59 protein-coding genes (1 of these 59 running past the window's edge) are annotated in these 54,575 nt (G+C 66.0%); 40 read left to right on the top strand and 19 right to left on the bottom strand.

Annotated features, from left to right (window positions below; translation table 11 throughout):
- From ACI3K3_RS17205 to ACI3K3_RS17195, 3 genes are all read left to right on the top strand, one after another.
- Positions 1-513 carry part of the coding region annotated (locus ACI3K3_RS17205; RefSeq protein WP_404915833.1) for an acetyl-CoA hydrolase/transferase family protein on the top strand (this coding region is incomplete at its 5' end). The annotated region extends 708 nt beyond the left edge of the window, so 513 of the 1,221 annotated nt are shown.
- A 1-nt stretch (position 514) separates the two neighbouring features.
- Positions 515-1,282: an enoyl-CoA hydratase/isomerase family protein gene (locus ACI3K3_RS17200; RefSeq protein WP_404915831.1), complete on the top strand. Its 768-nt coding sequence runs from the start codon at positions 515-517 to the stop codon at positions 1,280-1,282.
- Positions 1,283-1,374: 92 nt separating this feature from the next.
- Positions 1,375-3,282, top strand: a complete 1,908-nt coding sequence (locus ACI3K3_RS17195; RefSeq protein WP_404915829.1) for a methyl-accepting chemotaxis protein — start codon at positions 1,375-1,377, stop codon at positions 3,280-3,282.
- Positions 3,283-3,333: 51 nt separating this feature from the next.
- Here the strand turns inward: ACI3K3_RS17195 and ACI3K3_RS17190 are convergent, their stop codons facing one another.
- Together ACI3K3_RS17190 and ACI3K3_RS17185 are read right to left on the bottom strand one after the other, a co-directional pair.
- Positions 3,334-5,169 carry a flavin-containing monooxygenase gene (locus ACI3K3_RS17190; RefSeq protein ID WP_404915827.1) on the bottom strand — a complete coding sequence of 612 codons (1,836 nt, stop codon included), beginning with the start codon at positions 5,167-5,169 and terminating at the stop codon, positions 3,334-3,336.
- Positions 5,170-5,264: 95 nt separating this feature from the next.
- On the bottom strand, positions 5,265-6,191 hold the full coding sequence (locus tag ACI3K3_RS17185) for an SDR family NAD(P)-dependent oxidoreductase (RefSeq protein ID WP_404915825.1): 927 nt from the start codon (positions 6,189-6,191) through the stop codon (positions 5,265-5,267).
- Positions 6,192-6,416: 225 nt separating this feature from the next.
- Between ACI3K3_RS17185 and ACI3K3_RS17180 the strand changes: the two genes are divergently transcribed.
- The 5 genes from ACI3K3_RS17180 (at position 6,417) to ACI3K3_RS17160 (ending at position 12,044) form a co-directional block, all read left to right on the top strand.
- Positions 6,417-8,027, top strand: a complete 1,611-nt coding sequence (locus tag ACI3K3_RS17180; protein WP_404915823.1) for an SMP-30/gluconolactonase/LRE family protein — start codon at positions 6,417-6,419, stop codon at positions 8,025-8,027.
- A gap of 1 nt (position 8,028) precedes the next feature.
- A complete protein-coding gene (locus ACI3K3_RS17175; RefSeq protein WP_404915821.1) occupies positions 8,029-8,442 on the top strand; it encodes an EthD domain-containing protein in 414 nt (137 codons plus the stop codon).
- A gap of 1 nt (position 8,443) precedes the next feature.
- Entirely contained in the window at positions 8,444-9,673 is a 1,230-nt protein-coding gene (locus ACI3K3_RS17170) for an MFS transporter (RefSeq protein ID WP_404915819.1), read from the top strand.
- A gap of 78 nt (positions 9,674-9,751) precedes the next feature.
- Positions 9,752-11,110: an SRPBCC family protein gene (locus ACI3K3_RS17165; protein ID WP_404915817.1), complete on the top strand. Its 1,359-nt coding sequence runs from the start codon at positions 9,752-9,754 to the stop codon at positions 11,108-11,110.
- A gap of 10 nt (positions 11,111-11,120) precedes the next feature.
- Positions 11,121-12,044, top strand: a complete 924-nt coding sequence (locus tag ACI3K3_RS17160; RefSeq protein WP_404915815.1) for a VOC family protein — start codon at positions 11,121-11,123, stop codon at positions 12,042-12,044.
- A gap of 23 nt (positions 12,045-12,067) precedes the next feature.
- Here ACI3K3_RS17160 and ACI3K3_RS17155 read toward each other — a convergent pair whose 3' ends face one another.
- The gene (locus ACI3K3_RS17155) at positions 12,068-12,664 is read right to left on the bottom strand and encodes a TlpA family protein disulfide reductase (protein WP_404915813.1); all 597 of its coding nucleotides are present in this window, start codon (positions 12,662-12,664) and stop codon (positions 12,068-12,070) included.
- Positions 12,665-12,683: 19 nt separating this feature from the next.
- Here ACI3K3_RS17155 and argH point away from each other — a divergent pair, with 19 nt between their 5' ends.
- The 4 genes from argH to ACI3K3_RS17135 are packed head-to-tail and all read left to right on the top strand — an operon-like array spanning position 12,684 to position 16,434.
- A complete protein-coding gene (gene argH, locus ACI3K3_RS17150) occupies positions 12,684-14,057 on the top strand; it encodes an argininosuccinate lyase (RefSeq protein ID WP_404915841.1) in 1,374 nt (457 codons plus the stop codon).
- 5 nt (positions 14,058-14,062) lie between these two features.
- Entirely contained in the window at positions 14,063-14,302 is a 240-nt protein-coding gene (locus tag ACI3K3_RS17145; RefSeq protein ID WP_404915811.1) for a hypothetical protein, read from the top strand.
- A 56-nt stretch (positions 14,303-14,358) separates the two neighbouring features.
- Positions 14,359-15,618, top strand: a complete 1,260-nt coding sequence (lysA, locus tag ACI3K3_RS17140; RefSeq protein ID WP_404915809.1) for a diaminopimelate decarboxylase — start codon at positions 14,359-14,361, stop codon at positions 15,616-15,618.
- A 24-nt stretch (positions 15,619-15,642) separates the two neighbouring features.
- Positions 15,643-16,434: an NAD(P)-dependent oxidoreductase gene (locus ACI3K3_RS17135; protein ID WP_404915807.1), complete on the top strand. Its 792-nt coding sequence runs from the start codon at positions 15,643-15,645 to the stop codon at positions 16,432-16,434.
- Between the two features lie 11 nt (positions 16,435-16,445).
- Here the strand turns inward: ACI3K3_RS17135 and ruvX are convergent, their stop codons facing one another.
- The 7 genes from ruvX to pyrE are packed head-to-tail and all read right to left on the bottom strand — an operon-like array spanning position 16,446 to position 21,984.
- Entirely contained in the window at positions 16,446-16,931 is a 486-nt protein-coding gene (gene ruvX, locus ACI3K3_RS17130; RefSeq protein WP_404915805.1) for a Holliday junction resolvase RuvX, read from the bottom strand.
- The gene (locus ACI3K3_RS17125) at positions 16,913-18,040 is read right to left on the bottom strand and encodes a DUF3089 domain-containing protein (protein ID WP_404915803.1); all 1,128 of its coding nucleotides are present in this window, start codon (positions 18,038-18,040) and stop codon (positions 16,913-16,915) included. Before ACI3K3_RS17125 ends, ruvX begins: the two co-directional genes overlap by 19 nt.
- A gap of 32 nt (positions 18,041-18,072) precedes the next feature.
- Positions 18,073-19,224, bottom strand: a complete 1,152-nt coding sequence (locus tag ACI3K3_RS17120) for an AI-2E family transporter (RefSeq protein ID WP_404915801.1) — start codon at positions 19,222-19,224, stop codon at positions 18,073-18,075.
- Entirely contained in the window at positions 19,224-20,180 is a 957-nt protein-coding gene (lepB, locus tag ACI3K3_RS17115; protein WP_404915799.1) for a signal peptidase I, read from the bottom strand. Before lepB ends, ACI3K3_RS17120 begins: the two co-directional genes overlap by 1 nt.
- 19 nt (positions 20,181-20,199) lie before the next feature.
- Complete coding sequence (gene acpS / locus ACI3K3_RS17110) at positions 20,200-20,610, bottom strand: holo-ACP synthase (RefSeq protein WP_404915797.1); 411 nt, start codon at positions 20,608-20,610, stop codon at positions 20,200-20,202.
- Positions 20,611-20,626: 16 nt separating this feature from the next.
- Positions 20,627-21,370, bottom strand: coding sequence for a pyridoxine 5'-phosphate synthase (locus tag ACI3K3_RS17105; RefSeq protein ID WP_404915795.1), 744 nt, complete (start codon positions 21,368-21,370; stop codon positions 20,627-20,629).
- A gap of 29 nt (positions 21,371-21,399) precedes the next feature.
- On the bottom strand, positions 21,400-21,984 hold the full coding sequence (gene pyrE / locus ACI3K3_RS17100) for an orotate phosphoribosyltransferase (RefSeq protein ID WP_404915793.1): 585 nt from the start codon (positions 21,982-21,984) through the stop codon (positions 21,400-21,402).
- 206 nt (positions 21,985-22,190) lie between these two features.
- Here pyrE and coxB point away from each other — a divergent pair, with 206 nt between their 5' ends.
- The 14 genes from coxB (at position 22,191) to ACI3K3_RS17030 (ending at position 33,123) form a co-directional block, all read left to right on the top strand.
- Positions 22,191-23,267, top strand: a complete 1,077-nt coding sequence (gene coxB, locus ACI3K3_RS17095) for a cytochrome c oxidase subunit II (protein WP_404915791.1) — start codon at positions 22,191-22,193, stop codon at positions 23,265-23,267.
- A 27-nt stretch (positions 23,268-23,294) separates the two neighbouring features.
- On the top strand, positions 23,295-24,983 hold the full coding sequence (gene ctaD / locus ACI3K3_RS17090; RefSeq protein ID WP_404915789.1) for a cytochrome c oxidase subunit I: 1,689 nt from the start codon (positions 23,295-23,297) through the stop codon (positions 24,981-24,983).
- Positions 24,984-25,089: 106 nt separating this feature from the next.
- Positions 25,090-26,004 carry a heme o synthase gene (locus ACI3K3_RS17085; protein ID WP_404915787.1) on the top strand — a complete coding sequence of 305 codons (915 nt, stop codon included), beginning with the start codon at positions 25,090-25,092 and terminating at the stop codon, positions 26,002-26,004.
- 12 nt (positions 26,005-26,016) lie between these two features.
- Positions 26,017-26,148, top strand: coding sequence for a hypothetical protein (locus ACI3K3_RS17080; protein ID WP_404915785.1), 132 nt, complete (start codon positions 26,017-26,019; stop codon positions 26,146-26,148).
- Positions 26,148-26,753 carry a cytochrome c oxidase assembly protein gene (locus tag ACI3K3_RS17075; RefSeq protein ID WP_404915783.1) on the top strand — a complete coding sequence of 202 codons (606 nt, stop codon included), beginning with the start codon at positions 26,148-26,150 and terminating at the stop codon, positions 26,751-26,753. The genes ACI3K3_RS17080 and ACI3K3_RS17075 overlap by 1 nt, the downstream gene beginning before the upstream one ends.
- An 88-nt stretch (positions 26,754-26,841) precedes the next feature.
- Positions 26,842-27,663: a cytochrome c oxidase subunit 3 gene (locus ACI3K3_RS17070; RefSeq protein ID WP_313434135.1), complete on the top strand. Its 822-nt coding sequence runs from the start codon at positions 26,842-26,844 to the stop codon at positions 27,661-27,663.
- 94 nt (positions 27,664-27,757) lie between these two features.
- Positions 27,758-28,321, top strand: a complete 564-nt coding sequence (locus ACI3K3_RS17065) for an SURF1 family protein (RefSeq protein ID WP_404915781.1) — start codon at positions 27,758-27,760, stop codon at positions 28,319-28,321.
- A 101-nt stretch (positions 28,322-28,422) separates the two neighbouring features.
- Positions 28,423-29,823 carry a threonine synthase gene (thrC, locus tag ACI3K3_RS17060; RefSeq protein ID WP_404915779.1) on the top strand — a complete coding sequence of 467 codons (1,401 nt, stop codon included), beginning with the start codon at positions 28,423-28,425 and terminating at the stop codon, positions 29,821-29,823.
- Positions 29,823-30,710 carry a class I SAM-dependent methyltransferase gene (locus tag ACI3K3_RS17055; protein ID WP_404915777.1) on the top strand — a complete coding sequence of 296 codons (888 nt, stop codon included), beginning with the start codon at positions 29,823-29,825 and terminating at the stop codon, positions 30,708-30,710. Before thrC ends, ACI3K3_RS17055 begins: the two co-directional genes overlap by 1 nt.
- A 10-nt stretch (positions 30,711-30,720) precedes the next feature.
- Positions 30,721-31,092: a dihydroneopterin aldolase gene (locus tag ACI3K3_RS17050; RefSeq protein WP_404915775.1), complete on the top strand. Its 372-nt coding sequence runs from the start codon at positions 30,721-30,723 to the stop codon at positions 31,090-31,092.
- 2 nt (positions 31,093-31,094) lie between these two features.
- Complete coding sequence (locus ACI3K3_RS17045; RefSeq protein ID WP_404915839.1) at positions 31,095-31,433, top strand: Rossmann fold domain-containing protein; 339 nt, start codon at positions 31,095-31,097, stop codon at positions 31,431-31,433.
- On the top strand, positions 31,430-32,434 hold the full coding sequence (moaA, locus tag ACI3K3_RS17040; RefSeq protein ID WP_404915773.1) for a GTP 3',8-cyclase MoaA: 1,005 nt from the start codon (positions 31,430-31,432) through the stop codon (positions 32,432-32,434). The genes ACI3K3_RS17045 and moaA overlap by 4 nt, the downstream gene beginning before the upstream one ends.
- A gap of 4 nt (positions 32,435-32,438) precedes the next feature.
- A complete protein-coding gene (locus ACI3K3_RS17035) occupies positions 32,439-32,675 on the top strand; it encodes a MoaD/ThiS family protein (protein ID WP_404915772.1) in 237 nt (78 codons plus the stop codon).
- A 1-nt stretch (position 32,676) separates the two neighbouring features.
- On the top strand, positions 32,677-33,123 hold the full coding sequence (locus ACI3K3_RS17030; protein ID WP_404915770.1) for a molybdenum cofactor biosynthesis protein MoaE: 447 nt from the start codon (positions 32,677-32,679) through the stop codon (positions 33,121-33,123).
- Between the two features lie 346 nt (positions 33,124-33,469).
- On the opposite strand, the gene ACI3K3_RS17025 is transcribed toward ACI3K3_RS17030, so the two are convergent.
- Positions 33,470-33,994 carry a hypothetical protein gene (locus tag ACI3K3_RS17025; RefSeq protein WP_404915768.1) on the bottom strand — a complete coding sequence of 175 codons (525 nt, stop codon included), beginning with the start codon at positions 33,992-33,994 and terminating at the stop codon, positions 33,470-33,472.
- A gap of 270 nt (positions 33,995-34,264) precedes the next feature.
- Here ACI3K3_RS17025 and rplU point away from each other — a divergent pair, with 270 nt between their 5' ends.
- The 4 genes from rplU to ACI3K3_RS17005 all read left to right on the top strand — a co-directional run bounded on the left by rplU (position 34,265) and on the right by ACI3K3_RS17005 (position 36,458).
- Positions 34,265-34,561, top strand: coding sequence for a 50S ribosomal protein L21 (gene rplU, locus ACI3K3_RS17020; RefSeq protein ID WP_021233963.1), 297 nt, complete (start codon positions 34,265-34,267; stop codon positions 34,559-34,561).
- 24 nt (positions 34,562-34,585) lie between these two features.
- A complete protein-coding gene (gene rpmA, locus ACI3K3_RS17015) occupies positions 34,586-34,855 on the top strand; it encodes a 50S ribosomal protein L27 (RefSeq protein ID WP_313434120.1) in 270 nt (89 codons plus the stop codon).
- 261 nt (positions 34,856-35,116) lie between these two features.
- A complete protein-coding gene (locus tag ACI3K3_RS17010; protein WP_404915765.1) occupies positions 35,117-35,704 on the top strand; it encodes a GNAT family N-acetyltransferase in 588 nt (195 codons plus the stop codon).
- 199 nt (positions 35,705-35,903) lie between these two features.
- Entirely contained in the window at positions 35,904-36,458 is a 555-nt protein-coding gene (locus tag ACI3K3_RS17005) for a GNAT family N-acetyltransferase (RefSeq protein ID WP_404915763.1), read from the top strand.
- On the opposite strand, the gene ACI3K3_RS17000 is transcribed toward ACI3K3_RS17005, so the two are convergent.
- Positions 36,449-37,195, bottom strand: coding sequence for a YgfZ/GcvT domain-containing protein (locus tag ACI3K3_RS17000; protein WP_404915761.1), 747 nt, complete (start codon positions 37,193-37,195; stop codon positions 36,449-36,451). The genes ACI3K3_RS17005 and ACI3K3_RS17000 overlap by 10 nt on opposite strands.
- A gap of 60 nt (positions 37,196-37,255) precedes the next feature.
- A complete protein-coding gene (locus ACI3K3_RS16995; protein WP_404915759.1) occupies positions 37,256-38,161 on the bottom strand; it encodes a LysR family transcriptional regulator in 906 nt (301 codons plus the stop codon).
- Between the two features lie 128 nt (positions 38,162-38,289).
- Between ACI3K3_RS16995 and ACI3K3_RS16990 the strand changes: the two genes are divergently transcribed.
- Both ACI3K3_RS16990 and ACI3K3_RS16985 read left to right on the top strand, forming a co-directional pair.
- Positions 38,290-38,988, top strand: a complete 699-nt coding sequence (locus tag ACI3K3_RS16990; protein ID WP_404915757.1) for a pirin family protein — start codon at positions 38,290-38,292, stop codon at positions 38,986-38,988.
- A gap of 41 nt (positions 38,989-39,029) precedes the next feature.
- A complete protein-coding gene (locus ACI3K3_RS16985; protein ID WP_404915755.1) occupies positions 39,030-39,608 on the top strand; it encodes a nitroreductase family protein in 579 nt (192 codons plus the stop codon).
- Positions 39,609-39,721: 113 nt separating this feature from the next.
- Here ACI3K3_RS16985 and ACI3K3_RS16980 read toward each other — a convergent pair whose 3' ends face one another.
- Positions 39,722-40,057: a hypothetical protein gene (locus ACI3K3_RS16980; protein WP_404915753.1), complete on the bottom strand. Its 336-nt coding sequence runs from the start codon at positions 40,055-40,057 to the stop codon at positions 39,722-39,724.
- A 291-nt stretch (positions 40,058-40,348) separates the two neighbouring features.
- On the opposite strand from ACI3K3_RS16980, the gene ACI3K3_RS16975 reads away from it, so the two are divergent.
- Positions 40,349-40,948, top strand: a complete 600-nt coding sequence (locus tag ACI3K3_RS16975; RefSeq protein ID WP_404915751.1) for an HPP family protein — start codon at positions 40,349-40,351, stop codon at positions 40,946-40,948.
- A gap of 4 nt (positions 40,949-40,952) precedes the next feature.
- Here the strand turns inward: ACI3K3_RS16975 and rarD are convergent, their stop codons facing one another.
- Entirely contained in the window at positions 40,953-41,852 is a 900-nt protein-coding gene (gene rarD, locus ACI3K3_RS16970) for an EamA family transporter RarD (protein WP_404915749.1), read from the bottom strand.
- A gap of 207 nt (positions 41,853-42,059) precedes the next feature.
- On the opposite strand from rarD, the gene ACI3K3_RS16965 reads away from it, so the two are divergent.
- Positions 42,060-42,476, top strand: a complete 417-nt coding sequence (locus ACI3K3_RS16965; RefSeq protein ID WP_404915747.1) for a glycine zipper 2TM domain-containing protein — start codon at positions 42,060-42,062, stop codon at positions 42,474-42,476.
- 283 nt (positions 42,477-42,759) lie between these two features.
- A complete protein-coding gene (locus tag ACI3K3_RS16960; protein ID WP_404915745.1) occupies positions 42,760-43,482 on the top strand; it encodes a hypothetical protein in 723 nt (240 codons plus the stop codon).
- 114 nt (positions 43,483-43,596) lie between these two features.
- Here ACI3K3_RS16960 and ACI3K3_RS16955 read toward each other — a convergent pair whose 3' ends face one another.
- Together ACI3K3_RS16955 and ACI3K3_RS16950 are read right to left on the bottom strand one after the other, a co-directional pair.
- Entirely contained in the window at positions 43,597-45,039 is a 1,443-nt protein-coding gene (locus tag ACI3K3_RS16955; protein WP_404915743.1) for a succinylglutamate-semialdehyde dehydrogenase, read from the bottom strand.
- Positions 45,040-45,099: 60 nt separating this feature from the next.
- Positions 45,100-46,542 carry a protein adenylyltransferase SelO family protein gene (locus ACI3K3_RS16950; RefSeq protein WP_404915741.1) on the bottom strand — a complete coding sequence of 481 codons (1,443 nt, stop codon included), beginning with the start codon at positions 46,540-46,542 and terminating at the stop codon, positions 45,100-45,102.
- Between the two features lie 68 nt (positions 46,543-46,610).
- Here ACI3K3_RS16950 and ACI3K3_RS16945 point away from each other — a divergent pair, with 68 nt between their 5' ends.
- From ACI3K3_RS16945 to ACI3K3_RS16925, 5 genes are all read left to right on the top strand, one after another.
- Positions 46,611-47,471: an alpha/beta fold hydrolase gene (locus ACI3K3_RS16945; RefSeq protein ID WP_404915837.1), complete on the top strand. Its 861-nt coding sequence runs from the start codon at positions 46,611-46,613 to the stop codon at positions 47,469-47,471.
- Positions 47,472-47,511: 40 nt separating this feature from the next.
- On the top strand, positions 47,512-48,654 hold the full coding sequence (locus ACI3K3_RS16940; protein ID WP_404915835.1) for a glycosyltransferase: 1,143 nt from the start codon (positions 47,512-47,514) through the stop codon (positions 48,652-48,654).
- Positions 48,655-48,780: 126 nt separating this feature from the next.
- The gene (locus ACI3K3_RS16935) at positions 48,781-49,572 is read left to right on the top strand and encodes a tetratricopeptide repeat protein (RefSeq protein ID WP_404915739.1); all 792 of its coding nucleotides are present in this window, start codon (positions 48,781-48,783) and stop codon (positions 49,570-49,572) included.
- Between the two features lie 2 nt (positions 49,573-49,574).
- A complete protein-coding gene (locus ACI3K3_RS16930; RefSeq protein WP_404915737.1) occupies positions 49,575-50,933 on the top strand; it encodes a PQQ-binding-like beta-propeller repeat protein in 1,359 nt (452 codons plus the stop codon).
- Positions 50,934-51,124: 191 nt separating this feature from the next.
- Positions 51,125-52,477, top strand: a complete 1,353-nt coding sequence (locus tag ACI3K3_RS16925; protein WP_404915735.1) for a methyltransferase family protein — start codon at positions 51,125-51,127, stop codon at positions 52,475-52,477.
- Positions 52,478-52,566: 89 nt separating this feature from the next.
- On the opposite strand, the gene ACI3K3_RS16920 is transcribed toward ACI3K3_RS16925, so the two are convergent.
- Positions 52,567-53,952: a glutamate--cysteine ligase gene (locus ACI3K3_RS16920; protein WP_404915733.1), complete on the bottom strand. Its 1,386-nt coding sequence runs from the start codon at positions 53,950-53,952 to the stop codon at positions 52,567-52,569.
- Between the two features lie 112 nt (positions 53,953-54,064).
- Positions 54,065-54,575, bottom strand: a 511-nt coding sequence (locus tag ACI3K3_RS16915) for an RsmE family RNA methyltransferase (protein WP_404915731.1), incomplete at its 5' end; no start/stop codon positions are given.

Raw genomic sequence — 54,575 nt, 5'->3', positions numbered from 1 at the left:
CGCGGCGTTTCCATCAACGGCGCGCTGATCGGCACGCGGCGGCTCTACGACTGGGCCGCGCACAATCCGGCGATTCGCATGACGCCCACGAGCTATACCCACGATGCTGCAACGCTCGCGCGCCTCTCGCGCCTCGTCACCATCAACTCGGCGCTCGAAGTGGACCTCACCGGCCAGGTCAACGCCGAGCAGTCGGGCGCCAGCTATCTCGGCGGCACGGGCGGTCAGGTCGATTTCGTTCGGGCCGGCGCGCGCTCTCCGGGTGGAGCTTCGCTGATCGTACTGGCGTCGACCGCCAAGAGTGGCACCTTGAGCAAGATCGTGCCCAGGCTCTCCGGCCCCGTCACCACCGCGCGAACCGAGGTGGACGTCATCGTCACCGAATATGGCGCGGCCCGCCTCAAGGGCCAGTCGCTGGGCGAGCGGGCGAAGCGGCTGCTCGAAATCGCCCATCCCGACTTCCGGGAGGATCTGGCCCGCACGGCTCACGAAATCGCGAAAAGGGGCTTCTGACGTGTCTCCAGCCGTTCTCTATCATGTCCAGGATGATGACATCGCGGTCATCACCATCGATCGGCCCGAACAGCGCAATTGCCTCAGCCGTGAAGTGCGCGAGGGGCTGCGCGAGGCATGGGCGGCATTCGAAGCCGATGCCTCCGCGCGCATCGCCGTGCTTACCGGCACCGGCGACAAGGCCTTCTGCGCGGGCGGCGACCTGAAGGAAATGGTGGAGACCGGCATGGCCGTGCCCCCGCGCGACCTCTACGCCTTGCCTTACGACACCATAGAGTTGACCAAGCCGACCATCGCCGCCGTCAACGGCCATGCTTTCGCCGGCGGCTGGATGATAGCGCAGGCCTGCGACCTCTGCGTCGCCAGCACCCATGCCAGGTTCGCCATTACCGAGGTGAAAGTCGGGCGCGGCAGTCCCTGGGCCTCGCCGTTGATCCACATGATCCCGCAGCGGATCATGATGGAGATCATGCTCACCGGAAAACCGATCACGGCGCAGCGCGCTTACGAGATCGGACTGGTCAATCGGCTGGCCGAACCCGGCGCGGTGCTGGATGCCGCTTTCGAACTGGCGCGCGAGGTGTTGGAGGGCGCTCCGCTGTCGGTGAAGGCCGCGCGCGAAACGGTGATGCTGGCAACCGAAATGGGGCGCTCCGCCGCTTTGCAAGCCGCGCGCGCCGCGCACGAGCATGCCTACAACAGCCGCGATGCCCAGGAAGGCCCGCGCGCCTTTGCCGAGAAGCGCAAGCCGGAGTGGAGCGGGCGCTAGGGTGAGCCCTAGGCAGATATAGCTAGGCCGGTGCAAGGCCAATCTTTCCGCTCTTCGTCTTAGCGATCGTATCGCGAGCGAAAGGGGCGAAGATGGCCATTCTCGGGCAGTTCCGGATACAGACCGTAACCATGGCGGCCGTCGCGGCGATAGGCGGGACGGCGCTCGTCTGCGGAATGAGCAGCCTTCTGTTCATCGACGGAATAGGGCACCGACTCGAAGCCTCGGCCGACGACACGGTGCCCAGTCTGATGCTGCTGTCCGGGATCGACGAAGGGACCAGCCGCGCGCGCTTGGCGCTGGTGGAGCAGCTGCGCCCCTCGCGCGATATGCGCAAGGGTGACGCGGATGCGGCGCTCTCCGCGCGGATCGCCGATGTCGATGCCCGGATCGTCCGCTATCGTCCGCTCGTTTCGGACGCCGGTGAGAGGCGACTGTTCGCCAGGCTGAACGCTGCCTGGGGGCAATGGAAACGGGTGGCGGCGGAGGTTCGCCTGGAATTGCGGGCAGGGCGCCGGGATGAGGCCGACGCAATTTACGAGCGATCGGCACGGGCGGGCGGGGAGGCGCTGGACCTTGCTCTGCGTGCCCAACTGGACTTCAACCGGGCCAGGGGCGAAGCCGATGGTGCCGCGGGCAAGGCCGAGGTGCGACGCGCTTTCGTGTGGATACTGGCCTTGGGAGCGGCGATCCTGATCGGGGTTGGCGCGGTGCTGGTCCTGCTGACGAACCGTCTGGCCCTGCCGCTGCGTCGTCTGACCGATGCCATGGGCGACATGGCGGGCGGCAATCTCGATCGCGATATTCCCGGAGAGGAGCAGGCGGACGAGATCGGCGACATCGCCGCCGCCCTGCGCGGCATCAAGCACGGGGTGGCCGCGCGCAGCCGGGCTGCAACCGAAACCCAGGCCGCAACCCAGAGGCACGTCGTGGAGGCGCTCGCGCGGGGTCTGGGGCTGCTCAAGGCCGGGCGTCTGGACTGCACGATCGCCCAGGCTTTCCCGGCGGAATACGAACGGTTGCGCATAGATTTCAACGATACGACGCAAACGCTCGCGCAAGTCATCGGCGATGTGGCCGAAGCGGCGCAAAGCGTCAGCAACGGTTCCTCCGAGATCGCCGTCGCGGCCGGCGACCTTGCCGAGCGCACATCTTCCCAGGCGGCCTCGCTGGAGGAGACTGCCGCCTCCGTCCGGCATGTCAGCCAAGCCATCGGCGAGACAGCGACCGTCGCGGAAGATGCGCGTCGCAATGCCCAGGATACCGAGCGAGAGGCCGTGCAGGGCGGAGAGATCATGCGCGGGGCAGCCCAGGCCATGGAGAAAATCCAGCTTTCCAGCCGCAAGATGGAGGAAATCGTCTCGCTGATCGACGGGATCGCGTTCCAGACCAACCTCCTCGCGCTGAATGCCGGGGTGGAGGCCGCGCGGGCGGGGGACGCCGGCAAGGGCTTTGCGGTGGTGGCCACCGAAGTGCGCACGCTGGCCGAGCGCTCGGCGCAGGCGGCCAAGGACATCACCGGCATCATCCGGACCAGCGCCGCCGACGTTTCCAACGGCGTGGACATGATGCGGCGAACGCAGGAGTCACTGGAGCGGATCGTTGGCCGAACGGGGGCGCTATCGGCCATGATCGGCACGATCGCGGGTTCCGCGCAGGACCAGGCGGCCGCCATCCGTCAGGTTGAGGCGGTCGTCGCGCAGATGGACACCGGCACGCAGCAGAATGCGGCACTGGTCGAGGAATCGACCGCTGCCGCGCGCGGCCTGGTCGGGGAGGCCGATCGCATGGGCGCGCTGGTCGGGCGTTTTTCGGGAGGCGATGGGGAGCCTCCGCGCCGCGCTGCGACATCCCGCTTCGAGCAGAGGGAGCCGCCCCTGCCTCCGCTCCCGCCTCCGCCTTCTTCAATGCGTGTTTCCACGGTCCTGCCGCCTCCCCGTCAGAAGCGGGCGATGACGGGCAACGCGGTCCCGGCGGAAGACGACTGGTCCGAATTCTGACGCCCGGCACGCGGTCCGCGTGCCGGGTAACCTGCCACCGTGGCCGCTTTTTTAGCTCTCGAACTTCACGCCTTCATGCGTGCCGCCGCTGCGCCAGTCGCCCAGCATGTCTCGGAAAGCGTCCCAGCCAGCCATGTAGCCACGGAAAAGCGCCCACTTGGGGTTCTTCTCGCCCTCGTTGTTGAAGTAGCTGGGCGTGCATTCGCTCTGGAAGTCGGAGAAATCGACCTCGTTTTCCTTGCAGTGCGCGCAGTAGCCCTCGACGCCTTCCTTCGTGGCGGAAACCGTGCTGGCACCCCGACGCTGGGTCTCGCCGATCATGAAGGCGATGTGCTCCGCCTGGCGCCCGAACTGTTCGGTGGTGGAGGAGTTCGTCGCGCCCTGGATATAGCCCATGTAGAACATCGCCGGGAATTCGTCTGTGATCACGCCGTGGAACGTGCTCGCGCCGTCGGTCCAGTGGTCGTAGATCGACTTGCCGCCGCGTCCTTCCACGGTGTCGATACCCCAGCGGCGCTTGAGATCGCTGGTCACCTCGAAGCCCGAGGCGAAGACGATCAGGTCCACTTCGTGCTCCACCCCGTCTGCGACGAAGCCCTTGTCCGTCATCCGCTCAACGCCCTGCGTCGCGGAAACGTCGATCAGCGTGACGTTGGGCTGGTTGAACGCGGGGTAGTAGTCATTGTTGGACAGCGGCCGCTTGCACATGAAGCGGAAGTACGGCTTCAGCTTCTCGGCCGTGTCCTTGTCCTCGACGATGGATTCCACGCGGCGGCGCAGGCGTTCCATCACCTGGAAGTCCACGACTTCGCGGCGGTCCATGAATTCCAGCGGATCGAGCGCGGGCCAGCCTTCCTCGCCCAGCTCGATGGCGAGGTTGCGGCTGATCTCGGTCCAGATATCGCAGATCAGATCGGGCTCGCCGGGGATGAAGAACTGCTGCGCGGCGCGGTGGAAATTAGCCATGCGCTCCTGCTGCCAGCCGGGCTGGAGCGAGGCGGCCCATTCGGGATTCGTCGGCGGATTGGGCCGCTCGTCGATGTTCGAAGGCGTGCGCTGCAGCACGTAGAGGTGCTTGGCGTACTTGGCGAGGTGCGGCACCGCCTGGACCGAGGTCGCCCCGGTGCCGATGATGGCGACGCGCTTGTCGCGCAGTTTTTCCAACTCCGGCGCGGTCCACGAACCGCCGGTATAGTCATGCTCCCACCGGCTGGTGTGGAACATCTTGCCCTTGAAGTCGTGGATGCCGGGGATGCCGGGCAGCTTGGGCATGTTCATCACGCCGCCCGCCATGACCACGAAGCGCGCGCGGATGTCGTCGCCGCGGTTGGTGGTCACGTGCCAGCGCTTGATGCTCTCATCCCAGCGGATGCCAGTGACCAGCGTGTGGAACAGTGCCTTGTCGGCCAGCTCGAAGCGCTCGGCCATGTCCTGGCAGTACTGCTGGATTTCCCAGCCGTCGGAGAACTTCTTGCTGGGCATGAAGCCCGTTTCTTCCAGCAGCGGCAGGTAGCAGTAGGCGTCGTTATCGCACTGCACGCCGGGATAGCGGTTCCAGTACCAGACGCCGCCGAAACCGCCGGCATGGTCGATGTTGCGGACGTTGGAGACGCCTTGCTTATGCAGGTGATAGCCGGCGAGAATGCCCGAGAATCCGGCGCCGAGGATGGCAACGTCGATATCCTCGACCAGCGCCTCACGCTCCGCCACAGACGTGAACGGATCATGCGCGTAATTGTCGGAAAAGTCTTCGGTCGGCTGCACGTACTGCTCGCCGCCTTCTCGCCGCATGCGCTTGTCGCGCTCCTGGCGATACCTGGCCTTGAGCGCCGGGATGTCGAGTTCCTCGGGCGAAGGCACGTCGGTCTTGAAGCAGGTCATTTCCATCGAACGGGCATCCTCTTGGCGGCGACTCTGCTCCGGTCGCCCTCTCGCTGCCGAATCTGGCGCAGCACTGCGTTAGTTGTCAACAGTGTTGTTCATTAAGTCTCGGCGTTTTCCGTTGCCATCTTGAACGAATAGCCGATGTGATCGACATGCCCGTGCAGCCCGAAATCGATCAGTTCCGACTTGTCGTGGAAAGCTTCGGAGGCGGCGGCGACGTCCTCGATCGTCCAGTGCGGGCGGTAGACGCCGCGCGTTTCCGCCACGAACATGCGCGCCACGCGGCCCGCCATCGAGGCGATCAGCTCACCCGTCACCGGGCATTCTTCGTGCGCCAGCCAGCCGACCACCGGAGCCACGAGTTCGGGCTCCATCGGCGGGTACTGCGAGATGTCGATCCCCTCGGCCATGCGCGTCACCGCGCCCGGCACGATCACGTTGCACTTCACGTCGTGTGCCTCGCCTTCGAGCGCGGTGATGTTGGAAAGCCCCAGCATCGCCGACTTCGAGATGCCGTAGTTCACGCAATTCTCGTTGCCGTAGAGGCCGCCGACCGAGCTTGTGAGCACGATGCGGCCATATCCGGCATCGCACATCGGCCCGAACGCGGCCTGCACCACATGGAACGCGCCCAGCAGGTGGACGTCGAGCACGGCATGAAGGTCCGCGCTGGAAAGCTCGCGGATCGAGCCATAGCGGACGTTGCCGGCATTATGGACCAGCACGTCGATCCGGCCCCATGTCTCGAGCGCGGCCTGCACTATGGCCTTGCCGCCCTCCGGCGTGGCGACGGAATCGGTGTTGGCGATGGCTTCGCCGCCCGCTGCTACGATCTCGTTGACCACTTGCTGCGCCACGCTCACGTCCGCGCCGGGCGCATCGAGATCGCCCCGGATCGCGCCGCCCAGATCGTTCACCACCACCTTGGCGCCGCGTTCTGCCAGCAGCAGGGCATAGGCCCGACCCAATCCGCGGCCGGCCCCGGTGATCACGGCAACGCGGCCGTCGAAACGCATCTCTTCCATGGTAAGCTCTCCGGGTTGGCCGCAAAACGAAGCGATCTCTTTTTCGTCTAGCGATCGAATATGCGCACGCACCCGGCAGGAGCAATCGAACAAAGCCGCCTGAACGTCGCCGGGGCGATAGTGCGTGCCGATTGGGCCTTCACGTTGCCTGCCCCGGAAGCGCTGGATAGGCTCGGCCGGAAAAGAACGGCTGCAAGAGCGCCGGACGAGAGGACGATTTCACCGATGCTCGAACCCGCAGGACGTAATCACGGCGTCGTTTCCGCCCGCCCCGCCGAGGGCTGGGTGCTGCACCGACTGACTCCGCCCACCCGCCTCTACAGCGCCAATGGCCTGCGAACCGGTGCCGACGGGCGCATCTATGTCGCGCAAGTAGGGGGCAGCCAGATCAGCGCGGTCGATCCCGATAGCGGCGCAGTGGAGATTGTCAGTCCCATGGGCGGTGCGATCACCGCGCCGGACGACCTGGCTTTCGACGAGGCGGGCAACCTCTACGCCACCGAGATCACCGAAGGCCGCGTCTCCATCTTGCGCCCGGACGGCAGCAGCGAAGTGGTCTGCGGCGACGTGCCGGTGGCCAATCCGATCACCTACTCGCAAGGCCGTCTGATCGCGGCAGGTTGCCGGATGGGATCGCAGATCCTCGAACTGGATCGGAACGGCGGCGCGCCGCGTGTGATCGCGGGCGACGTGCCGATGCCCAACGCCTTCGAAGTCGGCCCGGATGGCAAACTCTACATCCCGGTGATGGGCGCCAACGCGATCTGGCGCATCGATCTGGATGGCAGCGGCGAACCCGAAGTGGTCTGCGGCGACCTTGGCGTGCCGGACTCGGTGAAGTTCGACAGCGACGGCATGATCGTCTCCACCCAGGTCGCCAGCGGGCAGGTGTTGCGCATCGATCCGCGCACCGGGGTGAAGACGGTGCTGGCTGACATCGGCGCGGGCCTCGACAACTGCACCTTCGTGGGCGACCGCCTGTTCATCTCGCACATCCTCGGCTCCATCCACGAGATTACCACGCCCAAGGCGGCGGGCGGTCTGGTGAAGCCCCTGATCGACAAGGGCCTGCAATGGCCGCTGGACGTCGCCATGGGCGAGGACGGCGTGCTGTGGATTGCCGACGGAGGGTTCGTGTTCTCGCTTCGCGCAGGCGAGGCGGTGAAGCTGGAGGGCATGTTGTTCAGCCCCAGCTTCCCCGGCTACTCGCGCGGCGTAGCGGCGGCGGGCGCAGGGACGATGATCGTCACCACCGCCAATGGCGAAGTCGCGAAATTCCATCCCGCCGGGCCTTCCAGCGAGGTTTTGGCGAGCGGCTACGACCAGTTGATGGGCGTCGCGCTGGCGCCTTCCGGCGCGGTGGTCTTCGCGGAATACGGCACCGGCAAGGTTCACTCGGTGCACAATGGCAAAGTAGAGGAACTGGCTTCCGGGCTCGACCGGCCCAAGGGCGTGGCGGTAGCCGGGGACGGCGCCGTCTACGTGGCCGAAAGCGGCGCAGGCCGGGTGGTGAAGCTGGTCGGCGGCCGTACCGAGACGGTGCTGGACGATCTCGTCCGCCCGGAAGGCCTCGCGATCCGTAACGGCACCGTGACCGTGCTCGACGTGAAGCGCCGCGAAGCGATCCAGTGCGACCTTTCCGGCGGCGCGCGCGAAGTGATCGCGGCGGGCCTGCCGGTCGGCGCGCCCGAGGGCACCGATCCCAAGCCGCTGGGCGGCGTGGGCGACATGTGCGGACCGATGGGGAACATGACCGGGCTCGACGTGGGGCCGGACGGCACGGTGTGGATCTGCGGGGATCTCGAAGGCACCGTTCTCGCACTCAGGAGGGCGTAACATGCTCAAGCAGATCTGCTTTTTCCGGAAACGCCCGGACATGACCATGGACGAGTTCATGGACTACTACGAGAACCAGCACTCGCAGCTGTCCAAGAAGATGGGTGCGCAGCCGGCGATCCCGGGCGCGGTGCGTTATGTCCGGCGCTATCTGGTGCCGGAAAAGAACCCGATCACCGGCGAAGTGCACGATCCGGGCTTCGATTGCGTGATGGAAATCTGGTGGAACAGCCGCGAGGACTTCGAGCGCTCGCAGGCGATCATCAGCGATCCGGCGCGCCTGCCGATGACCAAGGCGGACGAAGAGAAGCTGTTTGCCAGCCACGCCAACCCGGTCTGCACCTGCATCGAATACGATTCGCCGATGGGGCCGAACGGCGAGGCCACGCGGGTCGAGCTTTCCTACGGTGACTGAGATGACGGCCCGTCAGGAGTGGCGGCAGTTCGGGCTCGTGCCGGTGGCGGCGGGGCTCGGCTATGCCACCAGCGTGATCCACATCTACGGCATCGGGCCCTATATCGGCCCGGTGGCGGAAGCGATGGGCTGGACCCGTACCGAAGTGACCTTCGGGCTGACCATTGCGACTTTGGTGCAGGCGGTGGGCGGCGTGTTCATCGGCCTTGCGGTCGACCGCTTCGGCCCGCGCCGGTTCGGAGTGATCGGCATCGTGTTGCTGACGCTGGCTTTCGCCCTGCTCGGTACGACGGGGGAGAACCTGTCGCACTGGTACTTGCTCTGGGGGCTGATCGCGATGGTTTCGCTGCCGGTGCAGGCTTCGGTCTGGACGAGTGCGGTGGCATCCCGCTTCGAGCTTTCGCGCGGGATGGCGCTGGCGGTAACACTCTGCGGCGCCTCGATCGCGGCCGGGCTGTTTCCGATCATCGGCACCTGGGCGATCAAGACGTTCGGTTGGCGGCTGGCCTTCGCCGTACACGGTGGGCTGTGGTTCGTGATCGCAGCGCCGGTGATATTCCTGTTCTTTCGCGGGGCGCACGATCGCGGCCGGCGCAAGGAGCCTGCGCCGGCCAAGCGCGAGTTGTCCGGCGTTTCGTTGGGGGAAGGGCTCCGCTCCAGCGTCTACCACCGCCTGTTCGTGGCGAGTCTGCTGTTCACCTTCACGATCATCGCCATCGTCGTCCACTTCGTCTCGATCCTCGGCGATCGCGGCGCCGACCCGATGACGGCGGCGGCGATTGCCTCGTTCGTCGGCTGGTTCTCGCTGGCAGGAAGGCTCGGGACCGGGGTGCTGCTCGATCGCTTCCCGGCCTCGCTGGTTGGCGCAGCCGTGTTCCTGCTGCCGGTGCTGGGCTGCCTCCTGCTGCTCGGCTCGGGCACGTCGTTCCTCGCGCTGGCGCTCGCCTCGGGGCTGATCGGGCTGACCTTGGGGGCGGAGATCGACGTGGTGGTCTATCTGATCACCCGGCATTTCGGTCTCAGGAACTTCGGCGGGCTCTACGGCGGCGTGTTGGCGGCACTGTCGATCGGCACGGCGGTCGGCCCGCTGGTCGCCGCACTGATCCACGACCGGACGGGCAGCTACGAAATGTTCCTCTACCTGGCGATCGCCACGATGGCCGCGAGCAGCCTTGCTATCGGCACCCTGCCGCGAAGCAGCCTGAAATTCGCGCCGGTCGCCGCCGGGTAGCGCCACGGCGATTGGCCTTGCGTGCGAATAATGGGATAACGACCGCAAATCGGCGCGAAACATATTGGGAAGAGAGCGATGGGTGAGCAGGGCAGGATCGTGCAGTCGGCCGAGGATCTGGCTGTCCCGGTTCGCGTCCCGGCGGAGGCCTATATCTCGCCGGACTACGCCAGGGCCGAGCGTGACAGGCTTTGGCGCAAGGTCTGGCTCCAGGCCGGGCGACTGGAGGATATCACCGAAGTCGGCGATTTCATCACATTCGATATCCTGGACGATTCGGTGATCGTGGTCCGTGCCTCCGAAACCGAGATTCACGCCTTCCATAACGTCTGTCCGCACCGCGGCCGCAAGCTGGTGGATACGCCGGCCGGCAAGCGCAATGCGCGCGGAACGCGCCGCAACTTCATCTGCGGCTATCATGGCTGGACCTTCGGGCTCGACGGCGCGAACACCTATCTGGAGCATCAGGAAGACTGGCAGGGCCACCTGTGCGGCGGCCGTGCCGATCTCGGCGTAGTCAAGGTCGGCACCTGGGGTGGCTGGATCTGGATCAACCTCGATCCCGACGCGATGCCGCTGGCCGAATACCTGCACCCGGCGGCGGACATGCTCGATCCCTACGGACTCCAGAACATGCGCCCGCGCTGGCGCAAGTGGGTGGTGTTCGAATGCAACTGGAAGGTTGCCATGGAAGCCTTCTGCGAAACCTATCACGTTTCCACCACACACCCGGAGTTCATGGAATTCGGCCAGTTTCGCGGCTGGGCGCGCAACCAGGGGCTGCACTCCAACATCGGCTACGAGGCGCCCAAGGGGCAGGAGGAGGATTCCGGCAAGCTGCGCCTGGGCGCCGGAGAAGACCCCCGCCTGACCACGGCGGACATGCAGAACTTCACCTGGGCCAATGCCAATACCAACACGACGATGACGCTGGTGGGCGTCGCCAATCGCCTCAAGGACGAACTGCCGGAGGGTACGCCCGCCGCCGAAGTCTCTGCCTACTGGATCGGCACGGCGCGCAAGGAGGACGCGGAACGCGGCGTGCTCTGGGCACAGGTTGACCCGCAGCATACCGCGCAGGCCGGCACGGCCTGGCAGATATTCCCGAACTTCCAGATCGGCCACGCGGTCAACAACATGCTCTGCTACCAGGCCCGGCCCTATGGCACCGACCCGGACAAGTGCATCTTCGAAGCGGCGGTCTACGAACTCTGGCCCGAAGGCGAGGCGCCCGAAACCGAATGGGACTATACCGAGCCCGCCGACTGGCCGCCGGTGCTCCAGCAGGACTTCGCCAATATGGCCGCCGTCCAGCAAGGGATGAAGAACGCAGGCTTCCGGGGCGCGCAGCCGAACCCCTACATGGAGCGGTCGGTGGCGAGCCTGCACATGAACCTTGCCCGCTTCATGGGTACCGGCGCGCCGGAGACCTATTGAGAGCAGCGCGATGGAACCGATGCCGCTCGTCCATGTCAGTTGGGCCCTGGCCGACAACGCCGCGCGCCCAGCATGCGACGCCTTCTTCCGCGATGTGTTCGGGGCGAGCACCGCGCATGAAATCCTGATCACGCCGGAGACCGAAAAGCTGGGGCTGGATCGCGAGGAAAGCCTGCTGATGATCGGCGACTCGATGGTGATCCCCATTGCTCCGGCTGGTCGCGGCGTGCAGCAGGGCCATCCTTTGGGAGACATGCTGCGCCGCTCGGCGGGGCCGGGGCGGTGGATCGGCGTTGCGCTGAAGGTCAGCGATCTCGCCGCCGCCGATGCCTGGTTCGCCGCGCGCGGGTTCAAGCGGCACTACGATCCGGGCATGGAATCCTTCTATTTCATCGTCCCACGCGGGCAGGTCATGGGCCTGCGGCTGGAGATCGTGCGGCAGGACATGCCCGGAGACCCGCGCCGGGATCCGTCATGGCGACCGGCGTCCGATCATCCACTCGGGATAGAAGGCCTTCAGGCCATCGGTCTCTCCTGCGACTCGCCGGAAAACGCCGCCGAATTGTTCCACGGGAAACTTTCCTGGCCGCAGCTGCGCCTGCGCGATCTTCCCGAGGCAAAGTGCCTGGCGTTCGCGATGGGCGATACGGTGCTGGAAGTGTTGACGGATCGCAGGGAAGACGGCCCTGTCGCGCGTCATGCCCTTGACGTGAAAGGCATCTGCCACCTCGCGTTCAAGGTCCGCGATGCCCGCCGCGCGGCGCAATACTTGCGCGGCCTTGGCCTGCCGCTGATCGGCGATGTCGAGGATCGCTTCGCCATCGCGCCCGATGCCGCGCAGGGGCGCTTGATCTGGTTTACCGAAACGACCCCGCCCGGCTATCCGGCGCCGGGCTCCCGCCTGGCCGAGTTCGCTGCCCAGCCGCAAACCTAGCCGGGCAGCCTCTCAGGCGATCCTTACTTCGCTTCCGCCAGTAGCTTCGCCGCTTCGGGCGATGACCAGTCGTTGCCGCCGGTATAGCGCCAGACTTCCCGGCCCTGGCTGTCGAACAGCACGGTTACCGGCAGATTGCCACCGTACTGGAAGCCCAGATCGCCGTTCTCGTCCACCCAGGGCTGGATATTGTCGAGCTTGCGGCGGCGCAGGATCTCGATGACCTTGTAGGTATCACCGGTGTCCTGCGAGATCGGCAGGATCTGGACCTTCCCATTGGGATCCTTGGCCAGCGCTTCCAGCGTCGGCATCTCGGCAATGCAGGGCGCGCACCAGGTGGCCCAGAGATTGATCAGCAGCGGCTTGCCCTTCAACGACATCAGGTCAAGGCTCTCGCCGGTATTGTCGACCAGGGTCACGTCGGGAAGCGGCTCGCCCTTGTGCGAACGATCGACCTTGCCCGTTGGCGTCACGGCGGCCTGTGTTGCCGGAGCGGCGGTTTCGGAAGCCTTTTGTTGCGCGTCCTTGCCGCTTTGCCTATCGCAGCCCGCGATCAGGAGGGCGCCGGCCCCCGCGACGGAATACAGGACGAGCGACTTGAGCGATTTCGAAGACAGCAAGGCGGCGGGCTCCAACCAGATGTGGGGTGGACGGTTCGAAGGTGGACCGTCTGCAATCATGCGCGAGATAAATGCCTCGATCCCCTTCGACAAGGCATTGTGGCGGCAGGACATCGCCGCCAGCAAGGCGCACGTCGCGATGCTGGGCGCATGCGGCGTGGTTTCGGGCGAGGATGCGATCACGATTCGCGACGGTCTGGACAAGGTTGCGGCCGAGTACGAAGTCTCCGGCGTCCCGGAAAACTGGGATCTCGAAGACATCCACATGACCACCGAAGGCCGTCTGGCCGAGCTGATCGGCCCGGTCGCCGGACGCCTGCACACCGCCCGTTCGCGCAACGATCAGGTCGCCACCGATTTCCGCCTCTGGGTGCGCGATGCGGTCGATCAGGCCGATGCGGGCCTGGAAGCGCTCCAGCGGGCGCTCGTCACCCGCGCCGGTGAGCATGCCGATTCGATCATGCCCGGGTTTACCCATCTGCAAACCGCGCAGCCGGTGACGCTGGGCCATCACCTGATGGCCTATTACGAGATGATCGGCCGCGACCGTTCACGCCTTGCCGATGCCCGCAAGCGCATGAACCGCAGCCCGCTGGGCGCGGCGGCGCTGGCCGGCACCGGCTTCCCGATCGACCGTGTTATGACGGCGCAGGCGCTCGGCTTCGACGGGCCGACCGACAACAGCCTCGATTCGGTGTCGGACCGCGATTTCGCGCTCGATTACCTGATGGCCGCCGCGCAGTGCTCGCTGCACCTCTCGCGCCTGGCGGAAGAGTTCATCATCTGGGCCAGCCAGCCCTTCGGTTTCGTGGCACTGCCCGATTCGCTGTCCACCGGCAGCTCGATCATGCCGCAGAAGAAGAATCCCGACGCGGCAGAATTGGTGCGCGGCCATTCGGGTCGGATCGTCGGTTGCCTGACCAGCCTGATGATCACGATGAAGGGCCTGCCGCTCGCCTATTCGAAGGACATGCAGGACGACAAGCCGCCGGTGTTCGAGGCGGCCAGCCTGCTGGCGCTGTCGATCGCGGCGATGACCGGCATGGTCGCGGAAACCCGCTTCCGCACCGATCGCATGCGCGGCGCCGCCGAACTGGGCTTCGCCACCGCCACCGATCTTGCCGACTGGCTGGTGCGCGAAGGCAACATTCCCTTCCGCGAGGCGCACCATATCACCGGTTCTGCGGTGAAACTGGCCGAGCAGCGCGGGATCGCACTCGATCAATTGCCGCTGGACGATCTCAAGGCCATCGACAGCCGCATCGACGAGCGCGTATTCAAGGCGCTCTCGGTCGAGGCATCGGTCGCCGCGCGCAAATCGCACGGCGGCACCGCGCCCGAGCAAGTACGCCTGCGCGTGGCCGAAGCCCGGCTCGCGCTCGGTCTGGAGTAAGCCTGATGCGCAAGACTGCCGCCCTGATCCTGCTTCTCGCGCTTTCGGCCTGCGGCCAGAGGGCGGCGCTGGCATTGAAACCGGGGCAGCAGCTTCCGCCCGCACCTTACGGCCGCGAGCAGAAACCGGCCAGCTCCGAGCTGCTCCAGACGCCGACGCTGGCGATCCCCGAACGCAGCGTCGAATTGCGGACCCGCTCCGAGCCACGGAACGACGATCCCTTCGATCTTCCGCCTCCCGAATAAGCTTTCCGGCCGAACAAATTCCAGGCCGAATAGGCCTCTCCTATACAGAGATATCCATGGACCATTTTGCCCTGAATGACGGCGAGCTTTTCGCCGAGGACGTGCCGCTGGCCGCGATCGCCCGCGAAGTCGGCACCCCCGTCTACGTCTATTCCCGTGCGACGCTGACGCGCCACGCCCGCGTGTTCCGCGAGGCCCTGGCCGAACTGCCCAGCGTCCACATTGCTTTCGCCGTGAAGTCCAACCCGAACGTTGCCGTGCTGCGCCTGCTGGCGAACGAGGGCTACGGGGCCGACGTCGTCTCGGAAGGCGAGATGAACCGCGCGCTGGCAGGCGGCATCCCGGCTGCTGACATCGTCTTCTCGGGCGTGGGCAAGACACGCCGCGAGCTGACGGCCGCCGTGAAGGCGGGGATCGGCCAGTTCAACCTCGAAAGCGAGGAAGAGGGCGTGGAGCTGGCGGAAATCGCCGCTTCGCTCGGCCTGCGCGCGCCTTGTGCGCTCCGCGTCAATCCGGATGTGGATGCGCGTACCCACGCCAAGATTTCCACCGGCAAGGCGGACAACAAGTTCGGCGTTCCCTACGATCGCGCGGCCGGGATCTACGCCCGCCTTTCCGCCCTCGCCGGGCTGGATATGAAGGGTTTGGCCGTCCACATCGGCAGCCAGATTTCCGACCTCGAACCTTCGCGGCTCGCTTTCATCAAGATGGGTGAGCTGATGGAAGCGATCCGCGCCGAGGGGCTTTCGGTGACGCACATGGACCTCGGCGGCGGGCTCGGCGTGCCTTACAAGGCCAGCGATTCGCTGCCGACCCCGCAGGAATACGGCGCGATGGTCGTCTCGGTGGCGAAGGACTGGGGCGTTACCCTGATGTTCGAACCGGGGCGCGTGATCAGCGGCAACTCCGGCGTACTGGTCACCGAAGTGGTGCGCGTGAAGGAAGGCGTGGTGAACCCCTTCGTCGTCGTCGACGCGGCGATGAACGACCTTGCCCGCCCGGCCATGTACGATGCCTGGCACGACTTCGCGGCGGTGAAGCCCAATGGTCGGACGATGACGGCCAACATCGTCGGCCCGATCTGCGAAAGCTCGGACACCTTCGCGATGGGCCGTGAAATCGATGAAGTGGCAAGCGGCGATCTCGCGATCTTCCGCACCGCCGGCGCCTATGGCGCGACGATGGCGAACACCTACAACAGCCGCGCGCTGGTGCCGGAAGTCATGGTCGATGGCGGGAAGTGGGCGGTGGTTGCCGCTCGCATCGAACCCGAGACGATCCTCTCGGCCGAGACGGTGCCGGATTGGCTCGCCTAAAGCCAGCTTGGAGGGCGGTGGTTCATGATCGACAGCCTGCCGCTTTTCCACCGCATCGCCGGACGCCCGGTGGTGGTGACCGGCCAGGGCGAGGCGGCCGAGGCCAAGCGCCGACTTGTCGAGCGCGCAGGCGGACAAGTGGTTGGCAACCTCGCTGAGGGGATCGCGCTGGGCGCGCGGATCGCCTTCATCGCCGAGGAGGACGAGGCAGCCGCGCGCGAGGGCGTAACGCAGGCGCAGAAGGCAGGGCTGCTGGTCAATGCCCCGGATCGCCCCATGCTGTGCGATTTCACGGTGCCTTCCGTCCTCGACCGTTCGCCGGTTCTGCTGGCGATCGGAACCGGCGGGGCTTCGGCCGGGCTGGCCAAGCAGTTGCGTCTGCGGCTGGAAGCGCTGCTGCCGCAAACGCTGGGCGCGCTGGCGCAGGCACTTCTCGCGGCGCGACCCGCCTTGCGCGCCCGTTTTCCGGACGCGGGCGAGAGGCGCCAGGCGCTAGACGCGGCGTTGGGGCAGGGCGGCGCGCTCGACCCGCTGGGCGATGCCGGTCCGGAGCGCGTGGCGCAATGGCTATCGGGAGCGGATGACCCGGCAAGCGAAACCGTTGAGATCGTGTTGCGCAGCGCGGACCCCGACGACCTGACTTTGCGCGAGGCACGCCTTCTGGGCTCCGCCGACATCCTCCTTCACGAAGAGGGCGTACCCGCGGCCATCCTGGACCGCGCGCGCGCCGATGCCGGCCGTCGTGTCATCGGCGTGCAGGTGCGGCATGAAGAAACCGTTCGCGGTCTGCTCGTTATCCTGAGGGCCGCAGGGTAGGCGCTTAAACCCTAGAACATCCCGCCGGCGAGCGCGTCGATCGCGCCTTGCAGGATCACGGCCGCCGCGGCGGAATCGATCCGCGTCGCGCGCTTGGCCCGGCTCATGTCCTGTTCCAGCAGCCCGCGCTCCGCGCCGGTGGTGGACCAGCGTTCGTCCCAGAGCAGGATCGGCAGGCCGAGCGCGCCGAGATTGCGGGCATAGGCGCGGCTCGATTGCGCGCGCGGGCCTTCGGAGCCGTCCATGTTGAGCGGCAGGCCGATGACGATGCCCTTGATCGATCGCTCGCGGATCAATTCCATCAGCAGCTCGCGGTCGGCGCCGAACTTGCCCCGCTTCAGCGTCTTGCCGGGAGAGGCGAAGCGCCAGCCCGGATCGCAGAAGGCGGTGCCGATCGTTTGCGTACCAAGGTCCAGGCCAAGCAGCGCGCCGCCGGATTCGGGCAGGGCATCGCGATAGTCCAGCGCGCTGGTGGTGATCACTGTGCCTTCTGCCATGTCGCAACCCGTCTTTCGAAATCCGCGCGAAGGTTCGCCCAGAACAGGGTGACGTCATAGAGATGGTAGTTGTTTCCGGGAAGCACGTAGGGGCCCATGTTCAGCGCGGGAGGCGGTCCGATGTGGAGAAAGTTGTCGGGTCCGCAGGTGGCGGGGACGGTCGCTTTCGCCAGGGTGCCGCTGGCCGCGCGCGAATCGGGGCGGAATTCGGGAACCAGCGTGCCCAGATTGGCCGCCGCATCGGCGCTGCCACCCTCGCCCCCGGTCAGGGGATTGGTGCAGAGGAACGGGCTTGCGGCCACGCTCTGCCCGTCAAGCCCGGTGCGGCGGCCGTAGGCGGTGAGCAGCATCTTCGTATCGGCGGGATCGGCAACGGAGAGCCAGCTTGCAACGCAGCCCGTCTGTTCCGGCTTGGCGCAGGCAGGCAGGCCCATCTTCGGCAGATCGTGCGCCAGCGAAACCGGCCAGCCGATCACGTAGGCGGCGATGACGCGTTTGGCGAGGGGCTTGCCCGCCACGCGATCGCGCAGGACGCGGCGCAGCAGGAAGGCGCCCTGGCTATGCCCGGCGACCACGATGGGACGCCCGCGCGGCACGCTCTCCACGAACTGGTCGAAGGCGGCAAGAACGTCCGAAAAGGCCAGGTCGATGGCGCGGTTGGCTTCGGGCGCGCCAGTCAGGAACGCGCCGATGGCTGCCTGCCGGTAGCGCGGCGCGTAGATGTCGGCGCGGTTGAAGGGACTGGCCATGCCCTTGACGAACAGCGCCGCGCGATCCTGCGAGAAGGCGTCTGTCAGGTCTCCGTTCCAGGCGCTGCGCGCGACGAGGCTGGTGGGGTGGACGAAGAACACCGCCACCTTGAGCCGGGTTTTCGGCGCTTCCACCCCGGGCGGCAGCCAGCGCGAGGGATCGTCCGCCATGTCCGGCCGGGCGATCCACATCCCGGCGTCGCGCCAAGCCTCGGGGCCGAGTGCGTCCTTCTGTGCGTATTCGACGTTCGGGACGAAGGCCAGCTCGGTCAGGTCTTCCGACCAGAGGCGCAAGGCCACGAACAGGCCGATGACGATAAGGACAAGAATGGCAATGACGTAGAGGAACTTGCGAGCCATGCTTCAGGGTCTCGCCTGCCGGGCCGCGTTGGTCAAGCGGGGGCGGCCATGGTTGGCGCAGCGGCGATATCGCCGTGGTTGTCGGGGCCGTCGTCGTCCGGCCCGTCTTCCTCCAAAGTGCCTCGGCCGTTGCGGTCTGCCTCGCGTTCCAGCCAGATCTTGATCATGGCGACCAGCGGATCGGCCAGCGCCAGTCCGAGCAGGCCGAACAGCACGCCCATGACAAGCTGCGCCGCCAGCACCAGCGCGGGCGGCAGGTCCACCGTCTTGCGCGCGATCATCGGCACGATCAGGTAACCGTCGATCAGATGGATCAGCACATAGACGAAGATCGTGTAGAGCCCCATCTCGTAGCCGCCGGAAAAGCCGACCAGGATCATGATCATGCCGGAAATCGGCGCGCCGATGTTGGGCAGGAAGGCGAGAAGGCCGGTGATGAGGCCGAGCAGGGCGGCCATCGGCACGCCGTAGAATTGCAGCATCGCCCAGGTGAACAGGCCCTCCACGATCATGCCAATCAGGCGGCCGAACAGCAGGCGGCGCAGGGCCTGGCCCATGATCGCCGCCGTGGCCTCGAAGTGATCGCGACGCTCGATCGGCAGCATCCAGCCCACGCCGCGCCGATAGAGCCGAGGCTCCAGCGCGAAGTAGATCCCCAGCACGAGGATCAGGAACAGCGTGGTGAACACGCCGATCAGGCCGCCCACCACCCGCGTCACCTGGCCGATGCCGCCAACCGCCTCCTGGGCCATGCCCCGCAGGTCGGTGATGCGCGGCTGGATGCCGTGCGCGCGCAGCCAGGACAGTCCGTGACGGAACTGGCTTTCGATGGTGGAGGGAAGTTCGGCGGCCTGCAAGGCGATCTGGCTGCCGGCGAAACGGCCGACCCAAAGCAGGAACAGCATGGCCAGCAGCAGGACCAGTATAACGCAGACGCCGCGGGGCAGGGGAACGACCTTGCGCAGCACCCGCGCCCCGCCGTCTATCAGCGCGCCGAACACGATGCCGCCGAAGATCACCAGCAGCGATTGCGAGAGGAATACGGTCAGCGCCAGCAAGGCTGCCATGCCGATCCAGACGAAGGCCTTGCGCGCTTCGGTGCGGATCAGCGGATCGGAAATATCGGTGGGGCCCGCTCGTTCGGCAAGATCGCTTCCCGCCTCCTGCTTCGGCCCCGACGACATCAGTGCGATGCCTCCGACGTATCATTCCCTCGGGGCCAGGCTTTGGCAGGCTCGATCGGCGGACGCAGGCTTGTAAACGCCCGGCCGGGACGCAGCGCGCTCCACCAGGTCAACGGGTTCCAGCCCTGGGTGCCGTCCAGTGAGAAGGTGATGAATTCCGCCCGTCCGCCGACGTTCGACAACGGCACCGGGCCGCCCAGGCCGCCATTGGGCTGGCCGAACATGTCCGTTTCGAACGGCGCACGGCTGTCGGCCGAGCGATCGCGATCGTCGCCCATCAGGAAGACGTGGCCTTCGGGCACCTTGACCTCCGGGTAGTTGTCCAGTTCCTGGTTCAGGTAGTCGATAACCTGGTAACTGGCGCCGTTGGGCAATGTTTCACGGTAGGTCGGCATTTCGTAGACATCCCGGCCGCTGGGAAGGCGGGTGCGGAACTGTTCGAAGCCTTCGTAGCAGTGGCCCGGCTCGGCATCGCCCTCGCACTTCAGCGAATCGTCGGCGGCGATGCGGACCGGAGGCTCCATTTCGCGCGGTACGAACCTGCCGTTGAGCCGGATGCGGCCGTCGATCACGGCGATGCGGTCGCCGGGGAGGGCGACAACCCGCTTGATGAGGTCAGCCTTGCGGTTTCCTGGCACGACGATGACGATGTCGCCGTATTCCGGCGTGCGGCCCAGCAAACGCCAGGTGCTGCGCGGCAGGAGATGGAAGCTGATCGAGGACCAGTTCCAGCCATAGGGATACTTGGAAACGACCAGCCGGTCGCCCACCAGCAGTCCCGGCATCATCGATATCGAGGGAATGTAGAACGGCTTGGCGATGAAGGAATGGAATGCCAGCACGCCCAGCAGCATCAGCGCAAGGCCGCGCAGTTCCTGGAACCAGTTGACCTTGTCCGCAGCCGGCGGGGCCTGCACGGGCGCCTGGCTGAGGGTCGGCTTCGGCTGTTGGATCATGTCCCGGAGATACTCGGCGTCAGGATGGGGAGAGGGGGCGCGCTTCGATGATCACGAAGGCTTGCGCCCATGGATGATCGTCCGTGAGCGTGAGGTGAACCACGGCCTCGTGTCCGGCTGGAATCATGGCGTCCAGCCGCTCTTTCGCGCCGCCGGTCAGAGCCAGCGTCGGCGCGCCCGAGGGGGCGTTCACGACACCGATGTCCTTCATGAACACGCCGGCCTTGAAGCCGGTGCCTACCGCCTTGGAGAAGGCCTCCTTGGCGGCAAATCGCTTCGCCAACGTACCGGCCACGGTGTGGGGACGCCGCGCGGCCTTCGCCTGCTCCACTTCGGTGAAGACCCGCTGGAGAAAACGCGCGCCGAATCGGTCGAGCGAATTCTGGATTCGCTCGATGTTGCAGAGGTCGGAGCCGAGACCGATAATCATGAAATTTCCGGTCCTTTCAGCGAACCTCGTCCATCAACTGGCGCATTTTCCGGACGCTCGTTTCCAGCCCGCAGAATATCGCCTCACCGATAAGGTAGTGGCCGATGTTCAGTTCCGCCAGTTGCGGAATCGCGGCGATCGGCTGCACGTTCTCGTAGGTGAGGCCGTGGCCGGCATGGGGCTCGATGCCGTTCTTGGCGGCCAGCGCGGCCATGTCGACGATACGGCGCAGTTCCACCGCCACCTGCTCGCCTTCGGAATGGGCATATTCGCCGGTGTGGAATTCCACGACCGGCGCGCCAAGCTTCATGGCGGCCTCGATCTGGCGCGGTTCGGGGGCGATGAACAGGCTGACGCGAATGCCCGCGTCGGAAAGCCGCGCGACGATCGGTGCCAGGCGGTTATGCTGCCCGGCCGCGTCAAGCCCGCCTTCGGTGGTGCGTTCCTCGCGCCGTTCGGGCACGATGCAGGCCGCGTGCGGGCGGTGGCGCAGCGCGATCTCGAGCATCTCCTCGGTCGCGGCCATTTCCAAGTTGATCGGCAGCCCGGTGGCGGAAGCCACGCGTTCCAAGTCCTCGTCCCGGATATGGCGGCGGTCCTCACGTAAATGCACGGTGATCCCGTCACCCCCTGCCTCGGCCACGATGCGCGCGGCGCGCGCCGGATCGGGATGCTCCCCGCCCCGCGCGTTGCGGATGGTGGCGACGTGGTCAATATTGACGCCGAGGCGCAGGCGCGCGGGGGTGAGGACGTTGGCCAAGGTCGTGAATCCCTATTTAGTGGAACCGCTCAGGGCTGGGCGCGGCTGCCGGGCTTGATGGCGGGCGTGGCGGCCAGTTCGGCCGGCAGTTCGTCGGCCGCGTAAGTCGGGAAGTTGAGCGCCACCAGTGGGAAGAAGGGCACGCCCAGATCCACCGCGCCCGCAGACCGGTCGATCAGCGAGGCGGCCGCGATCACCTCGCCGCCGGCTTCCTCGATCGCCTTGATCGCCTCACGGCTGGAGAGGCCGGTGGTCACCACGTCCTCCACCATCAGCACCTTGTCGCCGGGTTCGAGGCTGAAGCCGCGGCGCAGTTCGAAGGTGCCGGTCGGCCGCTCCACGAACATCGCGTCGACCTGGAGCGCCCGGCCCATTTCCTGGCCGATGATCACGCCGCCCATGGCCGGCGATACGACCTTGTCGATGGCCTTGCGAATATCGTGGGGGAGTTTTGCGGCGAGCGCCACGGCGAGTCGCCCGGCACGGTCCGGGTTCATCAAAACCCGCGCGCACTGGAGGTAGTAAGCGCTGTGCCGACCTGAGGAAAGCAGGAAATGCCCTTCAAGCAAGGCCTTGCTGGCGCGGAACTCGGCGAGGACTTCTTCTTCCTGCATCGGGGGGTAATCCTTTGGTGCAAATTGCAATGTTCTGGCGGAGCGAGATGGCCTTCCGCGTCAAAAATCCCCTAGAGGCGCTTGAGACGGGCGGCAAGGCCGCGTATAGCCCCTTGTCAACGGGGGCAAAAAGCCTCCGCAATAGGGGTGCGCGCTTGGGAGGCGACTCACTTGCGCGATCAAAAGAAAACGGAAGCGCTGTAACCATGATATTGGGCAAAACCGTTCCTACTTTGGGCGAGGCTGCAAAGGCTCTCGGTCTGTATTCTGTTGCTACAGTGGCGTTTTCGTCAGTTCTGGCAGTACCTTCGGCCTTCGCGGCGCCTGCCGCAGAGGCAGCGGGCACGGCAGCGGTCTCGGCAGCCGCCACCGGCAGCTATACGCCGATGAAGCCGACGCCGGGCATCGGCATGCCGGTGGAAGGCGGCATCGGACTTCAGCAGCAATTTTCCAAGCTCGGCGAATATGGCGAATGGATCCATGACGGCGTGCTGATGCCGATCATCACGGTGATCACGCTGTTCGTGCTGCTGCTCCTGGTGATCATCGTGGTGCGCTACAACCGCCGTGCCAATCCGGTCGCTTCGAAGACCAGCCACAATACCATCCTCGAAGTGGTGTGGACGCTGGTACCGGTGCTGATCCTGATCGGGATCGCGGTGCCCTCGATCGATCTCATCGCCAAGCAGTACAAACCTGCTCCCAAGGGCGCGCTGACCATCAAGGTCACCGGCAACCAGTGGTTCTGGACGTACGGCTACCCGGACAACGGCGATTTCGAGGTCGTCTCGAACATGCTCAACCTGCCTGGCCAGCCGACCATCAACAATGGCGTGCGCGAAGTGGGCTCCAAGCCTTGGGACGGTCCCTCGCACCTTGAGGTGGACAACCGCATGGTCGTTCCGGTGGGCGAGCCGATCCGGCTCCAGATCACCGCGGCCGACGTGATTCACTCCTTCGCCGTGCCCTCGCTGTGGTTCAAGCTGGACGCCGTGCCCGGCCGCATCAACGAGAAGGTGCTGCTGGTGGAAAAGCCGGGCGTCTACTACGGCCAGTGCTCCGAACTCTGCGGCGCCAAGCACGGCTACATGCCGATCGCGGTAGAGGCGCTGCCCCGTGCGCAATACGATGCCTGGGTCCTGACCCATGCCGGCGGCGTGATCGACGGCCAGGCCAAGCCTGCCGCCGCCGCCGATACAGGTGCTGCGCCTGCCGCCGTCGCCACGGAAGAAGCATCGGAGGCTCCGGCCGCCGATGCCACCGCCGCAGCTACTGCCGAATAAGAGCGAATCGAAGGACAGGCCCCGACCATGGCAACCACCGCTCCCGAGCATTTCCAGGGCAATGTGGATCACCACGCCCATTCAGATCACGACCATAAGCCGAGCTTCTTCGCGCGCTGGTTCATGTCCACCAATCACAAGGACATCGGCACGATGTACCTGATCTTCGCGATCTTCGCGGGGATCATCGGCGGCGCCTTCTCGGGCATGATGCGCGTCGAACTGGCCGAACCCGGCATCCAGTATCTCGACATCTTCGCCCGCTGGTTCGGCGCGACCAATCCGGACTTCAACTCCACGCTGCATGTCTGGAACGTCCTCATCACGGCCCATGGCCTGATCATGGTGTTCTTCATGGTCATGCCGGCAATGATCGGCGGCTTCGGCAACTGGTTCGTACCGCTGATGATCGGCGCGCCGGACATGGCCTTCCCGCGCATGAACAACATCTCGTTCTGGCTGACCGTAGCGGGCTTCATCTCGCTGCTGTGCTCCGCCTTCGTGCCCGGCGGCACGGGGCTTGGCGCCGGTACCGGCTGGACCGTCTATGCGCCGCTCTCCACCAGCGGTTCGCCTGGCCCCGCCGTGGACTTCGGCATCTTCGCGCTGCACCTCGCCGGTGCCGGCTCGATCATGGGCGCGATCAACTTCATCACCACAATCCTCAATATGCGTGCCCCCGGCATGACCATACACAAGATGCCGCTCTTCGTGTGGTCGATGCTGGTCACCGCGTTCCTGCTGCTGCTCTCGCTGCCGGTCCTGGCCGCCGCGATCACCATGCTGCTGACCGACCGCAACTTCGGCACCACCTTCTTCGATCCCTCGGGCGGCGGCGATCCGGTGCTCTACCAGCACCTGTTCTGGTTCTTCGGCCACCCCGAAGTCTACATCATGATCCTGCCGGGCTTCGGCATCATCTCGCAGATCGTGTCGACCTTCTCGAAGAAGCCGGTCTTCGGCTATCTCGGCATGGCCTATGCCATGGTCGCGATCGGCGTGGTGGGCTTCATCGTCTGGGCGCACCACATGTACGCCACCGGCATGTCGGTGAACACGAAGATGTATTTCACCGCCGCCACCATGGTCATCGCGGTGCCGACCGGCGTGAAGATCTTCTCGTGGATCGCCACGATGTGGGGCGGATCGCTGGAGTTCAAGAGCCCGATGGTCTGGGCCTTGGGCTTCATCTTCCTCTTCACTGTCGGCGGCGTGACCGGCGTGGTGCTGGCCAACGGCGGCGTGGACGATGTGCTGCACGACACTTACTACGTCGTCGCCCACTTCCACTACGTGCTTTCGCTGGGTGCCGTCACCGCGCTCTTCGCCGGGTTCTATTACTGGTTCCCGAAGATGAGCGGCCGTATGCATTCCGAATTCCTCGCCCACGTCCATTTCTGGATCTTCTTCGTCGGCGTGAACATGATCTTCTTCCCGATGCACTTCCTCGGGCTGCAGGGCATGCCGCGTCGCTATCCGGACTATGCGGAAGCCTACCAGCACTGGAACCACGTCGCGACGATCGGCTACATGGTCATGGCCAGCAGCCTGGTGATCTGGTTCATCAACATCGCCTATGCCTACCTCGCCGGCCGCAAGGCGGAGGACAGCTACTGGGGCGAAGGCGCGACCACGCTGGAATGGACGCTGACCAGCCCGCCGCCGTTCCACCAGTTCGAGACGCTCCCGGTGATCGAGGAAGCGGTTCACCATTGATCGATGTGCCGCCCCGGATCCGCTCCGGGGCGGCGCTCGATTTGCAAGGATCTCGCTTTTCGGGGCTTTGCGCGTTTACGGGGGCAGGTGTATGGGCCCAGCCATCATGACGACAACGAGTCCCTCCCAAGCCGCCGCCCTGCCGGCCGACTGGCGCGATCTTCTCGCGCTGACCAAGCCGCGGGTGATGAGTCTTGTCATCTTTACCGGCCTCTGCGGCTTGCTGGCCGCGCCCGAGCGAATCAATCCGGTCATCGCCTTCACGGCGATCCTCTGCATCGCCATGGGCGCGGGCGGTGCCGCAGCGCTCAATCAGTGGTGGGAGGCCGATCTCGATGCCGGGATGAAGCGGACCGCGAAGCGGCCGCTGCCGCAGGGCCGCCTCGATCGCACCACTGCGCGCGATTTCGCGGGTATGCTCTGCGCCGTGTCGGTGTTCCTGATGGGTTTCGCCGTCGGTTGGCTGCCCGCCGCGATCCTGGCGATCTCGATCGTCTACTATGCGGTGATTTATACGATCTGGCTCAAGCCGCGCACGCCGCAGAATATCGTGATCGGCGGCGGCGCCGGCGCCTTCCCGCCGTTGATCGGCTGGGTGGCGGTGACGGGCCATGTCACGCTGATGCCGGTGCTGCTCTTCGCCATCATTTTCTTCTGGACGCCGCCGCACTTCTGGGCGCTCGCGCTCTTCGTGAAGAGCGACTACGCCAAAGTCGGTATTCCGATGATGCCGGTCGTGGCGGGGGAGAAGGCGACGCGCCAGCAGATCCTGATCTACGCCGTGCTGCTGCTGCCGCTTTCGGTACTGCCCTGGTGGATCGGCGGAACCGGGGCGATCTACGGTATTTCGGCCATCGCCCTTTCCACGCTGTTCCTGGCGCTCTCGATCCGCGTTGGACTGCGCGAGCGCAGCGGCGCGGAAGACACGATGAAGCCGGAAAAGCAGCTGTTCGCCTATTCAGTGCTCTACCTCTTCGCACTCTTCGCAGTGCTGGTGGTGGACCGCTTCATCGTCCTTTAGAAAGGTTTCGGCATGACCGACGTCCAGCAGCCCGATCCCCGCACGCCCGAAGAGATTCGCCGTAGCCGCAACCGGGTGCTGGCGCTCAGCCTGGCGGGGTTCGTGGTGCTGGTGTTCTTCATTTCGATCGCGAAGATGAGCTGATGGTCCAGGCCGTCGCCCCTTCCGCCAGCCCTTCAAGCCGGAGCAACCGCCGGGTCGGTTTCATCGCCCTGTCGATGGCTCTGCTGATGCTGGGTCTCGGTTACGCATCGGTGCCGCTCTACCGCATGTTCTGCCAGGTGACCGGCTACGGCGGCACCACCCAGCGCGCCGACGAGGCGAAGGCGGCGGGTGTGCAGGTCACCGACAAGACGATGTCGATCCGCTTCGACGCCAATGTCGAGCGGGGCATGAACTGGCAGTTCAAGCCGCTCCAGCACACCGACACGGTGACCATCGGAGAGCGGGACATGGCGCTTTTCTGGGCCAAAAACGATTCCGACAAGGTGATCACCGGAACCGCCAGCTTCAATGTCGAGCCCGAGCAGGCAGCGCGCTTCTTCAACAAGATCCAGTGCTTCTGCTTTACCGAGCAGACGCTCCAGCCCGGCGAGGCGGTGAAGATGCCGGTGATCTATTACGTCGATCCGGCGATCCTGAACGACCCCGACAACAAGGACGTCGAGCAGATCACGCTGAGCTACACGTTCCATGTCACCAGCGTTTCGGATGCAAAGACACTGGACCACGATCGAACGGGCGGTTAAGTCCCGGTACGGGAAACAAATCACGGGGGGAGCATTACCCCACCGGAAGAATCGAACACGAAGTTTCGAGAACGGGGACGAAGGCACCATGGCCGGTACCAAGAATCACGATTACCACATTCTTCCGCCGGACATCGCGCCGCTGGCGACCACCATCGGTGCGCTGACATTCACGTCGGGCATGGTGCTGTTCATGCACGACATGGCGGGCGGCAAGTTCGTGCCCTGGCTGGGTCTGGCGATCCTGATCGCCGCGATGTTCATGTGGTTCTCCAAGATCATCAAGGAAGCCCACGCAGGCGATCACACGCCGGTGGTGCAGCTTCACCAGCGCTACGGTATGATCCTGTTCATCGCTTCGGAAGTGATGTTCTTCGTCGGCTGGTTCTGGGCGTTCTTCGACTTTTCCCTGTTCCCCTCGACGCTGGCCGAATCGGTCGGTGGCCAATGGCCGCCCAAGGCGATCGAGGCGGTGATGGACCCCTTCGACCTGCCGCTGCTCAACACGCTGATCCTGCTCTGCTCCGGCACCACGGTAACCTGGGCGCACCACTCGCTGATCCACGGCGACCGTGACGGGCTGAAGAAGGGCCTCTGGGCAACGATCCTGCTCGGCGTGCTGTTTTCGTGCATCCAGGCCTACGAGTATATCCACGCGCCGTTCCCCTTCGGCCAGAATACCTATGGCTCGGCGTTCTACATGGCGACGGGCTTCCACGGGTTCCACGTCATCGTCGGCACCATCATGCTGATCGTCTGCCTGAAGCGTACCTACAACGGCGACTTCACGCCGCGCCAGCACTTCGGTTTTGAAGCCGCGGCCTGGTACTGGCACTTCGTCGACGTGGTGTGGCTGTTCCTGTTCGTGGCCGTCTACGTCTGGGGCGGCTGGGGCTATCCCACGCACTGAGCCGGTCGCCGTTCGGATACGGCAGCCAAGGTTCCGAAGAGGGCAGCCGGATGCCGGTCTGCCCTCTTTCCTTTTAAAGCGTCCAAGGAAAGCCATGCGCCGATTTCCCATCCTTGCCACCCTGCTGGTCCTGATCGCGGTAGGCACGATGATCGCGTTGGGCTTCTGGCAAATCGGCCGTCTTCACGAGAAGGAAGCCCTGCTGGCGCACTATGCCGATGCGCGGGGGCCGGCGGAGGAAGTCGATTGGCCGCGTGACGCCAGGGGCCAATCGGACTTGCTCTATAGGCATGCCCGTCTCGATTGCGTGGCGGTGAATGGCCGTTCGAGCATCGCCGGTCGCAACGCCAAGGGCGAATCGGGCGCAGCACAGACCGCCGACTGCACTCTGGCAGACGGGACCAAGGCGCTCGTCGTGCTCGGATGGTCGCGACTACCGATGGCGGGCGGCTGGAACGGCGGAGAAGTCCATGGCGTGATCGCACCCGGTCCGAGGCTGGTCGCTTCGCCGCCGCTTGCCGGGCTAGATGCCAATGCCGTTCCCGATCCCGCCGAAATCCCGAACAACCACTTTGCCTATGCGGTGCAATGGTTTGTCTTCGCCGCGACGGCGCTGGTCATCTATGGGCTGGCGGTGAGACGGCGGCGCACGTCCTGAACCGTCTCCGCCATTTCGCTTCACACGGCTTTAGGAATTGTTCTCGCCAAACCCCAACGACAGGCTTTTCATTTCGCGCCCCTGCGGCTAACCGCGCCTCCATGGACTATATCAGCACCCGCGGCAGCGCACCGGCGCTCGATTTCGAAGGCGCCACGCTCGCCGGACTTGCTTCGGACGGCGGCCTCTATGTGCCGCGTGAGTGGCCGCGCTTTTCGGCAGAAGAGATCGCCGCCCTGGCGGGCCTGCCTTATGCCGAACTCGCGGCGAAGATCATGTTCCCCTTCGTCGAGGGCAGCCTGACCTATGACCGCCTGCTGGAACTGACCACCCAGGCCTACGGCCGTTTCGCGCACAAGGCGGTGACGCCGCTGAAGCAGCTGGACGAACAGCAGTGGGTGCTGGAACTGTTCCACGGTCCGACGCTGGCCTTCAAGGACGTGGCGCTGCAACTGTTGGGTCTGCTGTTCGAGGAATTCCTCGGCCGCTCGGAACGCAACCTGACGATCGTCGGCGCGACCTCCGGCGACACCGGCTCGGCCGCGATCGATGCGGTGGCCGGGCGCGCCAAGGTCGATATCTTCATGCTGCACCCCAAGGGCCGCGTGTCCGACGTGCAGCGCCGCCAGATGACCACGGTGCTGGCGCCCAACGTTCACAACATTGCCATCGACGGTTCGTTCGACGACGCGCAGGCCACCGTGAAGCGCATGTTCAACGACAAGGCGATGACCGATCGCTTCGCCATCGGCGCCGTGAACTCGATCAACTGGGCGCGCCTGATGGCCCAGGTCGTCTACTACTTCGCCGCCGCGCTCCAACTGGGCGCGCCGCACCGCAAGGTCGCCTTCTCGGTGCCGACCGGGAACTTCGGCGACGTCTTCGCGGGCTATGTCGCCGCGCAGATGGGCCTTCCGGTCGAGAAGCTGATCGTCGCCACCAATGTGAACGACATCCTCCACCGCGCGCTGGCCGATGGCGACTATTCGCAGGGCACCGTCACGCCGACCGCCGCGCCCTCGATGGACATTCAGGTCTCGTCGAACTTCGAACGCCTGCTGTTCGACCTGGGTGGCCGCGACGGCAAGGCACTGGCCGAGCAGATGGCCGGGTTCGAAGCCAGCAAGGCCATGCAACTGACCAATGCGCAGCGTGAAGGCGCCGCCGCGTTGTTCTCATCCGCCCGCACCGACGCCGACGAGATGTCGCAGGCCATCCGCTGGGCTTGGGAGAACTGCGGCGAACTGATCGATCCGCACACCGCCTGCGGCCTCTTCGCGGCCCGCACTGCCGGTATCGACGCGAGCATCCCGGTCGTCACGCTGGCCACCGCGCATCCCGCCAAGTTCCCGGACGCCGTAGAACGTGCCACCGGCCAGCGCTCGGGTCTGCCCGCACGCGTCGGCGACCTGTTCGAACGCGAAGAGAAGTGTGTCGACCTGACCGGCGACTACGATTCGATCGCCGCTTTCGTGGCCGAGCACGCGAGCCCGAAGATCTGATGGCACGCCTGGAAACCCAGCCCGTCATCCTCGCCGGAGAGGGCTGGGACGATTACGGCCTTGTCGATTCGGGCCACGGCCGCAAGCTGGAGCGCTACGGCGATTACCGCTTCGTGCGTCCCGAACCGCAGGCGATGTGGACCCCGCGCCTCGAAAACTGGGATGCGCACGGTGAATTCGTGCCCGGATCCGACGAGGACGGCGGCGGCAGGTGGCTATTCGACAAGCCGGTGCCGCGCGATGGCTGGCCGCTGGCGTGGAACGAGGTCAGCTTCACCGCGCAGTGCACGCCGTTCCGCCATCTCGGCTTCTTCCCGGACATGGCGCCGGTGTGGGACTGGATGCGCGAGATGCTCGCGGGCCGCGACTATGCCAATACGCTGAACCTGTTCGGCTATACCGGCGTCGGCACGTTGGCACTCTCGGCGCATGGCCCGGTTACGCATGTCGATGCCTCGAAGAAATCGGTCGGCCAGGCGCGCGAGAATGCGGCACTGGCGGGGCTGGAGGATCGCCCGGTCCGCTGGCTGATCGACGATGCCGCCAAGTTCGCCGCGCGCGAAGTGCGCCGCGGCAAGCGCTATGACGGCATCATCCTCGATCCGCCCAAGTTCGGCCGCGGCCCTACCGGCGAGACCTGGCGCCTGGAGGAAAACCTCCCCGGCCTGCTCGCCGATTGCCGCCAGCTTCTGGACGGCGACAGCAAGTTCCTGTTTCTCACCGTCTATGCCGTGCGCATGTCCTCGCTGGCGCTGGCCGGCCTGATGGAAGAGCTGTTCCGCGATCTGCCCGGCACGATCGAGCACGGCGACCTTTCCGTCCGCGAAGACGCAGAAGGCCGCCTCCTGCCGACGGCAATCTTCGCGCGCTGGCGCAATAACGGCTAAGGCGCGCTCCATGACCGATTCGCTCCTTCTCGAAGTCGCCGATTTCGAACACGACGTTCTCACCGGGATCTACTCGGAAGAGACCGGCAAGCCGCAGCCGCTGCGCTTCACCATCCAGGTTTCGATGAGGCCGATCGAGCGCTACACGCCCGATACGCCGCTGACCGAGAGCAAGAACTACATGGACCTCAAGTTCGCGGCCAGCGAAGCGCTGCCCCGCGGCGTCCATTTCAAGCTGATCGAGGCCGTGGCCGATCACGTCTGCGAGACGCTGTTCCTCCAGGACGCGCGGATCACGGCGGTGACGGTGAAGATCGTCAAGCTCGCCATTGCCGAAGCGGGTGAGAAGATCGGCATTACGCTCACCCGGCAGCGCCGTTGAGCGTGATCCTGCGCGTCGGCCCGCTTGCGGAAAGCCCGCTCGATGCCGCCGCGCAGTTTCATGCCGAAGTCCTGCCCGAGATTCGCGGCGCGCTTGCGGGGCGGGCGCACCTTACGCTCGTGTTCGCACCCGCCGGGCACGGCCATCGTGGCTGGCGGCTGGCGGCAGTGCAGGAACTGGCCCGCCATCACGCTCCCGCGCGGGTCAACGCCGTGGCCGGCTCACGGGAAGAAGCCCTCGTGGCAGCGGCGGAATGGCTGGCGCAGGCCGAAGGCATCACCGGGCAGTACCTTGGCCTTGATGAAACCGGTGCGGGGAGCGTAGTATCCCCGCAGCAATGAGCACCGCTTCGCCTCTCGTGGACCAGTTCCGCCGCCGCATCACCTACCTGCGGCTGTCGGTGACCGATCGCTGCGACTTGCGCTGCGCCTATTGCATGCCCGAGCGCATGACCTTCCTGCCGCGCAAGGACGTGCTCACGCTCGACGAACTTCACGATCTGTCGCTGGGCTTCATCGCCCGAGGCGTGACCAAGCTGCGCCTCACTGGTGGAGAGCCGCTGGTTCGGCGCGACATGATCGAACTGGTCCATGCCCTGGGCCGCAAGCTGGGCGATGGCCTGGAAGAACTGACCCTTACCACCAACGGCACGCGTCTGGCCGAATTCGCCGAAGCCCTCGTCGCGGCAGGGGTACGGCGCATCAACGTCTCCCTCGATACGCTCGATCGCGCGATGTTTCACAAACTGACCCGGCGCGATTCGCTGCCGCAGGTGCTGGAAGGCCTGGCGGCGGCAAAGGCGGCCGGGCTTCGGGTGAAGCTGAACACGGTGGCGCTGAAAGACCTCAACCAGGCGGAGATTCCGGAACTCGTCGGCTGGGCGCATGGCCAGGGCTTCGATGTCACGCTGATCGAGGTGATGCCGCTGGGTGAAGTGGAGGAAGACCGCTTCGATCATTACCTGCCGCTTTCGGACGTTCGCGCCGATCTGGAACGGCGCTGGACGCTTGACCCCAGCACGCACCGTACCGGCGGCCCCGCGCGCTATTTCGACGTGGCGGAGACGGGCGGCAGGCTGGGGCTGATCACCCCGCTCACCCAGAACTTCTGCGAGGGCTGCAATCGCCTGCGCGTAACCGCCACCGGCCAGCTTTACGCCTGCCTCGGCGGGAACGAAAAGGTGGATCTGCGCGCGGCACTGCGCAGCGAGAACCCCGCGACAGCTCTCGATGCCGCGCTCGATACCGCAATGCGGATCAAGCCCGAGCGCCATCATTTCGCCATCGACCGGCGCGGCGAGCAGCCGGCGCTATCGCGGCACATGTCGATGACCGGCGGCTGACGGGATGGCTTTGCAACTCGTGTTCCTGGGGCGGCTGGAGGATATCGCCGGCAGTGCCAGCCGGGAGGTTCCTTTCGCGCCTTCGCTGGCGGCGGTCGTCGGGGCGCTCGAGGCGGAGCTTGCCCAGGCGCTTGAAGGACCGCGCATCCGCCATGCCGTGAACGGTGCGCTGGTGCAGGGCGATGCGGCTCTGCACGACGGTGACGAAGTGGCTTTCCTGCCTCCCGTTTCAGGCGGCTGAGATGAGCGCCGATGTCCGCCTTCTTGCCGAACCGTTCGATCCGGCGGAAATCCTGCGCAGCTTCACCGCCGGTCTGCCGGGAGCGGGCGGCATCGTCAGCTTCCTCGGCCAGGTTCGTGCGGGAGGGGGCGTGGAAGCGCTGGAACTGCGGCATTACGAGCCGCTGACATGGCCGGCCATGCAGCAACTTGCAGGGCGGGTCACGGGGCGTTGGTCGCTGGACGGACTGATCGTGATCCACCGCAGCGGCACGATGCTGCCGGGCGAACCCATCGTTTTCGTAGCGGCCGCCGCGCGCCACCGCCGCGACGCCTTCGCGGCGGCCGACTTCGCGATGGACCATCTCAAGAGCGAATCGTGGTTCTGGAAGCGCGAGAAAGTGGCTGGTGCATGGCGCTGGATCGAACCGCGCGATCAGGACATCGAGGATCTCGCGCGCTGGGCGTGAATCCCGGAACAAATTTCGACCTGTCGGCGGCGATTTTTGACCGGCGTCAAATCCTTCTCGCGCATGTTCGGCTCATGGGTGTCGCAGAAGATAGCGATCCCGCCGCGCGTATCGGGGCAGTTTCATGCGAAGCGGATCGAATCTTCGAGCGGAGGGCCGGTGACAGGCGGGGAGACCATGCAGGCCCTCGTGCTTCCCGTGCTGATCCTTGGGATGAGGGCCGGTGTTCGCCGTCGCTCGCCGCCTGGGGCGTTCGCCTCCTGATCGATGACCTGGGCCGGGGGGCTTTCAGGCGCGATCCGTCCGCTTGGAGAACCCCTCCCCGACCGGGGAGGGGTTTTTCGCATCAGGACTTCAGGCGGGCATCCAGCGCGGTGACAACGTCGTTCTGCGTATTGACCAGCCCCTGCACCTGGCTGCGCGCCGTATCGATGGCGAGTGCGCTGGGCGATTCTTCCACCGGTTCGGACTGACGGGCATCGGCATAGAGCGAATCGAGGTCGGCCAGCGCCGCCACGGCCCTGTCGCGGCTGGCCTGGAGCGCGGCCACGGCCACTTGCGCGGAAATCCACGAATCGCTTGTCCGCGATGCACCGGCCGCGGTGGAGACGGCGCGCTCCGCTGCGGGCCGTTTCCCGGCGAACTGCTTGTCCGCATCGCGCGCCACGGCCACCAGTCCATCGATTCGGGTGGAAAGGTCGGCGGTCGGCGGAGGCATCGGCACGGGGACGGGTTGCGGTTCCGCTGCGGCGGGCATCGCACTGCGCTCGACGTCGCGATAGGCGAGGGAGGGGTAGCTGCCGGCCGTGGAGCAGGCCGCAAGGCCAACGGGCAGGAGCAGCGTGAGGAAACGGGCTTTTGCGCGGATCATGCCCGTGCCATAGCACGTCACCGTCCAATCGCGAGCGTCAATCGGCCGAAGCCGGAACGTTCGTAATTGGGTTTCGTGGCAGAACCGCGTCACTCCTTGGTTGACACGAATCGGCCGCTGGACTAACGGCACCCTTCTTTCCGGTACCTCGTGAAAACGAGAATGCCGGCGCGTCGCCCGCAAGGCTCCACGGTTCCTTCCTGGACCAGAGCGGCCGGGGCAGAGTTGTTTCGGCCTGTTTAGGGCTCATTGATATTAGGTAAGGGCACCATGTTCGCAGTTGTGCGCACGGGCGGCAAGCAATACCGGGTTGCCGCCGGAGACAAGATCGCGGTTGAAAAGCTGGCTGGTGAAGCCGGTGAGACCATCACGCTGGGCGACGTTCTGCTCGCCGGCAACGAAGGCGAAGTCGCCGATGCCTCGAAGATCACGGTTTCGGCCGAGATCATCGCTCAGGCCAAGAGCGAAAAGGTCGTGGTGTTCAAGAAGCGCCGCCGCCACAACTATCGTCGCAAGAACGGCCACCGCCAGCAGATGACCCTGCTGCGCATCGTGTCCGTCGCCTGAGCCAAAGATCGGAAGGACTGAGCAATGGCACATAAGAAAGCAGGCGGTTCGTCGCGCAACGGTCGCGACTCTGCGGGCCGCCGCCTTGGCGTCAAGAAGTTCGGCGGTCAGGAAGTGATCGGCGGCAACATCATCATCCGTCAGCGCGGCACCCGCGTGTATCCGGGCGTGAACGTCGGCATCGGCAAGGATCACACCTTGTTCGCGCTTGCCGAAGGTCGCGTGCGTTTCCACGATGGCAAACTCGGCCGTAAGTACGTGTCGGTAGATGCCATGGCAGAAGCCGCCGAATAATCGGATGGTCGATAAAAGGGCCATCCCGACGGGATGGTCCCGCCGATCTTCACGGGTCGGCTGAACGAGGGAGAGGGGCCAGCCCGTCTCCCTCTTTTCGTGTCTCCTTCCCGCACGGCGCAACCGTCTCGACGAGCGACTAACCCGTACAATTCGTTACGAATTTACAGGGATATTTCAGGCTCTTCGGACGTTGTGCGTAATCGCAATGTCACGCGCAAATCGTATGGAAAGCGCGGGGCGGATGAGTGGAGATACTCTATGTTCGTTCGCAGCGAGCGGCTGTTTCTGCGGCCCGGCTGGCCCGAAGACCAGGATGAACTTCTGGGCCTGATCGCCGATGAAAGCGTCGTGCGCAACCTGACGCGCGCGCCCTGGCCCTATACCGGCGAAGATGCCCGGCGCTTCCTCGACGCGCCGCAGGACATGATGCTGCCGCGCTTCCTCATCACCCAGCCCGGCGCGCACGGGACGCGGATCATCGGCTGCATCGGCCTGTCGGTTCTCGAAGGCCAGACGAACCTCGGCTATTGGATCGCCCGCGACCAATGGGGGCAGGGTTTCGCCAGCGAAGCCGTACGCGCGGTTCTCTCGCTGGCGCGCGCGATCGGCCACAAGCGGATCGTCGCCAGCCATTTCGCCGACAACCCGGCTTCGGGTCGCGTCCTGGAGAAGAACGGCTTCCGTCCGACCGGCCTGGTAACGGAGCGGTTCAGCGAAGGTCGCGGCGCAAGCTGCCTGTCGCATGAGTACGCGGTGGACCTCGATTCGCCGGTCAATTGCGACGACGATTTCCCCAAGACCCGCCTCGGCGGCACGCAGAACCTCGCCTCCCGACGCGCGGCCTGATCCCTCGTCCCTGCCCGTCGTGCGGGGATGGTGCAGCTTCTCCCTTGAAAACGAGCGATTTTCGTCCGTGAGCGATGCTTGCGAAAGGCGCCGTATCTGGCGAGCCCGAAACCTGCCCCCGACACAGCAAAAGCCGTGCAAAGCAACTGGCTTTGTGCATAGTATGGAGCGCAAAAATAATAAAACGGAGAACGATTCCATGTTCGTCCGCACGGAGAGACTGTTCCTGAGGCCCGGCTGGCCGGAAGATATCGACGAGCTTGTCGATGCGATTTCCGACGAGGCGGTACAGCGTAACCTGGGCGTGGGCGAACTGCCGCGTTCCACCCATGCCATGCGCGATTATCTGACTAGACCGCGCGATCCGCGCCTGCCCCACTTCTTCATGTACCTGCGGACCCCCGGCGGCCCCAAGCTGGTGGGCGGCATCGGCCTTGGCCGAATCGAGGACGACGTGGAGCTGGGCTACTGGATCGCGCCGTCGCATCGCGGGCGGGGCTTCGCACGCGAGGCGGTGCGGGCGGTTCTGGCGCAGGCGCGAACGCTGGGGCATCGGCGCGTGGTCGCGAGCCAGTTCGCGGACAATCCGGCTACGCGCAACGTGCTGGAGGAAACCGGCTTTGCTGACAGCGGCACCGAGCGCGAGCGTTTCAGCCAGGGGCGCGGCATGCCGGTGCGAGCGCGGATCTATGTCGCCAATCTCGAAGCCAAGCCGTTCCAGTATGCGGCGCGGGACCTGTCGCTTCAGCCCTGAAGGTCGAGCCATTTGGGCGCGAGCATCGGATCGATGTCGTCCACGCGCAGATGGTCGATGGCGAAGCCAAGCTCGGGATAGGCCGCGCGCTGCCGCTTTTCGTCCGATCGGGCCAGCGGCACGACGATCAGGCGGCGGTTGACCTTCTGCCGCCAGTTCATGCGCGCCGTGTTTTCCTGCCCGACGTAGCAGCCCTTGGTGAAGCTGACGCCGTTCAGCTCGACCGCGTTGCACTCCAGCCAGAGCGTCTCGCCATCGCCCAGTTCGGCGCGACCTTCGGGAACGCCCATGGCCAGGCGATGGGCCCGCCACGCCGCGTCCACGCCTTCGGCTTCCGACGGATCGGTGGAATCGATCGGCGCGATCCAGCGTTCGCCCAGACCGTGATGGCGAGGGTCCGGCGCGGCGCCGTCTCCGGTGTGGGGCCGCCAATGCACTGCCAGCGAATCGTCGCGGGCGATGTCGATGGCGCGGCGCAGGCGATACATCGACAGACGCTTGACTAGGGCATCGGCGGCATCTGCCTCGCAGTCGATCAGGATACTCTTGCCGCCCGGCCAGACGATGAAGTCGAACAGCGCCTTGCCCTGCGGGGAAAGCAGCGCGGCCCAGGCGGGCAGCACGCCCTGCACGTCGGCGGTGACGAGCCCTTGCAGGAACGCGGCGACGTCTTCGTTCGAATCAGGGCGGGGGGAAAGCCGGATAACGGCGCGGTCGAACAGGCGGCTTGCAGTCATGGCCGATAAGTGGGGCAGCGCCGGGGCCTACGCAAGTGTCCGATTGGCAAGCTCATCCCTTCAGGTGCAGCGGGCGAGGCGATCGCGAATCTCGTCCAGTACCCAGACGGCGGCGGGGCCGGGCGGGCTGTCCTTGCGCCATAGGGCGACGAGCGCATAATCGATGGTCGGACGTTCGGGCAGGCGCAGTTCCACCAGCTCCCCGTTGGCAAGATCGGCGGCGATGCGGTGGCGCGGCATCGAGCCCCAGCCGATCCCCTCCTTGAGCAGCGCGTGCTTGGCGCCGAGGTCGGCCAGCCGCCAGGAACGCGGGCTGAATACCGAGAAGTCGCGGCCTTCGGTCAGCGGCGAGCGGTCGGTCAGTACCAGTTGCAGGTGCTTGCGCGCCTCGCCAGGCGGGATGGGGCCGGGCACGGCGAGAGGGTGGCCGGGCGCGGCGACCGGGACCATCTCCACCGAACCCACCGTTTCGCGCTGGATTTCAGGCAGATCGAGAATGTCGGGCCCGGCGATTGCTAGCGTGGCGCGTCGATCCAGCACGAGCGCTGCTACCGCGCCGAGCGCCTCGACGTGAAGGCGCAGCGAGACGCTGGGGTACATCGCCTGGAAATCGCGCAGCAGCCGGGCCAGCACATTGCCCGGCACCATGACGTCCACCGCCAACGAAAGCTCGGCCTCCAGGCCCTGGCGCAAGCTGCGGACTTTCGCGAGGAGGGCGTCGACATCGTCGGCGATTGCGTGCGCCTCGCTCAGGAGTGCGCGGCCCTGCTCGGTGAGGCGCGGTTTGCGCGATCCTTCGCGTTCGAAGAGCCGGACGTCGAGCTGGGCTTCGAGTTGTGCGATGGCATAGCTCACGACGGAAATCGCCCGACCCAGCTTGCGCGATGCGCCGCCGAAGCTGCCTTCCTCCACCACGCAGAGGAAGGTGCGAACATGGTCGAGGCTGGGCGGCGCAATGTCAGCCACGATAACCCTTCAGCTTAGTTGAACATTTCGATCTATTTTATCCCAATTATCCGGAGGCCTCGCAAGAGCTAGATGGAGGGCAAGCAATCCGCACAGTGCGGCCACAAGATTTGACCCAGGAGGGCCACATGATCGAAGTCCGTCCCTTCGCCAGCCTCGGAGCCGCCGACCATGGCTGGCTCGATGCCCATCACCACTTCTCCTTCGCCGATTATCACGATCCGGCCCGCACCAACTGGGGCCGGTTGCGGGTGTGGAACGACGACACCATCGGGCCGCGCTCGGGTTTTCCGTCGCATCCGCATCGCGACATGGAGATCATCACTTACGTCCGCACCGGTGCGATCACCCACCAGGACAGCCTCGGCAACAAGGGCCGGACCGGCGCCGGCGACGTGCAGGTGATGAGTGCGGGCACCGGCATCGTCCATTCCGAATTCAACCTGGAGGACGAAGCCACCACGCTGTTCCAGATCTGGATCCTGCCCGATCATCGCGGCGAGGCTCCGGGCTGGGGCGCCCGGCCGTTCCCCCGGGACGATCGCGCCGGTCGCTTCGTGACCCTCGCCAGCGGCATGGCCGGTGACGAGGACGCCCTGCCGATCCACGCCGACGCCCGCGTGCTGGGCGCCACGGTGAAGGCGGGCGATACGGTTGCTTATGAAACCGACCGGGGGCGCCATCTCTATCTGGTTTCCGCAAAGGGCCGCATCCGGGTGGGCGATGTCGAAGCGCAGCCGCGCGACGGCGTGGCGATCACCGGGCTCGACACCGTGACCGTAACCGCCATCGAGGACGCCGAACTCGTCCTCGTGGACGCGGCCTGAAATCTCTCTCTCCCGACATCTCATCAACCAAGGAAATCGACATGACCGGACGTACTGCCCATCCCAAGGTCGAAAAGCTGATCGTCGATCGCTGGTCGCCGCGCGCTTTCGACGGCACCGAGATTCCGCAGGAAGACCTCGAGGTGATCTTCGAGGCAGCCGGCTGGGCGCCTTCGGCCTATAACGTGCAGCCCTGGACCTTCCTCTACGCGAAGAAGGGCGATGCCAACTGGGACCTGCTGCTCTCGCAGCTGATCGAGTTCAACCAGAGCTGGGCCAAGGACGCTTCGGCGATCGTCTACGTCGTTTCCGATAGCCAGATGCGCTCGGAAAAGGGCAATTCGGACAATCACAGCCATAGCTTCGATGCCGGTGCGGCATGGGCTCTGGCCGCGCTCCAGGCGCAGGCCCTTGGCTACCACACCCACGGCATGACCGGGCTGAAGTTCGGCGAGGCTGAAAAGGCCCTCGGCATTCCGGCCGATCATCGCCTCGAAGCCGCCTTTGCCATCGGCCGCATGGGCGACAAGAGCCAGCTTCCCGAGTTCCTGCAGGAGCGCGAGGTCGCCTCCAACCGCAAGCCGGTGGCGGAAATCGCCAAGGCGGGCGTGTTCGCCTGACGAGATTGGGCGCCTGACGAAATCGGGCGTTCCGGACCCTTCCCCCTCCCTGTCGCCGGAACGCCTTATGGCCCGGTTCGCCTTTTCCCTTGGGCGGACCGGGCTTTTTCATTTCAGAACTTGCGCTTCACGCCCACCATCAGCCGGTTGCTGACCGTGCCGTTGGGGAAGGCCTGCGATTGCAGTTGCACGTCTGCGGTGGTGTTCTCGTCCAGCTTCATCTCCAAGCGCGGCACGGCGCTGGGCATCTCGTATTCATGGGGAAGCGGGCGTATGCGCTCCTTGTCCGGATCAGGCGCGCAGACGACGATTTCGCCCGGACCGCCGCCCGTGCAGCGAGGGCGGACGACACTGAAGTCGACACCCGGCGGGCTGCGCATCTGCCTGAGGTCGAAGGCGCTCAAGGTCTGTTCGGAAGCGAAGGGCGGTTCGGCATCGGTCGCGGGCATGAGCGGGCTCCATCGGAAGCGCGAAGGCAAACATCCGATCGTGGCCGATTTGCGGCAAACGCAGCGCCGGCTCGCCGCGCAACCGATTACATTTCGGCTATCGGCGGCCCAAGCACGACTCGCCTCGTCATCCTGGCAAGACTCGTCCATAGGCGCCCCGTTCGTGGATCATGTTCGAGGAGGTCGGGGCCGGTGGCGGCTGGATGGTTGAGGAAACGAAGCGGCGCTCTCGCGGCGGGCTTTGGCGCAACGGGACACCTGGGTTGGATTCGCGGCGCTTTTGGCGGCCTATTGGGTATCGCACTCGCTGGCGGCGTGACGATGCTGCTGGAGATGAAGGGCGTGGAGATGGGGGGGCTGTCGACGCTCCCGTTCCTGGTGGCGCCGCTGGGCGCGTCCGCCGTGCTGGTGTTCTGCGTTCCCGCCAGTCCGCTGGCACAGCCCTGGTCGGTGATCGGCGGCAACATGATCTCTGCCATCGTCGGCCTGTCGATGGGGCATCTGCTGGGCAACCCCTGGCTGGCGGCTTCCACCGGAGTGGGGCTGGCGATCGCCGCCATGTCGCTTACGCGCAGCCTGCACCCGCCCGGAGGGGCCTGCGCGCTGCTCTATGCGCTGGGCGCCACGGGCGAGCAGCACTGGGGCATCGGCTACCTGGTGCCGCTGGCGTTGAACCTGATCTTCCTGTTCCAGGTCGGCTGGCTCTACAACAACCTCACCGGGCACCCCTGGCCTCATCATGCGCCGAAAGTGCAGCACAAGGCGCCCGACCCTTACTCGCGCGAGGATATCGAAACCTTGCTGGCCGAATGGGACGAGGTGCTGGACGTCGACGTGGACGATCTCGATGCCTTCGTGCAGGCCCTGCTGAAGCGGGGCCGGAAAGCCTGAGTCTTCAGTTAGTCGCGGGTCTGCGCCTGCGGGACAGCAGATCCCAGCAGAACACCGCGATCGCCGTCCAGATGAACAGGAAGCAGACCACCTGCACCGGCTTGAGCGGTTCTCCGAACACGAAGAGCCCCATCAGGAACACCCCGGTAGGCGTGACGAACTGGATGAAGCCCAGCAGGGAGAAGTCCAGCTTGCGCGCCGCGCCGGCGAAGAGCAGCAGCGGAATGCCGGTGACGATGCCGGCGCAGGCCAGCAGCAGGCTGTTGGCAAGCGAATCGCCCATGGCCAGCCCGGCAGCGCTCGATCCCTGCCAGCCCAGCAGCGCCAGCGCGGGGATCAGCAGGACAAGCGTCTCCACGGTCAGGCCCGGCAGCGATTCGACCGGCGTGAGCTTTCGCACCAGACCGTAGCCGGCGAAGCTCAGCGCCAGGCCCATGCTGATCCACAAGGTATCGATCGCGCCCCAGGCCAGCATGGCCACGCCGATCGCCGCCAGGGCCACCGCGATCCATTGCAGGCGCGTCAGCCGTTCCCGCAGGAAGATCGTGCCGGCAAGTACATTGACCAGCGGGTTGATGTAGTAGCCCAGGCTGGCTGCCAGCACATGGCCTTCCATCACGGCAATGACATAGACCAGCCAGTTCGTGCCGATCAGCACGCCGCTCAGGGCCAGCGCCGCCAGGAGTCGCGGATTCCCCAAGGCCGCGCACAGTTGCCCGCCCTGGCGCAGCACGGCGACCATGATCAGGCAGAACGGCAGGGTGAACAGCAATCGCCATGCGACCACCTCGAACGGCGAAACCGTATGTAATGCCGCGAAATAGAGCGGGAAGAGGCACCAGATGAAATAGGCGCCGAATGCCTGGGCAAGGCCGCCGGAGCGGGGAGGGGACTGGTGCTTCATGGACGATCTCGCAACTGATCCGCCCCGATAGGTGGCGAAATGCCGGTTCGGCAAGCAGTTCGTCGCAACACGGGTTTCGGCTCGTCGATATCCGGAATTCTGACAGCCGCGTTGCGGTCCGTTCAGGTTCGCTGCCCTAAAGCTGAATGCGTACCGCGGATCGAGCCTCAGACGGCCCCCTCCCCGGCAATGACGAGGAGATTTGAGATGAACGCATTTTTCAAGGCAACCGCCCTCGCTGCCGCAGCCGCCGGCCTGGCAACCGCTCTTCCCGCTTCGGCTGCCGTCAGCGCCGCCCCGATCGCTTATTCGCAGGGCACTTTCGAAGCGCCCGGCGAACAGGACAACGGCCACTGGCGCGAACGCTATTCCCGCGAAGACCGTCGCCGGGGCTACGGCAACCGCGACCGTTACTATCGCGGTGACCGGGGCTACCGCGGCCGTGGCTACGACTGCCGTCGTGGCAGCGGCACCACCGGCCTGCTGCTGGGCGGTGCGGCAGGTGCCCTGGCGGGCCGCGCCATCGACACCCGCGGCGAGCGTACCACCGGTACGGTCCTCGGCGCCGCTGCCGGCGCCCTGCTCGGCCGCGAAGTGGATCGCGGCGGATCGCGCTGCCGCTAAGGCTTAGAGACTGGCTTCCCCGCAAGGACGGCGACTTGCGGGGGAGACCTCCCGGTCTTCCCTTGGACGAAATTCCCTGGGGGACGGGTGGGAGAGGGCGTTCGCGGCTTGTGCTGCGGCGCCCTCGACTGCGTCCTGCACGTCATCCCGTAATGGGACGTGCGCCTCTTTTGCTATGACCTAGCCCTTGAAATTCCGCCGTTTAGCGGGAACGTTCGCTGCATGGAATGATGCGCGGCGCCGATCTTGAAAAGGCCGGCCCCGGCGAGACGAGGATGCAACGATGTCGGCTTCGAACGCGGCTGGACGCTATTTCCTGATCCCGATACCGATTTTGGGCCTGGCCCTGGCCGGGTGCAGCGCGGAAAAGAAACCGCAAGAGGGCACCACCGATCCCGCACTCACCGAGGCGCTGGGCGATCGCATTGTGGTCGATCCGGAAAAGGTCGCAGGCCAGGCCGAGGCGGGGGCAACGACCGAAGCTCCGATAACCCTACCGGCTGCGGCGCGAACGCCGCAAGCCCTTGCGGCGGCCCGCAAGTCTGCGGCCGATGCGGTCGGCGGCGAGCTTCTGCCTCTCCCGACAGCCCGGAAGGGCGGTGCTTCCGCCCTCGCGGAGGCAGTGGCGCTCGCCGCGCGAACTTCGGAGCAGTCGCGCGTTGCCAAGACCGATTGCGCGGCGAAGGCGGCGTTCTCGGAAGGTTGGGCCGCGAAGCTGCCGGCCGCCGTTCCCGTCTATCCCCGCGCCGCCGTTCATGAAGCGGCAGGCACCGATGCCGGGGGCTGCTCGCTGCGCGTCGTCAATTTCGGCACGGCGGTGTCACCGGAGGATGTCGCCGGCTTCTATTACTCGGCAGCGCAGCGCGGCGGTTACGGAGCCGAATATCGCATCGACGGCGGTGAATACGTAGTCGGCGGAAGCAAGGCCGGGCGGGCCTATGTGGTCTATGCCCGCAAGCTGGCCAGCGGCGTGACCGAGGTGGATCTGGTGACCAGCGGCGGGTGATCGAGGACGCGTCGTCCCGGACTTGATCCGGGACCGCTGGCGGTTCTTTAGGCGCTTCCCGGCGAGCGAGGCGCGGCTCGGCCAGCGGTCCCGGATCAAGTCCGGGACGACGGCCTACCTCAGACCCACTCCAATCGCTGCGCGTGGCTGCTCCAGTTCGCCGGAAGCGACCGGGTAGGCGCAGTAATCCGCCGCGTAGTAGCCGCTCGGGTGGTGATTACCGGAAAGCCCGATGCCACCCATCGGTGCGGCATGGCTCGGGCCGGTGGTCGCGCGGTTCCAGTTGACGATCCCGGCGCGGGTATTGGCCCAGAAGCGGTTGTAGTCCTGCGGTGAGCCCCCGACCAGCGAGGCGGCCAGGCCGAAGCGCGTATTGTTCGCCTCGGCAATAGCCTCGTCGAAATCGTCGACGCGGATCACCTGGAGAATGGGGCCGAACAGCTCCACGTCGGGGCGGTCGGCCATCGCCGTAGTGTCGATGATCGCCGGACTGAGGAAGGGGAGAGAATCGTCCTTGCGCACCAGATGCTTGATGGCACGGCCGCCGTTGCTCAGCAGGTAGAGGAAGCTTTCGGTCAGCCCGTCGGCCGCCGTGCCGTCGATCACCGGGCCCATGAACGGAGCCGGTTCGTCGAACGGCGCGCCCACGATCAGGCGATCCGCCAGCGCCTTAACCTGCGAAACGGCTTCGTCATAAAGGGCGCTCTTCACGATCAGCCGTCGCGCTGCGGTGCAGCGCTGTCCGGCCGAGGCGAAGGCGGACTGGACGATCAGCGCGGCGGCGTCGGTCATCTTGGGCGTGTCCCACAGGACGATGGGATTGTTGCCGCCCATCTCCAGCGCCACCAGCTTGTCGGGCCGGGCGGCGAGGCGGCGGTTGATCGAGATACCGGTGCTGGCTGAGCCGGTGAACAGCACACCGTCGATCCCGTCATGCGCCACGAACGCCTGCCCTTCCGGCGGCCCGCCCGGTGCGAATTGCATGACGGCAGCGGAAATGCCCGCCCGGTGGAAGCAGCGCGCCAGCATCTCGCCGGTGGCGGGTGCTTTCTCGCTCGGCTTGAAGATCACGGCGTTGCCCGCGAGGAGGGCCGGCACGATATGGGCGTTCGGCAGGTGTGCCGGCAGATTGAACGGCCCGAGCACGACGAGCACGCCGTGGGGTTTGTGGCGCACGGCCATCGCGCCCTGAAGCGCCGAATCGAGCTTCCGCTGGCTGGTCCGCTCGGCATAGGCGCGGATGGACAGCTCTACCTTGGCGACGACGCTTTCGACTTCGGCGCGGGCTTCCCACATGGGTTTGCCCACTTCGCGGGCGATCGTGGCGGAGAGCTTGTCGGCATCCTTGCGCACTTCGTTGGCGAAGCGGCGCAGCAGTTCGATGCGAGTCGCGAGCGGCTGCGCGGCCCAGGTGGGCCAGGCTCGGCGGGCACGGCTCACTACCTCGTCCACGTCGCAGGCCTTGCCGCGCCAGATCTCCACGCCCGTGGCCGGCTCGTATGAGACGATATCGGGTGCTGGCCGGTTGCTATCGTATGCGCTGGCTGTGGCGGCCATGAAGATCGTTCGTCCATCGGCTGGGTGACTTGCTGGAAGTCCCGCTTCGCACAGGTATTCCTACCGGGAAGCTAACGGGCGCAAATCCGTGTCCCGAATCGAGACATGACCGGCGGGCACGGGAGCAGGCCCGAGCTGGCGTCCAAGCTCGCGGATTTCCGCGACGCGGGCATGGAGGGCGGACCAGTCGTCGTGCTGGTCGATCGCGCCCCAGATGCGCTCTACCTCGTCGATCAGCGTGCTTGGCGGTGCGTCCTGTCGCCAGAACGGATCGGTGGTTTCCGCAGCGGGTTCGTAAGCGGACAGCAGTTCGCCGAATCGCCCGTCTCCGGCATTTCGTCCGCCGCGATGGTTGAAGAAGAACCGCTCGGGCGCTTCGCCGCTGGCGAGCATGGCCTGCTCGGCGGCTTGGATCAGCGCATTGTCCCGCTCCAGCCCTTGCGACGTCACGCCGAGGCGCCAGGCGAAGCGGCGGCTCATCGCCTGCTGGTAAAGCGGCGCGAACCGGTCGAGCGCGGCCACCAGCGGCTCGGTGGTCGACAGGGTGCTGAGGGCGATGGCCAGCTGGCCGCAGTTCCACAGTACTGCTTCCGGCTGGCGGCCGAAGGCATAGAGGCCGGAATGGTCGAAATAGGCGGCGGTGAAGCGCGGATCCCAGCGCGGCAGCCAGCGCCATGGCCCGTAGTCGAAGCTCTCGCCCGAGATGTTCATGTTGTCGGTATTGAGCACGCCGTGGACGAAACCGGCCACCATCCAGCTCGCCGCGAGATCGGCCATGCGCTCGACCACCTGGTGCAGCAGAATCACGGCGGGTTCGTCGCGGCCCGGCGCGTCTTCCGGGGGCAGGTTGCCGGGGAAGGTTTCCAGGCAATAGGCCACGAGCGCCTGCATGTGATCGCGCTCCTCCAGCGCGAGCAGGCGCTGGAAGGTGCCGATCCGGATATGGCCGTGGCTGAGGCGCACCATCGCTGCCGAGCGGGTCGGCGAAGGCTCGTCGCCGCGCCAGAGTTCCTCGCCCGTTTCGATCACCGAGAACGTCTTGCTGGTATAGACGCCAAGCGCTTCCAGCATTTCGGTGGCGAGAATCTCGCGAACCGCGCCTTTCAGCGTCAGCCTGCCGTCGCCGTCGCGGCTGTAGGGCGTCTGGCCCGAACCCTTGGTGCCGAGATCGAGCACGCGGTCCTCGCCGTCCAGCATCTGCGCATGGAGGAAGCCGCGACCGTCGCCGATATTGGGGTTGTAGTTGCGAAACTGGTGCCCGTGATAGCGCAGGGCGAGCGGCCGGGGCAAGTTGTCCGGCAGCGGCTCGAAGCGTCCGAAATGGGTGATCCAGCTCGCGTCGTCCAGCCCGTCCAGGCCGACCGTCGCCGCCCAGCGGTCGTTGCGGAAGCGCAGGATATGGCTCGGGAAATCGGCTGGCGACACCGGACTGGCGATCCAGTCGGCGATCGCCTCGATACGGGGGGCAGGGCGGTAGGCACTTGCTTGCGGTTCGCTTCGCATCAGGCGATAGTGGCGATCCGATGCCCGTCGATCAAGCCGGGCCGCAAGATAGAGGTCGCAGCTTCGGCATGACGGTATTCGAGGATCGGTTCTGGTCGAGCCGGGATGGGCTGAAGCTGCACTTTCGCGATTATCCGGGGGAAGCCGAGCAACGGCCGCCCATCGTCTGCCTCCATGGCCTGACCCGCAACGCGCGCGATTTCGACGTTCTGGCCGAGCGCCTCTCTCCGCGATGGCGGGTGATCTGCCCCGACATGCGCGGGCGCGGGGATAGCGAATATGCGCGCGATTCCGCCAGCTACAACCCTGTCCAGTATGGCGAAGACCTGCTGGAACTGCTGGATCAGGAGAAGATCGACCGGTTCATCGCCATCGGCACCTCCTTGGGTGGGCTGATGACGATGGGGCTGGCGACGATGATCCCGGACCGGATCGTCGCGGCCGTCATCAACGATGTCGGGCCGTTCCTTGAACCGGAGGGCGTGGGGCGGATCAAGGACTATGTCGGGCAGGGGCGCAGCTATCCCACCTGGGTCCACGCCGCGCGGGCGCTGGAGGATGCGCAGGGTGACGCGCATCCCGGCCAGCCGCTGGACTTCTGGATCGGCCGGGCCAAGCGGCTGATGACGCTTTCGAACTCGGGACGCGTGGTCTTCGACTACGACATGAAGATCGCGGAGCCGTTCCTGGGCTATGATGTGGACGACCAGCCCGATCTCTGGCCCGCCTGGGAAGCGCTTGCCGGGCGGCCGGTACTGGTATTGCGCGGCGCCCTTTCCGACCTGCTGTCCGCCGCCACGCTGGAGAAGATGTTGCGCCGCCTTCCCGGTGCCGAGGCGGTGACGCTGGACGGGGTCGGGCACGCGCCGACGCTGGATGAGCCCGAAGCCGTCGCCGCGATCGAGCGGCTGCTGGCCCAAGCCGCCTGATCCGGCCGTCCTGATCCAAAACGGCCTGATCGAAACCGGCATGCGCATTCTCCACCTTCATTCGAGCTTCGCGGCGGGCGGCAAGGAACTGCGCGCCGTGCGTCTGATGAACCTGTTCGGCCCGCGCATCGCCCATGCCGTGGTTTCCGCCCAGCCCGGCGCCCACGGCGCCGCCGTTCGGCTCGATCCGCGGGTGCCGGTCGAATTTCCCGAAGACTTTCCCGGCCTGCAGGGGCGCCCCACGCCGGGCCGCCTGTGGCGCATCGCCCAGGCCATGGCCGACTTCGACCTTGTGCTCACCTATAACTGGGGGGCGATGGACGCGGTCATGGCCCATGGCCTGTTCGGTGGACTGCTGGGCCTGCCGCCGCTCGTCCACCACGAGGACGGCTTCAACGAGGACGAGGCGATGGGCCTCAAGCCGGGCCGCAACCGCTTCCGGCGAATCGCGCTCAGGCGGGCCTCGGCACTTGTGGTGCCCTCGCAGCGGCTGGAGGAGATTGCCCTCACGGCGTGGCGCCAGCCGCGCGAGCGGGTGCGGCTCATCACCAATGGCATCGATTGCAGCGCCTACCTCGACAGGCCCCGGCCCGACATGCTGCCGGGCCTGGTCAAGCAACCCGGAGAGCGCTGGGTCGGCACGCTGGCGGGGCTGAGGCCGGTCAAGAACCTCCCGCGTCTGGTCCGTGCCTTCGCGGCCCTGCGCCTCGCAAGTCTGCCTGATTCCTGGCGGCTGGTGATCCTGGGGGAAGGGCCGGAGCGCGACGCCATCGCCGCCGAGGCTGCGCGCAGCGGCGTGGCGGACCGCGTCCATCTGCCGGGCTTCGTTGCCGAGCCCTCTCATGCGGTCGGGCTTTTCGATGTTTTCGCGCTCTCGTCCGACAGCGAGCAGTTTCCGATCTCCGTGGTGGAGGCGATGGCATCCGCCTTGCCGATCGCTTCGCCCGCCGTGGGGGACGTGGCAAGCATGGTATCCGTGGAAAACCGCGCCCTCATCACCCCGCCGGGCGACGAGGCGGCGCTGGCCGCCACGCTTGCCCGGCTGGCGGCCGACGATGCCCTGCGCGCGCGCCTTGGTGCCGCCAACCGCGCCCAGGCACGAAACCACTATGACGAAGCCGAAATGCTCCGCGCCTATGATACGACATATGGCCGGGCGCTCGGGCGGGAGCGCCTGATTTGACACCGTGACATCATTCAGCAAGGCTTCACGGCGTGGGGTGCAGCGATCATCCCCGTTGAAAAGCCGTGGCCATTCGCTAAACAGCCCGGCAACCATCCTGATTTTTCCGCAGAAAGCGCCCGAAACTTGGCCCTGCCTCCTTCCAACAGCACGCCGACCAATCCCAAGTCCGCCGAGCGACTCGCCGCGCAGCAGGATGTTTTCCTGCGCGAAGTGGACGACGCCCTGCGGCAGGACCAGATGGAAGGCTTCTTCACCCGCTACGGCAAGCCCGTGATCGCGGCCGTGGTTCTGGCGCTGGCGGCCTTCGGCGGCTGGCTCTACTGGAACCACCGTCAGAACGAACAGCGCAACGCCGATGCCGAGACTTACGTCCAGGCGATCGACAGCATGAAGGCCGGCAATCTCGATGCCGCCAAGGGCAAGCTGGAAGGCCTGGCCAAGGGCACCGGCGGCAGCCCGGCTTCGGCCAAGCTGATGCTGGCCGGCATCGCCGTCGAACAGAAGCGCGTGCCTGACGCGGTGAAGCTCTATGACGAAGTGGCGGGCGACGCCAAGGCGCCGCAGCCGCTGCGCGATCTGGCCGCTGTGCGCAGTGTCGCCGCGAACTTCGATGGCATGAAACCCGAAGACGTGGTTTCCCGCCTCAAGCCTTATGCCGCACCGGGCAACCCCTGGTTCGGCGTAGCCGGCGAGATGGTCGGCATGGCCTATATCAAGATGAACAAGCAAGACCAGGCCGGCCCGCTGTTCGCCGCCATCGCCAAGGACGAGCAAGTGGAGCCGGGCCTGCGCAGCCGCGCCCGCCAGCTTGCCGCCGTCCTGGGCGTCGATGCGATCGACGACGTGGTGGATGAGCGCGGCGAGGCTCTGGACAAGAAGGCCAGCGCGCAGGCCGCGCCTGTCGCCGGAGAATGAACATGGTTGAGATTAAACGCAATTTCGCCTTTGCAGGTGGCCGTGCCGGCGTCGCTTCGCTGATCGCGCTGGCGCTGGTCGCCGGCCTTTCCGGCTGCAAGTCGAACAGCAAGGGCCCGAAGACGCCCACCGTGGGCGAACGCGTGCCGATCCTCTCGCGCATCGAAAGCGGCGCCAAGGTCGATCCCACGCTGGAAGCCGTGTCGGTGATCCTGCCGCCGCAGCAGAGCAACGATGCCTGGGCCCAGGCCGGCGGCAATGGCGCCAAGTCCTACGGACACCTCGCCCTGGCCGACAACCCGGCGCGGGTCTGGACCGCGCAGATCGCGGGTTCGACCAATCGCGCTCGCCTCGCCGCTTCGCCCGTCGTGGCTGACGGCAAGCTCTTCGTGATGGACACCGAAGGCGTGGTCCATGCCTTCGACGCCAAGAGCGGCGCGCAAATCTGGACCAAGAACTTCTCGGTTTCCGGCAAGAACGAGAATTCGATCTTCGGCGGCGGCGTCAGCTATGACGGCGGCAACCTCTACGTCACCACCGGCCTCGGCGAAGTGGCGGCGCTCAAGGGGGCGGACGGTAGCCAGCTCTGGACCAAGAAGCCGGGCGGCCCGCTGCGCGGTTCGCCTACGATCGGTTTCAACGCCGTCTACGTCATGACGCAGGACAACCAGATCTTCGCGCTGAACGCGGCGGACGGCAACGTACTGTGGAACGAATCGGCCTCGCTCTCGCAGGCCGGGGTCTTCGGCGTCGCCGCCCCCGCTGCCGCGCAAGGCACGGTGATCGCTGGCTATTCCTCGGGCGAGCTGGTGGCCTACCGCTACGAGAACGGCCGCCAGGTCTGGTCGGACGCGCTGGCCCGCACCTCGATCTCGACCGAGGTGGGCAGCCTCACCGACGTCGACGCCGATCCCATCATCGACCAGGGCCGCGTCTACGCGCTGGGCCAGGGCGGTCGCATGGCGGCCTACGAACTGATCACCGGCCAGCGGATCTGGGAACTCAACCTCGCCGGGATCTCGACCCCGGCGGTCGTGGGGGACTGGGTCTTCACGCTCGACGACCATGCCGAGATCCTCGCCATCGCGCGGGGTACCGGCAAGGTTCGTTGGCTGACGCAGCTTGCGCGCTACGACAACGAGAAGAAGCGCAAGGGTCCGATCTTCTGGGTCGGCCCGGTGCTGGCAGGCAACAAGCTGTGGGTCGGCAACTCGCGCGGCGAACTCGGCACGGTCGATCCGGCCACCGGCAAGCTCACGCCTGTCGTGGAACTCAAGGAACCGATCTCGCTGGCGCCGATCGTGGCAAACCAGACGCTCTATGTGCTGGATGATTCGGGCCGCATCACCGCGTATCGTTAAAGGAACCCTGTCAAAAGAACCTCGTCAAAAGAACTCCGTCGTCCCGGACTCGATCCGGGACCGCTGGCAGTTCTTCAGGCGCTTCCTCGCGAGCGAGGCGCGGCTCGGCCAGCGGTCCCGGATCAAGTCCGGGACGACGGCATGGTTCGGTGTTTCGCAGCTCTTAACCAATTCGCGCTAGGTCAGGCGCCATGACCAACGCTTCCCGTTCCGCCGCAGAACTGCCCGAAAGCGACGTATCGGCGGGCGTGGGCCTGTCCGGCCTTGTGGCGCTGATTCTCTGGCTGCTGCTCTGCCGCAACTGGGCCGCGATCGCGGACGTCCTCTCGTTACCCGGCCCCCATGCGCCCATGAGCGGCCCTTACGCAGCCGTCGCCACGCTCTTCATGACGGGGGGCGCCATGGCGCTTTGGTCCGTCGTGGTGGACAAGGTGCACCGTCGTCCATCGACCGGCATCGACTGGAGCCTGCGCCGCCCCTTCGCCGAATCGCTGGACCTGTCGATCACCAAGCTCGCGGGGCTCTGGGCCACCTGGGCGCTGATCGGGGCGTTCTACTGCATCGGCCGCTGGTACTGGGACGGTCAGTACCTGTTCGCCATGGAAGTGATCGGAGCGGCGGCGCTGCCGGTCTTCCTGCTGTCGATTCCCTATGTTCTCTGGCTCGATCGCAGGCTTGTGGAGCCTCGCGACCAGGCCTGGCACTTCGGCGCGCTGCTGATCGGGCGGGAGGCCTGGGATGTCGAGGCGGTGAAGAAGCACGGCCGGGCCTGGGCGATCAAGGCGTTCTTCGGCGCCTTCATGATCTCGATCCTGCCGGGCGGCTTCGCGCAAGTGGTGGAGGCGAACTTCGCGGCCATGGCGCGCGATCCGGTGCCCCTGGCATCCACGGTGATCGCGCTGCTGTTCCTGATCGACGTGCAGATCGGCACAGTTGGCTATATCTTCACCTTCCGCCCGCTCGATGCCCATATCCGCAGCGGCAATCCGCTGCTGGCGGGCTGGGTGGCGGCGCTGATGTGCTATCCGCCCTTCGTCTGGGGCACCATGGGCCGCGCGGACGTGCTGGGCTATGAGGTCAATACGCCGGGATGGGGCTTCTGGATGCAGGGGCATGCCGGGCTGCTGTGGCTCTGGGCCGGGCTGCTGGTGGCGCTGACGGCCATCTATGCCTGGGCGACTTTTGTTTTCGGGCTGCGGTTCTCGAACCTTACCTATCGCGGCGTGCTGACCAACGGCCCCTACCGCTTCACGCGGCACCCGGCCTATCTGTCGAAGAACCTGTTCTGGTGGTGCTCGACGTTGCCGTTCCTCGTATCCAGCCACGCGCTGACCGACATGGTGCGCAATACCGTGCTGCTCGGCGTGGTGAGCGCGATCTATTACTGGCGCGCGCGAACCGAGGAGGCGCACCTGCTGGCGGAGGACGCCAAGTACCGGGCCTATCACGCGTGGATGGCGGAGAACGCCCTGATCACGCGCAGTTTGGGAAAGCTGGGCGAGAGGCTGCGGCCGGGCGTGCGAGAGGCGCAGGCGGCGGAGTAAGGGAATAAGGGAAGCCCTGGGGGATGATCCCCCAGACCCTCGGAATGTCGGCGTTGCGCGCGGTTATTCGCGGTGCGCTCCCTGAAAACTCAGAAGCTCTTCAGCGCATAGACCTTCGACAGGTCGCCGCCCCACTCGCCGTTGTAGAGGTCGAGCAGGCGCTGCGCCGGAACCTTGCCGGTGGCGACGATCTCGGCCAGCGGTTCCAGGTAGCCGGTCTCGTTGTCGCCGCCGGCGTTGAGGCGATTGCGCGCGGCCAGGCCGGAACGCGAGATGTTCAGCACTTCGCCGGCGATGTCGCGGAGGGTGCCGCCGCCCGGAATGGGCGCATCCAGCGCCAGCCGGGGCACGGCGTTGCGCAGTTCCTCGCGGCCTTCCATGTCCCAGTCCTTGACCAGATCCCATGCGGCATCAAGCGCGGCCTGATCGTAGAGCAGGCCCACCCAGAACGCCGGCAGGGCGCAGATGCGGCCCCAGGGCCCGCCGTCGGCGCCGCGCATTTCGAGGAAGGACTTCAGGCGCACTTCCGGGAAGGCGGTGGAAAGGTGGTCCGTCCAGTCCGACAGGCGCGGCTTCTCGCCGGGAAGGACGGCAAGCTCGCCCTTCAGGAAGTCGCGGAAGGAATGGCCTGCGGCGTCGATATACTTGCCGTCGCGGAACACGAAATACATCGGCACGTCGAGCATGTAGTCGACATAGCGTTCGTACCCGAAGCCGTCCTCGAACACGAAGGGCAGCATGCCGGTGCGGGCCGGATCGGTATCCGACCAGATGTGGCTGCGATACGAGAGGAAGCCGTTGGGCTTGCCTTCCGTGAAGGGCGAACTGGCGAAGAGCGCGGTGGCCAGCGGCTGGAGCGCCAGCGAGGTGCGGAACTTCTTCACCATGTCCGCCTCGCTCGAATAGTCGAGGTTGACCTGGATGGTGCAGGTGCGCAGCATCATGTCGAGGCCCATCGTGCCGACGCGCGGCATGTGGCGCAGCATGATGTCGTAGCGGCCCTTGGGCATGATCGGCAGTTCGGCGCGAGTCTTGTCGGGCCACATGCCGAGGCCGAGGAAGGCCTTGCCGATGCGGTCGCCGATGGTCTTCACCTGGGCGAGGTGCCGGCCGGTTTCGGCGCAGGTCTGGTGCAGGTTCTCCAGCGGCGCGCCGGAAAGCTCGAGCTGGCCCGCCGGTTCCAGGCTGACGGTGCCGTCGCTGCCCTTCATGGCGATGACGTTGCCGCCATTGGGGCCGCCTTCCACGATAGGCTCCCAGCCGAACTCGGTCAGGGCCATCAGCAGGTCGCGGATGCCGCCCTGCTCGCCATAAGACGGGGCATGGTGATCGGCGGTGTCGTAGACGAATTTCTCGTGCTCGGTACCGATCCGCCACGCCTCGCGCGGCTTTTCGCCCGCGGCCATCGGCGCGGCGAGTTGGTCCAGGCTTTCGATCACCGGATCTTCGCGATCCGAAACCTCACGGGTGCTCATGGCGGCGGAGGTAGTGCGGCCCGCGTCCGGACGCTACAACTTTTTGTACCGGGCGGTTCGTTTTCCGGCAACGTGGCGCATCTCCGCGCGCAGCGGGCCGGGTTGCCGCGCTTCACCAGTCCCCCGCCACGGCCATCCACAAGGCTGTCGCGCCGATGCTGGCCGTCTCCCCGCGCAGGATACGCGGGCCGAGCGTGATCGCGCGGGCCTGCGGGTGAGCGCGGACCAGGGCGCGTTCGCCTTCGTCGAAACCGCCTTCGGGGCCGACCAGCAGGGCCGCCGGTCCGGAATGTGCCGCAAACTGTTCCGCCGCCGGTGCGCCGCCGGTCTCGTCCGCGAAGAACAGCGTGCGGTCTTCGGGCCAGTCGCGCAGCAGCGCTTCCAGCTTCACCGGCTCGGCCAGCTCCGGCAGTGCGGTGCGGGCGCATTGCTCTGCCGCCTCGGTCACGATCGTCTGCGCCCGCTCCGGGTTAAGCTTGTCCGCCACGCAGCGCCGCGTCACCAGAGGCTGGATCCTCGCGACGCCGAGTTCGGTGGCCTTCTCCAGCACGAGATCGAAGTTCGGCTTCTTCAGCAGCGCCGCGCAGAGCCAGAAGTCGGGAACGGCCTCCTTCTCGCGCAGC

Source organism: Novosphingobium sp. ZW T3_23 (genome assembly GCF_044987305.1).
Lineage (GTDB): Bacteria > Pseudomonadota > Alphaproteobacteria > Sphingomonadales > Sphingomonadaceae > Novosphingobium.
Note: the sequence above shows the minus strand (reverse complement) of the source record. Positions and strands in the feature narration are given on the sequence as shown.

Excerpts from the sequence above, each read along its gene's own strand:
- ACI3K3_RS17080 (WP_404915785.1), top strand. The coding sequence starts at position 26,017 with ATGACCGACGTCCAGCAGCCCGATCCCCGCACGCCCGAAGAGATTCGC.
- ACI3K3_RS17035 (WP_404915772.1), top strand. The coding sequence starts at position 32,439 with ATGGCTTTGCAACTCGTGTTCCTGGGGCGGCTGGAGGATATCGCCGGC.
- ACI3K3_RS16950 (WP_404915741.1), bottom strand. The coding sequence starts at position 46,542 with ATGCGAAGCGAACCGCAAGCAAGTGCCTACCGCCCTGCCCCCCGTATC.
- ACI3K3_RS16945 (WP_404915837.1), top strand. The coding sequence starts at position 46,611 with ATGACGGTATTCGAGGATCGGTTCTGGTCGAGCCGGGATGGGCTGAAG.
- ACI3K3_RS16990 (WP_404915757.1), top strand. The coding sequence starts at position 38,290 with ATGATCGAAGTCCGTCCCTTCGCCAGCCTCGGAGCCGCCGACCATGGC.
- acpS (WP_404915797.1), bottom strand. The coding sequence starts at position 20,610 with ATGATTATCGGTCTCGGCTCCGACCTCTGCAACATCGAGCGAATCCAG.
- ACI3K3_RS17050 (WP_404915775.1), top strand. The coding sequence starts at position 30,721 with ATGACCGATTCGCTCCTTCTCGAAGTCGCCGATTTCGAACACGACGTT.
- ACI3K3_RS16930 (WP_404915737.1), top strand. The coding sequence starts at position 49,575 with ATGGTTGAGATTAAACGCAATTTCGCCTTTGCAGGTGGCCGTGCCGGC.
- rarD (WP_404915749.1), bottom strand. The coding sequence starts at position 41,852 with ATGAAGCACCAGTCCCCTCCCCGCTCCGGCGGCCTTGCCCAGGCATTC.
- ctaD (WP_404915789.1), top strand. The coding sequence starts at position 23,295 with ATGGCAACCACCGCTCCCGAGCATTTCCAGGGCAATGTGGATCACCAC.
- ACI3K3_RS17055 (WP_404915777.1), top strand. The coding sequence starts at position 29,823 with ATGGCACGCCTGGAAACCCAGCCCGTCATCCTCGCCGGAGAGGGCTGG.
- ACI3K3_RS17135 (WP_404915807.1), top strand. The coding sequence starts at position 15,643 with ATGATCGACAGCCTGCCGCTTTTCCACCGCATCGCCGGACGCCCGGTG.
- ACI3K3_RS17165 (WP_404915817.1), top strand. The coding sequence starts at position 9,752 with ATGGGTGAGCAGGGCAGGATCGTGCAGTCGGCCGAGGATCTGGCTGTC.
- ACI3K3_RS17010 (WP_404915765.1), top strand. The coding sequence starts at position 35,117 with ATGTTCGTTCGCAGCGAGCGGCTGTTTCTGCGGCCCGGCTGGCCCGAA.
- ACI3K3_RS16965 (WP_404915747.1), top strand. The coding sequence starts at position 42,060 with ATGAACGCATTTTTCAAGGCAACCGCCCTCGCTGCCGCAGCCGCCGGC.
- ACI3K3_RS17160 (WP_404915815.1), top strand. The coding sequence starts at position 11,121 with ATGGAACCGATGCCGCTCGTCCATGTCAGTTGGGCCCTGGCCGACAAC.
- ACI3K3_RS16960 (WP_404915745.1), top strand. The coding sequence starts at position 42,760 with ATGTCGGCTTCGAACGCGGCTGGACGCTATTTCCTGATCCCGATACCG.
- ruvX (WP_404915805.1), bottom strand. The coding sequence starts at position 16,931 with ATGGCAGAAGGCACAGTGATCACCACCAGCGCGCTGGACTATCGCGAT.
- ACI3K3_RS17190 (WP_404915827.1), bottom strand. The coding sequence starts at position 5,169 with ATGGAAATGACCTGCTTCAAGACCGACGTGCCTTCGCCCGAGGAACTC.
- ACI3K3_RS17005 (WP_404915763.1), top strand. The coding sequence starts at position 35,904 with ATGTTCGTCCGCACGGAGAGACTGTTCCTGAGGCCCGGCTGGCCGGAA.
- ACI3K3_RS17025 (WP_404915768.1), bottom strand. The coding sequence starts at position 33,994 with ATGATCCGCGCAAAAGCCCGTTTCCTCACGCTGCTCCTGCCCGTTGGC.
- rplU (WP_021233963.1), top strand. The coding sequence starts at position 34,265 with ATGTTCGCAGTTGTGCGCACGGGCGGCAAGCAATACCGGGTTGCCGCC.
- argH (WP_404915841.1), top strand. The coding sequence starts at position 12,684 with ATGTGGGGTGGACGGTTCGAAGGTGGACCGTCTGCAATCATGCGCGAG.
- ACI3K3_RS16925 (WP_404915735.1), top strand. The coding sequence starts at position 51,125 with ATGACCAACGCTTCCCGTTCCGCCGCAGAACTGCCCGAAAGCGACGTA.
- ACI3K3_RS16940 (WP_404915835.1), top strand. The coding sequence starts at position 47,512 with ATGCGCATTCTCCACCTTCATTCGAGCTTCGCGGCGGGCGGCAAGGAA.
- coxB (WP_404915791.1), top strand. The coding sequence starts at position 22,191 with ATGATATTGGGCAAAACCGTTCCTACTTTGGGCGAGGCTGCAAAGGCT.
- ACI3K3_RS17180 (WP_404915823.1), top strand. The coding sequence starts at position 6,417 with ATGCTCGAACCCGCAGGACGTAATCACGGCGTCGTTTCCGCCCGCCCC.
- ACI3K3_RS17075 (WP_404915783.1), top strand. The coding sequence starts at position 26,148 with ATGGTCCAGGCCGTCGCCCCTTCCGCCAGCCCTTCAAGCCGGAGCAAC.
- lepB (WP_404915799.1), bottom strand. The coding sequence starts at position 20,180 with ATGATCCAACAGCCGAAGCCGACCCTCAGCCAGGCGCCCGTGCAGGCC.
- ACI3K3_RS17000 (WP_404915761.1), bottom strand. The coding sequence starts at position 37,195 with ATGACTGCAAGCCGCCTGTTCGACCGCGCCGTTATCCGGCTTTCCCCC.
- ACI3K3_RS17170 (WP_404915819.1), top strand. The coding sequence starts at position 8,444 with ATGACGGCCCGTCAGGAGTGGCGGCAGTTCGGGCTCGTGCCGGTGGCG.
- ACI3K3_RS17065 (WP_404915781.1), top strand. The coding sequence starts at position 27,758 with ATGCGCCGATTTCCCATCCTTGCCACCCTGCTGGTCCTGATCGCGGTA.
- thrC (WP_404915779.1), top strand. The coding sequence starts at position 28,423 with ATGGACTATATCAGCACCCGCGGCAGCGCACCGGCGCTCGATTTCGAA.
- ACI3K3_RS16955 (WP_404915743.1), bottom strand. The coding sequence starts at position 45,039 with ATGGCCGCCACAGCCAGCGCATACGATAGCAACCGGCCAGCACCCGAT.
- ACI3K3_RS17175 (WP_404915821.1), top strand. The coding sequence starts at position 8,029 with ATGCTCAAGCAGATCTGCTTTTTCCGGAAACGCCCGGACATGACCATG.
- ACI3K3_RS17195 (WP_404915829.1), top strand. The coding sequence starts at position 1,375 with ATGGCCATTCTCGGGCAGTTCCGGATACAGACCGTAACCATGGCGGCC.
- ACI3K3_RS17185 (WP_404915825.1), bottom strand. The coding sequence starts at position 6,191 with ATGGAAGAGATGCGTTTCGACGGCCGCGTTGCCGTGATCACCGGGGCC.
- ACI3K3_RS17085 (WP_404915787.1), top strand. The coding sequence starts at position 25,090 with ATGACGACAACGAGTCCCTCCCAAGCCGCCGCCCTGCCGGCCGACTGG.
- ACI3K3_RS17030 (WP_404915770.1), top strand. The coding sequence starts at position 32,677 with ATGAGCGCCGATGTCCGCCTTCTTGCCGAACCGTTCGATCCGGCGGAA.
- ACI3K3_RS17145 (WP_404915811.1), top strand. The coding sequence starts at position 14,063 with ATGCGCAAGACTGCCGCCCTGATCCTGCTTCTCGCGCTTTCGGCCTGC.
- rpmA (WP_313434120.1), top strand. The coding sequence starts at position 34,586 with ATGGCACATAAGAAAGCAGGCGGTTCGTCGCGCAACGGTCGCGACTCT.
- lysA (WP_404915809.1), top strand. The coding sequence starts at position 14,359 with ATGGACCATTTTGCCCTGAATGACGGCGAGCTTTTCGCCGAGGACGTG.
- ACI3K3_RS17070 (WP_313434135.1), top strand. The coding sequence starts at position 26,842 with ATGGCCGGTACCAAGAATCACGATTACCACATTCTTCCGCCGGACATC.
- pyrE (WP_404915793.1), bottom strand. The coding sequence starts at position 21,984 with ATGCAGGAAGAAGAAGTCCTCGCCGAGTTCCGCGCCAGCAAGGCCTTG.
- ACI3K3_RS16985 (WP_404915755.1), top strand. The coding sequence starts at position 39,030 with ATGACCGGACGTACTGCCCATCCCAAGGTCGAAAAGCTGATCGTCGAT.
- ACI3K3_RS17125 (WP_404915803.1), bottom strand. The coding sequence starts at position 18,040 with ATGGCTCGCAAGTTCCTCTACGTCATTGCCATTCTTGTCCTTATCGTC.
- ACI3K3_RS16920 (WP_404915733.1), bottom strand. The coding sequence starts at position 53,952 with ATGAGCACCCGTGAGGTTTCGGATCGCGAAGATCCGGTGATCGAAAGC.
- ACI3K3_RS17120 (WP_404915801.1), bottom strand. The coding sequence starts at position 19,224 with ATGTCGTCGGGGCCGAAGCAGGAGGCGGGAAGCGATCTTGCCGAACGA.
- moaA (WP_404915773.1), top strand. The coding sequence starts at position 31,430 with ATGAGCACCGCTTCGCCTCTCGTGGACCAGTTCCGCCGCCGCATCACC.
- ACI3K3_RS16980 (WP_404915753.1), bottom strand. The coding sequence starts at position 40,057 with ATGCCCGCGACCGATGCCGAACCGCCCTTCGCTTCCGAACAGACCTTG.